The sequence below is a fragment of the Citrobacter sp. wls619 genome (assembly GCF_005281345.1).
Taxonomy (GTDB): Bacteria; Pseudomonadota; Gammaproteobacteria; order Enterobacterales; family Enterobacteriaceae; genus Citrobacter.
Window position 1 is genome coordinate 1 of the sequence record NZ_SZXJ01000045.1, and the last position, 57,671, is coordinate 57,671.

Sequence of the window (57,671 nt, forward strand, 5' to 3'; positions counted from 1 at the left end):
CCGACCGGGGATACCACGGGTTATCTGGCGAATCCGAAGGAGGTGTAAGATGGGAAGTGGATGGCATGAATGGCCGCTGATGATCTTCACTGTTTTCGGGCAGTGTGTGGTTGGTGGCTTTATCGTTCTGGCGCTGGCGCTGATGAAAGGGGACTTACGCCCTGATTCACAACAGCGTGTGATTGCCTGCATGTTTGGCCTGTGGGTATTGATGGGCATCGGTTTTATTGCTTCCATGCTTCATCTGGGCTCACCGATGCGGGCGTTTAACTCCCTCAACCGTGTCGGCTCTTCCGCGCTGAGTAACGAAATCGCCAGCGGCTCGCTCTTCTTTGCCGTTGGTGGTCTTGGCTGGCTACTGGCGGTGTTGAAAAAAATGTCGCCAGCATTACGCAATCTGTGGTTAGTTCTCACCATGGTGCTGGGCGTCGTTTTTGTCTGGATGATGGTGCGCGTATATAACACTATTGATACGGTGCCTACCTGGTATAGTGTCTGGACGCCGATTGGATTCTTCCTGACGTTGTTCATGGGAGGGCCGCTGCTGGGATATCTGCTACTACGCATTGCCGGAATTGACGGCTGGGCGATGCGACTGCTGCCTGCTATTTCAGTGCTTGCGCTGGTCGTGAGCGGCATCATGTCCGTGATGCAGGGGGCCGAGCTGGCGACAATCCACAGCTCAATTCAGCAGGCATCTGCGCTGGTGCCCGATTACGGTTCGCTGATGGCATGGCGGATTGTGGCACTGGCTTTAGCGTTGTGCTGCTGGATTGTTCCGCAGGTGAAAGGCTACCAGCCGGCAATACCGATGCTGTCCGTCGCGTTTATTCTGCTGTTAGTCGGTGAGCTGATTGGCCGCGGCGTGTTCTATGGTCTGCATATGACCGTCGGCATGGCGGTCGCCAGCTAACCTGAAAATGCCGAATGGCATCGCGCTTGCCCGGCCTGCACATTACAGTGCTGAATGTGTAGGTCGGATAAGGCGTTAATACGGTCATCCCACAAATAAAAGATGCCGATTATCCATGAATTTTTTCGACTGAACGTAGCGGGGCAATTTTGTTTTAGATCAATTAAAACAAATAGATGTATTTTCCCATTTTTTATCAATCCGCGTTAAGAATCAGTAATACGAATCGATCCTCCTGAAAGCGCCTCAGGCCCCTGATTGCGCCGATTGACAATGTTTTTTGCAGTGGCATGATGCGCATGAAATTTGAACTTCCTCACGGTTTTTATTCATGTCCACCTATACCCGTCCCGTCATGCTATTGCTGTGCGGGCTGCTTCTGTTGACCCTGGCGATCGCCGTGTTAAACACGCTCGTCCCGCTTTGGCTCGCCCATGAAAATCTGCCAACCTGGCAGGTAGGAGTGGTCAGTTCGTCTTATTTCACCGGAAATCTGGTTGGGACGTTACTGACCGGGTACTTAATTAAACACCTCGGTTTTAACCGCAGCTATTACATCGCTTCGCTTATTTTTGCCGCGGGCTGTGTCGGGCTGGGCGTCATGGTAGGTTTTTGGAGCTGGATGACCTGGCGTTTTATTGCGGGTATCGGTTGTGCCATGATCTGGGTGGTGGTGGAAAGCGCGTTGATGTGCAGCGGGACGTCGCGTAACCGCGGACGCTTACTTGCCGCCTATATGATGGTCTATTACGTGGGGACATTTTTAGGTCAATTATTGGTCAGTAAAGTCTCGACAGAATTAATGAATGTTCTGCCGTGGGTGACCGGCACTATTCTTGCAGGGGTATTACCGCTGCTCTTTACCCGCATTGTGAATCAGCAGGGTGATGAACAACAGTCAACCCCCATTGTCTCTATGCTGAAGCTTCGCCAGGCTCGTCTGGGGGTTAATGGCTGCATTATCTCCGGGATTGTGCTGGGGTCGCTGTATGGCCTGATGCCGCTGTACCTCAACCATCAGGGCGCCAGCAATGCCAGCATTGGTTTCTGGATGGCGGTACTGGTCAGTGCAGGTATTCTGGGACAATGGCCAATTGGTCGTCTGGCCGATAAGTTAGGTCGTCTGCTGGTTTTGCGCGTCCAGGTCTTTGTAGTGATCGTCGGGAGTATCGCTATGCTGAATCAGGCGGCGATGGCACCTGCATTGTTTATGCTGGGCGCGGCAGGTTTCACTCTTTATCCGGTTGCGATGGCCTGGGCCTGCGAGAAAGTAGAACATCATCAGTTGGTCGCTATGAACCAGGCATTGTTATTAAGCTATACCGTGGGTAGCCTGCTTGGGCCGTCATTTACCGCAATGCTGATGCAAAATTATTCTGACAGTTTACTGTTTATCATGATTGCCAGCGTATCGTTTATTTATTTACTGATGCTGCTGCGTAAGACAGGGCATACCCCGAATTCTGTGGCACATATCTGATCTGATTTAACAGGATAAAAACAGGTTCCCATACATGCTGTTTATGTATACTTTATGGGAGCCTGTTTTATTTGATCATCGCTATTCTTTCCTGAAAATAAAATGTGCAGAAGATTATAGTTTTACATCCTGCCGTTTCCGCTTGTCCATTTTACCGCGCATAATCCCTCGCTTCATTTATTGATTATCAAAAATAGCGTCTACGAAGGATCGCCAATGGCAAGTGTGCAGGAAAAACAATTGCGGTGGTACAACATCGCATTGATGTCTTTTATTACCGTATGGGGATTCGGTAATGTTGTAAACAACTATGCTAATCAGGGATTAGTGGTTGTCTCTTCATGGATATTTATTTTCGCCCTCTATTTTATCCCTTATGCACTGATTGTCGGACAACTTGGCTCCACGTTTAAAGATGGTAAAGGTGGGGTTAGTACCTGGATTAAACACACAATGGGACCGGGACTGGCTTATCTCGCCGCGTGGACCTATTGGGTGGTGCATATCCCTTATCTGGCGCAAAAGCCACAGGCTATTCTGATTGCTCTGGGATGGGCGCTGAAAGGCGATGGTTCGCTGATTAAAGAGTACACCGTGGTGGCGTTGCAGGGGCTGACGTTAGCGCTGTTTGTCTTTTTCATGTGGGTTGCATCCCGTGGCATGAAATCGCTTAAAATCGTTGGATCGGTTGCGGGGATCGCGATGTTTGTGATGTCCATTCTGTATGTCGTAATGGCCGTCACCGCTCCGGCGATTACTGATGTGCAGATCGCCACAACCAATATCACCTGGGAATCTTTTATCCCGCATATCGATTTTACCTATATCACAACGATCTCGATGCTGGTCTTTGCGGTCGGTGGCGCAGAGAAAATCTCTCCATACGTTAACCAGACGCGTAACCCTGGCAAAGAGTTCCCGAAAGGGATGTTAGTTCTGGCGGTTATGGTGGCGGTGTGTGCAATCCTGGGTTCTCTGGCAATGGGGATGATGTTTGACTCTCAGCATATTCCTGATGACTTAATGACTAATGGCCAGTATTACGCTTTCCAGAAGCTCGGGGAGTATTACGGCATGGGTAACACATTGATGGTTATTTATGCCGTTGCCAACACGTTAGGTCAAATTGCGGCGTTGGTGTTTTCTATTGATGCGCCGCTTAAAGTTTTACTGGGCGATGCCGATCGCAAATATATTCCTGAAAGCCTGTGTAAAACCAATGCCTCTGGTACACCGGTGAATGGCTATATTCTGACACTGGTGCTGGTGGCCATTTTGATTATGTTGCCAACGCTGGGTATCGGTGACATGAACAATTTGTATAAATGGCTACTGAATCTGAATTCAGTGGTGATGCCTCTGCGCTATCTGTGGGTGTTTGTGGCATTTATTGCCGTTATTCGTCTGGCGCAGAAATATAAACCGGAATATGTCTTCATTCGTAACCGAACGCTTGCGATGACCGTGGGAATTTGGTGTTTTGCGTTTACTGCGTTTGCCTGCCTCACGGGGATCTTTCCGAAAATGGAAGCCTTTACTCCAGAGTGGACATTCCAGCTCACGCTGAACATCGTGACGCCGTTTGTGCTGGTTGGACTGGGATTGATTTTCCCGCTGCTGGCAAGAAGAGGGCGTTAAGGGGAATAGGGTGGGTAACAGGTCCGTTACCCACCACAAGACTTAGTACATCACTTTGTGACCATACTGCTCAAGGATGCCTTTGACGCGTTCCATGGTCTCTTTTTTCGGCGGCTTCACGCCATCCAGTTTGTATTCTTCACCCATCGCCACCCATTTGTGTTTACCCAACTCGTGATATGGCAGCAGTTCAATTTTTTCGACATTGCCCATATCACGGGTAAATTCGCCCAAACGGTGCGCTGAATCATCATCATCGGACCAGCCAGGTACGACAACATAGCGGATCCACACCTTGATATCTTTGTTGGACAGGTAACGGGCAAACTCCAGTGTGCGATGGTTAGACACGCCGACCAGGTTCTGGTGGATCTCGTCGTTCATCTGTTTCAGATCGAGCATCACCAGATCGGTCACTTCCAGCAACTCATCAATCACCGGGTCGTAGCGGCGGACAAAACCGTTAGTATCAAGACAGGTATGAATACCTTCTTTCTTACAGGCACGGAACCAGTCACGGACGAATTCAGCTTGCAGAATAGCCTCTCCGCCGGATGCTGTTACGCCACCACCGGATGCGTTCATAAAGTGACGATAGGTCACGACTTCTTTCATTAATTCATCGACGGTGACTTCTTTACCGCCGTGCGTATCCCATGTGTCACGGTTGTGGCAATACAGGCAGCGCATCAGGCAGCCCTGAAAGAAGGTAATAAAGCGGATGCCCGGGCCATCAACAGTGCCACAGGATTCAAAGGAGTGAATGCGACCAATAACTGACATTGCGGTGTTTCTCCAGGTGTGGCCCATCCGGGGCCAGTGTTAGTGCACAGTTATTAACTGTGTCGAGTCTGTTTTGGCTGCTATCCATACTTTTCGTCTTTCAAGCTGCATCTTTGTTAGCTTCCTTCGCTCACCCCAGTCACGTACTCCTGTACGCTCCAGGGGATTCACTCCGTTGCTGCCTCAATGCAACTCGAAATCCATCGAGTATATAAGTATAGATAGCTGACAAAGCAGGCTATTAAAAAGGCCCCACTTACGTGGAGCCTTTATTGTACGCTTTTTAAAGTACGATTTCAGTCAAAACCAATTACATGGTCTGAGTGAAGGTACGAGTAATAACGTCCTGCTGCTGTTCTTTAGTCAGGGAGTTAAAACGTACTGCGTAGCCAGAAACACGGATGGTCAGCTGCGGATATTTTTCCGGATGTTCCATCGCATCCAGCAGCATTTCACGGTTCATGACGTTCACGTTCAGGTGCTGACCACCTTCAATGGACGCTTCATGGTGGAAGTAACCATCCATCAGACCAGCCAGGTTGGTCTTACGAACTTCGTCGTCTTTACCCAGAGCGTTCGGAACGATAGAGAAGGTGTAAGAGATACCATCTTTCGCGTAAGCAAACGGCAGTTTAGCTACGGAGGTCAGAGAGGCAACAGCACCTTTCTGGTCACGGCCGTGCATTGGGTTAGCACCCGGTCCGAACGGCGCGCCAGCACGACGACCATCTGGGGTGTTACCAGTTTTCTTACCATACACAACGTTAGAAGTGATGGTCAGAACAGACTGAGTCGGGATAGCGTTACGGTAAGTAGTCAGTTTCTGAATTTTCTTCATGAAACGTTCTACCAGGTCAACCGCCATGTCATCTACGCGAGAGTCGTTGTTACCGAACTGCGGGTATTCGCCTTCGATTTCGAAGTCAACAGCCAGGCCGTCTTCGTCACGAATCGGTTTAACTTTCGCATATTTGATTGCAGACAGGGAGTCAGCAGCAACGGACAGACCAGCGATACCACACGCCATGGTGCGGATAACGTCACGGTCGTGCAGCGCCATCAGAGAGGCTTCGTAGCTGTACTTGTCGTGCATGTAGTGGATAACGTTCAGTGCAGTGACGTACTGTTTAGCCAGCCAGTCCATGAAGTGATCCATGCGGTCCATAACTTCGTCGAAGTTCAGAACGTCGCCTTTGATCGGTTCAGATTTAGGACCAACCTGCATTTTCAGTTTTTCATCAACGCCGCCGTTGATTGCGTACAGCATGGTTTTCGCCAGGTTTGCACGCGCACCGAAGAACTGCATTTGTTTACCAACAACCATTGGGCTTACGCAGCAAGCGATAGCGTAGTCGTCGTTGTTGAAGTCCGGACGCATCAGGTCATCGTTCTCGTACTGCAGAGAAGAGGTGTCGATGGACACTTTAGCGGCGAATTTCTTGAAGTTCAGAGGCAGTTTTTCAGACCACAGAACAGTGATGTTCGGCTCCGGAGAAGGACCCATGGTGTACAGGGTGTTCAGGAAGCGGAAGCTGTTTTTGGTAACCAGAGTACGGCCGTCAACGCCCATACCACCGATAGATTCAGTTGCCCAAATCGGGTCACCGGAGAACAGTTCATCATATTCAGGAGTACGCAGGAAACGAACCATACGCAGTTTCATGACCAGGTGGTCAATCATTTCCTGAGCGTCTTGCTCGGTGATTTTGCCCGCTTTGATATCACGTTCGATGTAAGCATCCAGGAAGGTGGATACGCGACCGAAGGACATTGCTGCACCGTTCTGAGATTTAACCGCGGCCAGGTAGCCGAAGTAAGTCCACTGGATAGCTTCCTGAGCGTTGGTAGCCGGACCAGAGATATCGCAGCCATATTTAGCCGCCATTTCTTTGATCTGACCCAGAGCGCGGTGCTGTTCAGCGATTTCTTCACGCAGACGGATAGTCGCTTCCAGGTTTACGCCATTTTCCAGGTCTGATTGCAGAGAGACGAACTGAGCGTATTTGTCTTTCATCAGGTAGTCGATACCGTACAGCGCAACGCGACGGTAGTCACCGATGATACGGCCACGGCCATACGCATCTGGCAGACCAGTCAGAACACCGGATTTACGGCAGTTCAGAATGTCTTTGGTATAAACATCGAATACACCCTGGTTGTGGGTTTTACGGTATTCGGTGAAGATTTTTTTCAGCATCGGGTCCAGTTCGCGATTGTACGCTTTGCAGGAACCTTCAACCATTTTGATACCGCCAAACGGGATAATCGCACGTTTCAGCGGAGCTTCAGTCTGCAGACCAACAATTTTCTCGAGCGCTTTGTTGATGTAGCCAGCGTCGTGAGAAGTGATGGTAGAAGCAACGGAGGTGTCAAAGTCAACAGGCGCGTGAGTGCGGTTTTCCTGTTTAACGCCTTCCATTACGCTGTCCCACAGTGCAGTGGTCGCTTCAGTTGCGCCAGCCAGGAAGGACTCGTCACCCTCATACGGAGTGTAGTTTTTCTGAATGAAGTCACGGACGTTTACTTCATTCTGCCAATCACCTTTGGTAAAACCTTCCCAGGCTGTGGCTAACTTTTCATTAAGCTCGGACATGTAACACCTACCTTCTTAAGTGGATTTTTTATTTACTGCGTGTAATGAGCATCAACAGATTAATGATGATCGTTACCACGCAGATAAATGACCCAGTATGTCAACCCGACCAACAAACCGCCGCCGATAATGTTACCGATCGTAACCGGAATCAGGTTATCGGTGATGAAATTCATCACGGTCAGGTGAGAAAAATTCTCCGGAGAAGAACCGACAGCGGTCCAGAATTCCGGGGTGGCGAAATCGCGTATTACGATACCCATAGGGATCATAAACATGTTTGCGATACTGTGCTCAAAACCGCTGGCAACAAACATTGCGACCGGTAATACCATGATAAACGCTTTGTCCATCAGGCTGCGACCAGAGTAGCTCATCCAGACGGCCAGACACACCATTAGGTTAGCCAGAATACCCAGGCTTACAGCTTCAACAAAAGTATGGTGCACTTTGTGGTCGGCAGTTTGCAGGACGTTGAGTCCCCACGCGCCGTTGGCGGTCATATACTCGCCAGAAAGCCACATGAGTAACACAAAGATCAGCGCACCAATCAGGTTACCGACATAAACGTTAAGCCAGTTCTTCGCTAACTGACCCCAGGTAATACGACCACTGGCTTTAGCGACGACAATCAGTACGGTTGAAGTGAAGAGGTCAGCGCCGCAGACAACGCAAAGGATCAGCCCCAGGGAAAAGCAGATACCACCCACCAACTTTGCCATGCCGAAAGGCATTGTGCCGGTACCGGTTGTGGCAGTGATATAGAAAACAAAGGCAATTGAAATGAACACACCGGCAGTAATTGCCAGATAGAACGTCTTAAGCGGATGTTTCGTTGCTTTATAGACGCCTGCTTCTTCGGCAACTTTGGCCATAGCAGCAGGAAGTATAAGATCAAAAGGGTTGTCAGCTTTCACACTAACTCTCTCTTTATTAAGTCGGCGACGAGATACTAACAAAGCATTATAGATGAGAATTTGATATAGATCATATCTCGCCTGGCTTATAGGCCCGTAAGACGCATGGTTTTTATGCAATTACGGTGTAACTTGTTGATTATCCATATAAAAATAAATTTTAAAAATTATAAAGTGAGTTGAATTTTTTCTTTATGCCTCCAGGTGGACGGTTAATTAAAATGGAGTAATTGAGATAAATAGCGATATTAATAAACCAAAATTTTTAATATCAACTACTAATATTTAACCTTGCCTTTACATTTATTTTTGAGTAGACAAAAATAAAAAACAGGGCGCTTAAAGCGCCCCGTAATATAGCCCAGACAATACGTTTAGCCTACTCAACGCGGGCTGTTTGCCACTATTTTGACCAGTGTGCCGCTTTCGCGCGTTGCAGCTTCTCATAGGCTTTCAACAGAGACTGATGTGCCGGGAAAGCCTGCAGATCGCTATCAACCGTTTGTAATCCGTAGAATGGCGCTTCTCCGCTCATTGCAGCACTTGCTGCTTCAACTGCCTCTGCACCGTACATACGAACAAATGCGTTAAGATACTGCAGCGGCTGGCGGTCCTCTTCCTGTGACAACAGCAGCAGAGTTTGCAGGCAACGATAATAGTTTGCGCGTTCAGCACTAAAGACGGATGCGTTAAATTCCATCGTCCACTCCGTCCAGATCAGTGCCTGCTCAAGGTCACCTCCCGCCAGAGCCAGCATTACTTTGAGCTCGCCAATGCGCAGGGTATACCAGCCATTATCCGCACCGGTCGCCAAACCCAGCAGCTCACGTACGCGAGTGAAGTCGTCAAATCCTTCTTCATCCAGCTGTTCGAGCAGGTTGAGGTAGTCTTCTTTTTCCCATTCGCTGCCTGGCAGAGAGAGAATGGTCTCACGCAGGTGCGCTCCCATGCTGTTGTTGGCTAACCACAAATCTTCTGCTGGGTAGATGTCAGACATGCCCGGGACGATAATGCGGCAAGCGTAAACGCTCAGATGCTCGTAGTCGGCTATGTAGACTTCTTTATCTTCCGCTTTGAAGATCGCCATCAGGGTGGCGAACTCTTCTTCCGTTGTACCGGAGAAATTCCAGTCAACGAACGGGTAATCGGCATCCTGCTTGAACAGATCCCAGGAAATCAGACCGCTGGAATCGATGAAGTGCGTTTCGAGGTTAGTGTGCTCAGCCACTTCTTCATCGTCGAATGTTGGGGGAGTGAAGACGTCAAGATCTTTCAGACCTCGGCCCTGCAACAGTTCCGTGACGGTACGCTCCAGTGCAACACCGAAATCCGGGTGCGCGCCGAAAGAGGCAAAACAGGTGCCGTTAGCCGGGTTGAACAGGACAACGCAGATAACCGGGTATTTGCCGCCCAGCGAGCCGTCGTACGCGAAGATTGGGAATCCTTCGGCTTCCAGCTTTGCAATGGATTCAACGACTGCCGGGTAACGCGCCATCACTTCAGCCGGAATTTCCGGCAGGCTGATGCTTTCCGCGATAATGCGGTTCTTCACATAGCGCTCAAAAACTTCAGACAGCCCCTGAACGCGGGCTTCATTCGGTGTGTTACCCGCAGACATACCGTTAGATACGTACAGGTTACCGATAATGTTCATCGGAATGTAAACGGTCTGATTATCTGACTGACGGGTAAACGGCAGGCCGCAAACGCCGCGTTCTTCATTGCCGGATTGCAGATCGATAAGCATGCTACCGGTCAGTTCATTGTCTGGATCGTAGAATGCACGCAGACGCGCATCCAGCAAACCTTCAGGTACGTCATCATCTTCAGTCAGTGGGAACCATTTTTCGTTCGGGTAATGTACGAACGGGCCGTTAGCGATGGTTTCGCCCAGCCAGAAATCCGCAAAGAAGTAATTCGTGGACAGACGCTCAAAATATTCGCCCAGTGCGGAGGCCAGCGCCGCTTTTTTCGTCGCACCTTTACCGTTGGTAAAGCACAGCGCGCATTCTTTGTCGCGAATATGTACAGACCAGACGTTAGGAACGGGGTTCAACCATGAGGCTTCTTCAATTTGAAAACCGAGGTCGAGTAATTTTTGCTGGAAGCGAGCGATGGAATCTTCCAGTGCGGCATCTTTGCCGGGGATAAATGTTTGCGTCATGAAAATCACTTTTGTCGTACGGAAAGCGCGCAATGATACGGGTTTTCAATGAATGGCGCTATCGCCGCCGGAGCCTCGGCGTAAATAAAGCCTTTGATTCACACCGTAGCGTGTCCAGTCGAATGTCTGCGGACTATCTGCTGAAGGGAAGGGGAGCTTCTTTCTTTATATATCTCTGCGCTATGCAAAACCAGAATGGTCGCAGGTCGGCTGGGCAAAACGCACCTCCTGATAGCGAAAATCTCGGTTTTTATCCGTCAATCCGATAGATTCTGTTGTGTGACGCATCGCTCATTTTTGCCCTGGCCAGTTTTACCCATTGCGGCGCGTGTCACTGAATGATAAAACCGATATCCACAGGAATAACTTATACCAATGTCTGTCACAGGAATTATCGTAAACGACAGGATGTTGATTGGATAACAACACAACGTGGTGAGGGGAAATGGCTCAGGTCTTCAATTTTAGTTCAGGTCCGGCAATGCTTCCGGCGGAAGTACTTAAACTGGCTCAACAGGATCTTTGTGACTGGAACGGTCTTGGCACGTCGGTGATGGAAATTAGCCACCGAGGCAAAGAGTTTATCCAGGTTGCAGAGGAAGCGGAGCAGGATTTTCGCGATCTTCTCAGTATCCCCTCCAACTATAAAGTGTTGTTCTGCCATGGCGGTGGTCGCGGGCAGTTCGCGGGTATCCCGTTAAATATTCTGGGTGATAAAACCACCGCGGATTACGTCGATGCCGGTTATTGGGCCGCCAGTGCAATTAAAGAAGCGAAAAAATACTGCACGCCAAACGTTATTGATGCCAAAGTCACCGTTGACGGCCTGCGCGCTGTGAAGCCGATGAGCGAATGGCAGCTTTCTGACAACGCGGCGTATCTGCACTATTGCCCGAACGAAACCATCGACGGTATCGCGATTGATGAAACGCCGAATTTTGCCAGCAATGTGGTGGTGACGGCGGATCTGTCTTCTACCATTCTTTCCGCGCCGCTTGATGTTAGCCGCTATGGCGTTATCTATGCCGGGGCGCAGAAAAATATTGGTCCTGCGGGGCTGACCATTGTCATCGTACGCGAAGATTTACTGGGCAAAGCCCACGTGTCTTGCCCGTCGATCCTTGACTATACCGTACTGAATGACAACGACTCCATGTTTAACACGCCACCGACCTTTGCCTGGTATCTGTCAGGCCTGGTCTTTAAATGGCTGAAAAAACAGGGCGGTGTCAGCGCAATGGATAAAATTAACCAGCAAAAAGCAGAACTGCTGTACGGCGTGATTGATAACAGCGATTTCTACCGCAACGATGTGGCGAAGTCGAACCGTTCACGTATGAACGTCCCGTTCCAGTTGGCTGACAGCGCGCTCGATAAACTCTTCCTGGAAGAGTCTTTTGCTGCGGGCCTGCACGCGCTGAAAGGGCATCGTGTGGTCGGCGGTATGCGTGCGTCCATCTACAATGCTATGCCGCTGGAAGGCGTAAAAGCACTGACCGATTTCATGGTCGATTTCGAGCGTCGCCGCGGCTAATCTGCTGTACTTTTCATCCCCACAGCCAGCCTGTGGGGTTTTTATGTCTGTTTTTGAGAGTTGAGTTTCATGGAATCCCTGACGTTACAACCCATTGCGCGGGTGGATGGCACCATCAATCTACCTGGTTCCAAAAGTGTTTCTAACCGCGCTTTGCTGCTGGCTGCATTAGCAAATGGCACCACTGTCCTGACAAACCTGCTGGACAGTGATGATGTCCGCCATATGCTGAATGCGCTTAATGCGTTGGGGATTAGCTATACCCTTTCGGCCGATCGTACCCGCTGTGAAATTACGGGGAATGGTGGTCCGCTGCATGCCGAAGGCGCTGTAGAGCTGTTCCTTGGCAACGCCGGAACCGCAATGCGCCCGCTGGCCGCCGCTCTGTGCCTGGGCAGCAATGATATCGTGTTGACGGGTGAACCGCGCATGAAGGAGCGCCCGATTGGCCACCTGGTTGACGCACTGCGCCAGGGCGGAGCGAATATTGAATACCTGGAGCAGGAAAACTATCCACCTTTACGTCTGCGCGGTGGCTTTACCGGAGGCCAGGTTGAGGTAGACGGTAGCGTTTCCAGCCAGTTCCTCACTGCGCTGCTGATGACTGCGCCGCTGGCGCCGCAGGATACGACGATCGCAATTAAAGGTGACCTGGTATCCAAACCTTACATTGATATCACACTGAACCTGATGAAAACGTTTGGTGTTGAAATTGAAAATCAAAACTACCAGCGCTTTGTCGTGAAGGGGCAGCAGCAGTATCAGTCACCGGGTGCATACCTGGTTGAAGGCGATGCTTCTTCCGCTTCCTATTTCCTCGCGGCGGGCGCCATTAAAGGTGGTACGGTAAAAGTTACCGGGATTGGCCGCAACAGCATGCAGGGTGATATTCGTTTTGCCGATGTACTGGAGAAAATGGGTGCGACCATTACATGGGGCGACGATTTTATTGCCTGTACTCACGGCGAGTTGAACGCAGTGGGTATGGATATGAACCATATTCCTGATGCGGCGATGACCATTGCAACGGCGGCGCTGTTTGCGAAAGGCACCACGACATTACGTAATATCTACAACTGGCGCGTCAAAGAGACCGATCGTCTGTTCGCGATGGCGACGGAGTTACGCAAAGTGGGCGCGGAAGTGGAAGAGGGGCATGATTTTATACGCATCACCCCGCCTGCAACATTGCAATTTGCGGACATCGCGACCTACAACGATCACCGTATGGCGATGTGTTTCTCGCTGGTGGCGCTGTCTGACACGCCGGTGACTATTCTTGACCCAAAATGTACCGCGAAAACCTTCCCGGATTACTTCGAACAGCTGGCTCGTATTAGTACACCTGCCTGATTTTATTGCCGCACTTTCGGGTGCGGCACATTCTGACATCTCCGATTGCCCATTTATTCTACACTCAGCTTCAATGAGTCTGTATTTTTCACACAAAGATAACGTTCGTAGACGTTGGCGCGTATAATGCGCGGCGTTCACGTTAACGTATGCCCGTTTAAGGAGAAAAAGATGACGGCAATTGCCCCGGTTATTACCATTGATGGCCCAAGTGGTGCAGGTAAAGGCACCTTGTGCAAGGCAATGGCGGAAGCATTGCAGTGGCATCTGTTAGATTCAGGCGCGATCTACCGTGTACTGGCTCTTGCGGCGTTGCATCATCATGTTGATGTGACTTCTGAAGATGCTCTGGTACCGCTTGCGTCGCATCTGGATGTGCGTTTTATCTCAACAGACGGCAATCTGGAAGTTATCCTGGAAGGCGAAGATGTCAGTGGTGAAATCCGCACTCAGGAAGTGGCAAATGCCGCATCCCAGGTGGCTGCATTTCCCCGTGTGCGCGAAGCGCTTTTACGCCGCCAGCGAGCCTTCCGCGAAGCGCCAGGCCTGATCGCCGACGGACGCGATATGGGAACCGTGGTGTTCCCGGATGCGCCGGTGAAAATTTTTCTGGACGCCTCCTCGCAAGAACGTGCGCATCGACGTATGCTACAGTTGCAGGAGAAGGGCTTTAGTGTTAACTTTGAACGCCTTTTGGCCGAGATCGAAGAACGCGATGATCGTGATCGCAACCGTGCTGTAGCGCCGCTGGTTCCCGCTGCTGATGCTTTAGTTTTGGATTCAACCCGATTAAGCATTGAGCAAGTGATTGAAAAAGCGTTACAATACGCGCGCCAAAAACTGGCTCTCGCATAAGTGCGACCGAATTTGCAGTACCCCCGTTGCAATGGATTGACAGCGGGTATGTTAAACAACCCCATCCGGCATGGAGCCAGGTGGACGTTAAATATGAAACCTGAAGATTAAACATGACTGAATCTTTTGCTCAACTGTTTGAAGAATCCTTAAAAGAAATCGAAACCCGCCCGGGTTCCATCGTTCGTGGTGTTGTTGTTGCTATCGACAAAGACGTAGTACTGGTTGACGCCGGTCTGAAATCTGAGTCCGCCATCCCGGCAGAGCAGTTCAAAAACGCCCAGGGCGAGCTGGAAATCCAGGTTGGTGACGAAGTTGACGTTGCTCTGGATGCAGTAGAAGACGGCTTCGGCGAAACCCTGCTGTCCCGTGAAAAAGCTAAACGTCACGAAGCTTGGATCACGCTGGAAAAAGCTTACGAAGAAGCTGCAACCGTTACTGGTGTTATCAATGGCAAAGTCAAGGGTGGCTTCACTGTTGAGCTGAATGGTATTCGCGCGTTCCTGCCGGGTTCCCTGGTAGACGTTCGTCCGGTCCGCGACACGCTGCACCTGGAAGGCAAAGAGCTTGAATTCAAAGTAATCAAGCTGGATCAGAAGCGTAACAACGTTGTTGTTTCCCGTCGTGCCGTTATCGAATCCGAAAACAGCGCAGAACGCGATCAGCTGCTGGAAAACCTGCAGGAAGGCATGGAAGTTAAAGGTATCGTTAAGAACCTCACTGACTACGGTGCATTCGTTGATCTGGGTGGCGTTGACGGCCTGCTGCACATCACCGACATGGCATGGAAACGCGTTAAGCATCCGAGCGAAATCGTAAACGTTGGCGACGAAATCACTGTTAAAGTGCTGAAGTTCGACCGCGAGCGTACTCGTGTATCTCTGGGCCTGAAACAGCTGGGCGAAGATCCATGGGTAGCTATCGCTAAGCGTTATCCGGAAGGTACCAAACTGACTGGTCGCGTGACCAACCTGACCGACTACGGCTGCTTCGTTGAAATCGAAGAAGGCGTTGAAGGCCTGGTTCACGTTTCCGAAATGGATTGGACCAACAAAAACATCCACCCGTCCAAAGTTGTTAACGTTGGCGATGTAGTGGAAGTTATGGTTCTGGATATCGACGAAGAACGTCGTCGTATCTCCCTGGGTCTGAAGCAGTGCAAAAACAACCCATGGCAGCAGTTCGCGGAAACCCACAACAAGGGCGACCGTGTTGAAGGTAAAATCAAGTCTATCACTGACTTCGGTATCTTCATCGGCCTGGACGGCGGCATCGACGGCCTGGTTCACCTGTCTGACATCTCCTGGAACGTTGCAGGCGAAGAAGCAGTACGTGAATACAAAAAAGGCGACGAAATCGCAGCAGTTGTTCTGCAGGTTGATGCAGAACGTGAGCGTATCTCTCTGGGCGTTAAACAGCTCGCAGAAGATCCGTTCAACAACTGGGTTGCACTGAACAAGAAAGGCGCAATCGTAAACGGTAAAGTCACTGCAGTTGACGCTAAAGGCGCAACCGTAGAACTGGCTGACGGCGTTGAAGGTTACCTGCGCGCTTCTGAAGCTTCACGTGACCGCGTTGAAGATGCAACTCTGGTTCTGAGCGTAGGCGACGACGTTGAAGCTAAATTCACTGGCGTTGATCGTAAGAACCGTGCAATCAGCCTGTCTGTTCGTGCTAAAGACGAAGCTGATGAGAAAGATGCAATCGCAACTGTTAACAAACAGGAAGATGCAAACTTCTCTAACAACGCAATGGCTGAAGCTTTCAAAGCAGCTAAAGGCGAGTAATATCGAGTACTCTATACCCTAAATAATTCGAGTTGCAGGAAGGCGGCAAGGGAGCGAATCCCCTGGAGTTTACTTCAGTAAGTGATTGGGGTGAACGAGCGTAGCCAACGCACATGCAACTTGAAGTATGACGGGTATAATCCTTTGTGCTATTAACAGCACAAAGGGTGACGAGTAGCTTGACAGATTACAGGATTCGTCCTGTAATCAATGACAAAGGGCGGCTACGGCCGCCCTTAATCAATGCAGCAGCTAATTTTGCCTTTAAGGAACCGGAGGAATCATGACCAAGTCAGAATTGATTGAAAGACTTGCAACCCAGCAACCTCATATTCCCGCGAAAGCGGTTGAAGATGCAGTAAAAGAGATGCTGGAACATATGGCCTCGACTCTTGCGCAGGGCGAGCGTATTGAAATCCGCGGTTTCGGTAGTTTTTCTTTGCATTACCGCGCACCACGCACCGGACGTAATCCGAAGACTGGCGATAAAGTGGATCTGGAAGGAAAATATGTTCCGCACTTTAAACCGGGTAAAGAATTGCGCGATCGCGCCAATATTTACGGTTAAGTCCTCAGCAAGACTTAGCTCCGAGAAAAGCACCTGTATGGGTGCTTTTTTCATTTTTACCTCTCTGTACTGGAATCTCTCTCCCAACCTGGTTGTATGTTACATCCGCAGTTAAATAACAGCGGAATGCACCTCGTTTATCGGTAAACAGTTGCCAGACATTCGCTGAGTTGTCCTGCACACTCCCTGCCACAGGGAGGTGTTATATGAAAATAACAACAATCAGTATGTGTGCGTTATGCGGCATTCTCCCGCTGACGATATTACCCGTATTACCCGACATGCTGTGTGTCAGCTTTGTATTTGGTCTGGCGTGTCTGCTCTGTCTCATTCCTCATCGATATATGCATTACGCCGGATTAGTCCTGGTGTTTTTCCTGTGGGGAATACTGGCAGCGAAAGAGGTTATCTGGGCTGGTGATACGCTCCCGGCCAAAACGCAGCAGGCTATCGTTCAAATAACCGGGACTGACAATATGACCACGCACTACGGTCAGATTACACACCTTCAGGGGAGACGGATATTTCCTGCCGTTGGCGTCGTCCTGTATGGGCAGTACTTACCCGGCGATGTTTGCGCAGGTCAGACATGGGCGATGACGCTGAAAGTTCGCGCTGTGCATGGACAACTGAATGAAGGTGGATTTGATAGCCAGCGCTATGCATTGGCACAGCATCAGCCGCTGACGGGGCGTTTTCTGCAGGCCTCAGTGATTACGCCGCAATGCAGTCTGCGTGCACGTTATCTCTCCTCGCTAAAAACCACGCTTGCCGCCTATCCCTGGCAGCAAGTCATACTGGGACTGGGGATGGGGGAACGTTTGTCCGTATCGCAGGCGGTAAAAAATATAATGCGTGATACCGGAACCGCACATTTGATGGCCATTTCCGGGCTGCATATTGCTTTTGCCGCACTCCTCGCTGGCGGACTGATACGCGGTGGACAATTTTTTATGCCGGCACGCTGGATCTGCTGGCAGGCTCCGCTAGTCGGGGGCGTGCTCTGCGCTGTATTTTATGCCTGGCTGACGGGGCTGCAGCCACCGGCATTACGCACGGTCACCGCGCTAATGGTATGGGGGGGACTAAAACTAAGCGGCAGGCAGTGGAGTGGCTGGGCAGTCTGGATTACCTGCCTGGCAGCAATTGTGGTAGTCGATCCGGTCGCGGTGCTTTCACAAAGCCTGTGGTTGTCTGCTTTCGCCGTAGCGGTGCTGATATTCTGGTATCAGTGGATGCCGATGCCGTACTGGCCGCTCTCGCGTATCGGACGTGCAGTGCTGACGCTTGCTCATCTTCAACTGGGAATTACGGTACTGCTTCTGCCTGTCCAAATCGCATTATTTCACGGTGTTAGCCTGAGCGCATTCCTGGCCAATTTATTTGCGGTACCGCTGGTCACATTTGTTTCAGTTCCTCTGATATTAGCGGGTATGGTCGTGCATTTAACCGGTCAGGTGATGATTGAGGCAGGGCTGTGGTATCTTGCCGACCGTTCTCTGGCGCTGTTATTTTGGGGACTCAATAGCTTACCGGAAGGATGGCTCAACATTGATGCGCGTTGGCAATGGCTTGCACTGTCCCCATGGCTGATGCTTATTGCATGGCGATTAAATGCCTGGAAAACGCTGCCGGTTGCCTGTTTTACCGGGCTTTTGTTATTGAGTGGACCGTTCTGGAGAACACCCCGCGCTGATTTGTGGCAGGTACATATGCTGGATGTAGGGCAGGGGCTGGCAATAGTGATTGCCCGTAATGGCAAAGCGATTCTCTATGATACCGGGTTGGCCTGGCCCGAGGGCGATAGTGCGCAGCAGTTGATCATTCCCTGGCTACGTTGGCACAATCTGGAACCGCAAGGGGTAATTCTAAGCCATGAACATTTGGATCACCGGGGAGGGTTGCAATCGCTACAGCAAGCCTGGCCGTCGCTGTGGATCAGAAGTCCGTTGGGTTGGAAAGGGCATCTCCCTTGTTTTCGCGGGGAACGCTGGCAATGGCAGGGATTAACATTTAGCGCACATTGGCCAGTCAGTGGAAATAAAGAGCAGGGGAATAACCATTCCTGTGTGGTAAAGGTGGATGACGGACATCAGAGTATTCTTCTGACCGGAGATATTGAATCCCCCGCTGAACAAAAAATGCTAAGTCACTACTGGCAGCATCTGCAGGCTACGTTTGTGCAGGTTCCACACCATGGGAGTAACACGTCATCCTCACTGGCGCTGATGCAACGCGTTGGCGGACAGGCCGCAATAGCCTCAGCATCCCGCTACAATGCCTGGCGTCTACCGTCATGGAAAGTCCGACAGCGTTACCGGCAACAAAATTATCAGTGGCTGGACACACCCCACCAGGGGCAAATCACGCTGGATATTTATCAAAAAAGTTGGCGAATACGCAGCTTACGGGATCAGATTTTACCCCGTTGGTATCATCAGTGGTTTGGCGTGGTGGAGGATAACGGGTAGAATATGCGGCTATTCTAACAAATGCTGGTTTTTTGAATGCATAACGATAAAGATCTCTCTACGTGGCAGACGTTTCGCCGACTATGGCCAACCATAGCGCCTTTTAAATCGGGTCTGATCGTGGCGGGTATAGCGTTAGTCCTTAACGCGGCCAGCGATACCTTCATGTTATCGCTCCTCAAGCCATTACTGGATGATGGTTTTGGTAAAACCGATCGCTCTGTGCTGCTGTGGATGCCGCTGGTGGTCATTGGGCTGATGATAGTTCGTGGTATTACGAGCTATGTCTCCAGCTACTGTATTTCATGGGTGTCAGGCAAAGTGGTCATGACCATGCGCCGCCGCCTGTTTGGTCATATGATGGGCATGCCTGTCGCCTTTTTTGATAAACAGTCTACTGGTACGCTGCTGTCTCGTATTACCTATGATTCAGAGCAGGTCGCGTCTTCGTCTTCCGGCGCATTGATCACTGTGGTACGTGAAGGGGCCTCAATTATTGGCCTGTTTATCATGATGTTCTACTACAGTTGGCAGCTGTCATTGATCCTGATTGTGCTGGCGCCTATCGTGTCGGTGGCCATTCGTGTGGTCTCCAAGCGTTTTCGTAGCATCAGTAAAAACATGCAAAACACCATGGGGCAGGTTACCACCAGCGCAGAGCAGATGCTGAAAGGCCACAAAGAGGTATTGATTTTTGGTGGTCAGGACGTTGAAACCAAGCGTTTTGACAAAGTCAGCAACAAGATGCGTTTGCAGGGTATGAAGATGGTTTCTGCCTCTTCTATCTCCGATCCTATCATCCAGTTGATCGCTTCTCTGGCTCTGGCCTTCGTGTTATATGCGGCCAGTTTCCCAAGCGTGATGGAAAACCTGACGGCAGGGACAATCACCGTTGTCTTCTCTTCAATGATCGCCCTGATGCGCCCGCTGAAGTCACTGACTAACGTCAATGCCCAGTTCCAGCGCGGTATGGCGGCATGCCAGACCTTATTTACGATTCTGGATAGCGAACAAGAGAAAGATGAAGGTAAACGCGTCATTGAGCGCGCTTCCGGCGATCTGGAGTTCCGTAATGTCACCTTTACCTACCCGGGCCGTGACATTCCTGCGTTACGTAACATCAACCTGAATATTCCGGCGGGCAAAACCGTTGCCCTGGTTGGACGTTCCGGTTCTGGTAAATCTACTATTGCCAGCCTGATCACGCGCTTCTACGATATCGATGAAGGGCAGATTCTGATGGATGGGCACGACCTGCGTGAATACACCCTGTCATCTCTGCGCGATCAGGTGGCGCTGGTATCGCAGAACGTTCACCTGTTCAATGATACGGTTGCCAACAATATCGCCTACGCACGTACCGATATGTATAGCCGTGAGCAGATCGAAAAAGCCGCACAGATGGCCTACGCCATGGATTTCATCAACAAGATGGATGATGGTCTGGATACGGTGATTGGCGAAAACGGCGTGCTGCTTTCAGGTGGTCAGCGCCAGCGTATCGCCATTGCTCGCGCTTTGCTGCGCGACAGTCCGATCCTTATCCTCGATGAAGCTACGTCGGCGCTGGATACCGAATCTGAACGCGCGATTCAGTCTGCACTTGATGAGCTACAGAAAAACCGTACTTCTCTGGTTATTGCCCACCGCCTTTCTACCATTGAACAGGCAGACGAGATCATCGTGGTGGAAGACGGGCTGATTGTTGAGCGCGGAACCCACAGCGAACTGCTTGAGCAGCGTGGGGTTTATGCACAATTACATAAAATGCAATTTGGTCAATGATCGCACGTATCTGGTCCGGTGAATCGCCGTTATGGCGATTATTACTGCCACTTTCCTGGCTGTATGGTCTGGTGAGTGGCGGGATTCGTCTATGCTACAAGCTTGGGCTTAAACGTGCATGGCGTGCGCCAGTACCGGTGGTGGTAGTCGGTAATCTGACAGCAGGCGGCAATGGTAAAACACCAGTAGTCATCTGGCTGGTTGAACAGCTGCAGCAACGCGGTATTCGTGTGGGCGTAGTGTCTCGCGGCTATGGCGGGAAAGCAGCGACTTATCCGCTATTGCTAACGGCAGACACCACTACTGCAGAAGCGGGTGATGAGCCTGTGCTTATCTTTCAACGTACCGGCGTACCCGTAGCGGTATCTCCGGTCAGATCGGATGCGGTAAAAGCAATCCTTGCTCACCATGACGTGCAGATTATTGTGACAGACGATGGGTTACAGCACTATCGTCTGGCACGTGATGTGGAAATCGTGGTGATTGACGGTGTGCGTCGGTTTGGTAACGGCTGGTGGCTCCCTGCGGGTCCAATGCGTGAGCGTGCTGGTCGGCTGAAATCGGTGGATGCCACGATCGTTAATGGCGGCGTTGCGCGACCGGGTGAAATTCCCATGCATCTTGAGCCGGGGCTGGCCGTTAATTTACGTACCGGTGAACGCCGCGATGTCGCGCAACTGTCTGATATTGTTGCCATGGCGGGTATCGGCCATCCACCCCGTTTTTTTGCCACGCTTGAGGCATGTGGTGCCAGGCCACAAAAATGTGTCGCGCTGGCGGACCATCAGTCTCTGACCTACAGTGACGTCAGTGCGTTGTTAGCCGAAGGACAATCGCTGGTGATGACGGAAAAAGATGCCGTCAAATGCCGCGCATTTGCTGATGATAACTGGTGGTATTTACCCGTTGACGCACATCTGTCAGGCGAACTGCCTGATGCGTTGCTGAATAGCTTAATCTCGCTGACTCGCTAACCGATTCAAGCTGCGGCAGCGGATCATTTATGAGGCCATAAATGTCGTTGCCGCACCTTTCTTTGACGGATGCCCGTCATCTTCACCTTGCTGCACAAGGTCTGCTGAAAAAAACACGTCGTCGGGCAACGCCGGCGGATATTCTGGCGACCATTTCTCGCATGTCCCTATTGCAAATCGATACCATCAACATTGTCGCGCGCAGTCCCTATCTGGTGTTGTTTAGTCGTTTGGGCGACTATTCCCCCCAATGGCTCGATGACGCCTTACTGCGGGGCGAACTGATGGAGTATTGGGCGCATGAAGCCTGTTTTTTACCGCGCAGCGACTTTACGCTGATACGCCACCGCATGCTGGCCCCGGAGAAAATGGGCTGGAAATATAAAGCGGCGTGGATGAAAGAACATGCACATGAAATTGAGCAACTGCTCCAGCACATCCAACATAACGGGCCGGTTCGTTCAGCCGATTTTGAGCATCCTCGTAAGGGCTCCAGCGGCTGGTGGGAATGGAAGCCGCATAAGCGTCATCTGGAAGGGCTTTTTACATCCGGGAAAGTGATGGTGGTGGAGCGGCGTAATTTTCAGCGAGTGTATGATTTAACGCAGCGCGTCATGCCTCATTGGGATGACGAGCGTGACCGGCTATCGCAGGATGAAGCCGAAATTGTGATGCTGGATAATAGCGCTCGTAGTTTGGGTATTTTCCGTGAGCAGTGGTTGGCAGACTACTACCGACTGAAACGTCCGGCGTTAAAAAACTGGTGTGATATGCGAAGGGAACAGCGACATATAATTCCTGTTGATGTAGAAGGGCTGGGTACCCTGTGGCTGCATAGCAACCTTCAGCCGCAACTGGAACTTGCTCTGGCAGGAAAGTTGACTGCCACTCACAGCGCTGTTTTATCCCCGTTTGATCCGGTGGTCTGGGATCGTAAACGAGCTGAACAGCTGTTTGATTTTAGCTACCGACTGGAATGCTATACGCCAGCGACCAAACGTCAGTACGGCTATTTTGTCTTACCTCTGCTGCATCGTGGCCAGTTGGTTGGACGTATAGATGCCAAAATGCACCGTAAAACCGGTGTACTGGAAGTCATTTCACTGTGGTTACAAGATGGCGTTAGGTCCGGGGTGACGCTGCAAAAAGGCTTGCTCCAGGCCATCAGTGATTTTGCTCGCTGGCAGCAGGCGACGCGAGTGACATTGGGGAATTGCCCGGACGGTTTATTTGCTGACTCTCGGCACGGTTGGGAAATAGACCCAGCCTCTTAATTGATTATGTTAATATTTACGGATTCACAATCCGGTCCATCTGGAGGAACTATGGATCATCGTCTGCTTGAAATCATTGCCTGCCCGGTATGCAATGGAAAACTCTGGTTTAACCAGGAAAAACAGGAACTGATTTGTAAACTGGATAACCTTGCTTTCCCACTGCGCGATGGCATTCCCGTTTTGCTGGAAACCGAAGCTCGTGTTCTGACTGCTGATGAGAGTAAATCATGAGTTTTGTGGTCATTATTCCTGCGCGTTATGCGTCCACGCGTTTGCCGGGTAAGCCGCTGCTGGATATCAACGGCAAGCCCATGATTGTGCATGTGCTGGAGCGAGCGCGTGAATCTGGCGCTGAGCGTATTATTGTTGCCACCGATCATGAAGATGTCGCTCGTGCGGTAGAAGCGGTGGGGGGCGAAGTGTGCATGACCCGCGCCGATCACCAGTCCGGTACGGAGCGCCTGGCGGAAGTTGTCGAAAAATGTAGTTTTAGCGATGATACCGTTATCGTGAACGTACAGGGTGATGAGCCGATGATCCCGGCGGTCATTATTCGTCAGGTGGCAGAAAATCTGGCGCAACGTCAGGTTGGAATGGCGACGCTGGCAGCTCCCATTCATAGTGCGGAAGAAGCGTTTAATCCGAATGCGGTAAAAGTTGTGCTGGATGCCGAAGGCTATGCACTCTATTTTTCCCGTGCGACGATCCCATGGGATCGCGACCGTTTTGCCAAAAGCCTCGAAACGGTGGGCGATACCTTCCTGCGTCACCTGGGCATTTACGGTTATCGCGCCGGATTCATTCGCCGTTATGTAAACTGGCAGCCGAGTCCGCTTGAGCATATTGAAATGCTGGAGCAACTGCGTGTGCTGTGGTATGGCGAAAAAATTCACGTCGCCGTGGCTAAGGAAGTTCCTGGCACAGGGGTTGATACCGCTGAAGATCTTGAGCGTGTTCGCGCTGAGATGCGTTAGTTTTTCTCACGATTCTCCATCAAGGTTCGCTGAATAATTTAAGTTGCAGGAGGCTTTACTCACCTGCAGCTTGAAGTATGACGCGTATTTTTGGGAGGCGTATCGTATCGTTACGCTTTTCCTCCACTTTTCTTTTCATCAATTGATCTCATCCGGGTGACATCTGTCTGCACGACGCTCATTATGAAAGCAGTAGCATTTATGAGGGCAATCTGAAATGGAACAGTTGCGTGCCGAACTCAGCCATCTGTTGGGTGAAAAACTCAGTCGTATTGAATGCGTAAATGAAAAAGTGGATACGGCCCTGTGGTCACTGTATGACAGCCAGGGAAATCCGATGCCACTGATGGCGAGAAGTTTCACCACACCGGGGATGGCGCAGCAGTTAGCATGGAAAACCACCATGCTGGCACGCAGCGGGACGGTGCGTATGCCAGTCATTTATGGGGTCTTAACGCACGAAGAGCACCCCGGCCCTGATGTCCTGTTGCTTGAACGTTTACGCGGTGTGCCGGTAGAAGCGCCTGCCCGAACCCCGGAACGCTGGGAGCATTTAAAAGATCAGATCGTGGAAGGCTTATTGTCGTGGCACCGTCAGGACAGTCGTGGCTGTGTGGGGGCGGTGGACAATACGCAAGAGAATCTCTGGCCATCCTGGTATCGGCAGCGTGTTGAAGTGCTATGGAGCACGTTAAACCAGTTCAACAACACCGGACTGACGATGCAGGACAAGCGGATTTTGTTTCGTACCCGAGAATGCTTACCCGCCTTGTTTGAAGGCTTTAATGATAATTGCGTACTGATCCACGGTAATTTCAGTTTACGCAGTATGCTCAAAGATGCCCGTAGCGATCAGCTTCTGGCGATGGTGGGGCCAGGCTTAATGCTGTGGGCGCCGAGAGAGTATGAATTGTTCCGCTTAATGGACAATGCGCTGGCGGAAAGCCTGTTGTGGCAATATTTACAACGCGCGCCGGTGGCGGAATCATTTATCTGGCGGCGCTGGCTATATGTGTTGTGGGATGAGGTTGCGCAACTGGTCAATACCGGGCGTTTTAGCCGCTCTAACTTTGATCTGGCGACTAAATCTCTGCTGCCCTGGCTTGCCTGAATATCCGGTTGCGGCCTTGCCGGATGGCGGCGTGAGCGTCTTATCCGGCCTACAATTGAGCGCTGAACACGCCGGCCTGATAAGACGCGTGAGTGTCGCCATCAGGCAGCATTTCTGTCAATGTTCCGATCCCTTCAGCCACTGCCAGATGCGTCCCAACGTTTCGTAACCAACCCGATCGCTATGCATCAGCCAGACAGGCGAAGGAATTGCTCGCTCCCACGGATTGAGCGGTGAATCGATAGCCAGTTGATTAGCGGGTGCAGGCAAAGGATGCAGTCCGGCCTGCTGGAAGAAAATCATCGCACGCGGTAAGTGTGATGCGGATGTCACCAGCAGGAACGGCGCATCGCCAATGGCCTGTTTTACTGCGGTCGCTTCTTCTTCGGTGTCTTTAGGTTTATCCAGCGTAATGATCTCGCTGCGGGGGATGCCCAGCGACTGCGCCACGCGAGCGCCAGCTTCAGCCGTGCTGACGTTATTGGTTTTCGCGGCAGCGCCGGTAAAAATCAGTTTCGATCCGGGGTTCGCTCGCCACAAACGAATACCTTCATTCAGACGCGGAAGACTATTATTGATGAGGTTAGAACTTGGCGCCCACTGCGGATTCCAGGTATACCCGCCGCCCAGCACCACAATGTATTCCACTTTTTGCGTATCCTGCCAGGTAGGATAACTGTCTTCAAGCGGTTTCAGCAGACGATCGGCGACAGGTTGCAGGCTAAGCAGTAAAAGTGCGAGCCAACTCAGGCTGATACACACTTTCCCCGTTTTCTGAAAGCGGCTAAACCAGATCAACCCCAGGCCGATGCCCATCACAAGCAGCATCAACGGAAGCGGCAGCATCATACCGCCAATCACTTTCTTCAGCGTAAAAAGCATCCTTTTTGGTTCCTTTTTTAACCATATAGCAGGGGATCTGCACCGATATTACACCAGGAAGGTTCATTCTCGGCGTGGGTGTGACAAAATAGCGGTTTTACTTAGTCGCCCTAAAGCCAGCCTGTGGAGAGCCCGATGCGGGATCGCAATTTTGATGACATTGCAGAGAAGTTTTCCCGTAACATTTACGGCACCACCAAAGGTCAATTAAGACAGGCTATTCTTTGGCAGGATTTGGATCGCTTACTGCCCACGCTCGGTGAACAGAAATTACGTATTCTGGATGCGGGGGGGGGCGAAGGGCAAACGGCCATCAAAATGGCGGGGCGCGGTCACTTCGTGACATTATGCGACCTGTCCGGTGAGATGATCGCCCGTGCGCAACAGGCAGCAGAGGCAAAAGGTGTGAGCGGAAACATGCATTTCATACAATGCGCCGCTCAGGATGTTGCTGCGCATTTGGAAAGCCCGGTTGATCTGATATTGTTTCATGCTGTGCTGGAATGGGTGGCTGAACCAGTTTGCGTGCTGCAAACCCTGTGGTCGGTATTACGTCCCGGCGGCGCGTTATCGTTAATGTTCTACAATGCTAACGGTCTGCTGATGCACAACATGGTCGCAGGGAATTTTGACTATGTGCAGGTTGGGATGCCAAAACGTAAAAAACGTACGCTTTCACCAGACTATCCGCGTGAACCAGGACAGGTTTATCAGTGGCTGGAAGAGATCGGTTGGCAGATAACCGGTAAGACAGGCGTACGCGTGTTTCATGATTATCTGCGAGATAAGCATCAACAGCGTGACGGTTATGAAATGTTACTTGAGTTAGAAACGCGCTATTGCCGCCAGGAGCCGTATATCAGCCTTGGCCGCTATATTCATGTCACCGCGCGCAAACCGCAGATGCAAGGATAACCTATGAGTGAATTTTCCCAGACAGTCCCCGAACTGGTTGCCTGGGCCAGAAAAAATGACTTCTCCATCTCTCTGCCGGTAGACAGACTTTCGTTCCTGCTGGCGGTAGCCACGCTGAACGGTGAGCGACTTGACGGTGAGATGAGCGAAGGCGAGCTGGTGGATGCGTTCCGCCATGTGAGTGATGCGTTTGAGCAAACCAGCGAAACCATCGGTGTTCGCGCCAATAACGCGATTAACGATATGGTACGTCAACGTCTGCTGAACCGCTTTACCAGCGAGCTAGCGGAAGGTAACGCTATTTATCGTTTAACGCCGCTGGGGATTGGCATTACGGATTACTATATTCGCCAGCGTGAATTCTCTACATTGCGTTTGTCGATGCAGTTGTCGATTGTTGCTGGTGAGCTGAAGCGCGCGGCAGATGCCGCTGCGGAAGGTGGAGATGAATTCCACTGGCACCGCAACGTCTATGCGCCATTGAAGTATTCGGTAGCGGAAATTTTCGACAGTATCGATTTGACTCAGCGCATTATGGATGAGCAGCAGCAGCAGGTAAAAGACGATATCGCACAGTTGCTGAACAAAGACTGGCGGGCGGCAATTTCCAGCTGTGAAATGCTACTGTCTGAAACGTCTGGTACGCTGCGTGAGCTGCAGGATACGCTGGAAGCCGCAGGCGATAAGCTGCAGGCGAACCTGTTACGCATTCAGGACGCAACGATGGCGCATGACGATTTGCATTTCGTCGACAGGCTGGTGTTCGACCTGCAAAGCAAGCTCGACCGTATTATCAGTTGGGGTCAGCAATCGATCGATTTGTGGATCGGCTATGATCGTCACGTGCACAAGTTTATTCGTACCGCTATTGATATGGACAAAAATCGCGTCTTTGCCCAGCGTTTACGTCAGTCTGTCCAGAGCTATTTTGACGATCCGTGGGCGTTGACCTACGCCAATGCCGATCGTCTCCTGGATATGCGTGATGAAGAGATGGTGCTGCGTGATGAAGAGGTCACTGGCGAGTTGCCCGCTGACCTGGAATATGAAGAATTTAACGAGATCCGCGAACAGCTGGCGGCAATTATCGAAGAACAGTTGGCTATCTATAAATCCAGACAAACGCCACTGGATCTCGGATTGGTCGTGCGCGAGTATCTGGCGCAATACCCACGTGCGCGTCACTTCGACGTTGCGCGTATTGTTATCGATCAGGCGGTACGTCTTGGCGTAGCGCAAGCAGACTTCACCGGACTGCCAGCCAAATGGCAGCCGATTAATGATTACGGAGCCAAGGTACAGGCGCATGTCATTGACAAATATTGAACAAGTGATGCCGGTCAAGCTGGCGCAGGCGCTGGCGAATCCGTTATTTCCGGCGCTGGATAGCGCCTTACGTTCGGGTCGCCATATCGGCCTGGATGAACTGGATAATCATGCCTTCCTGATGGATTTTCAGGAGTATTTTGAAGAGTTTTACAGCCGCTATAACGTGGAATTGATTCGTGCGCCGGAGGGGTTCTTCTATCTACGCCCGCGTTCAACCACGCTTATTCCGCGCTCGGTCTTGTCTGAACTGGACATGATGGTCGGTAAAATTCTTTGCTATCTCTATCTCAGCCCGGAACGTCTGGCGAATGAAGGGATCTTTACCCAGCAAGAACTGTATGACGAGCTGCTAACGCTGGCTGATGAAGCCAAATTGCTGAAGCTAGTGAACAACCGTTCAACCGGTTCAGACGTTGACCGCCAGAAGCTACAGGAAAAGGTACGCTCTTCACTTAACCGCCTGCGCCGTTTAGGCATGGTGTGGTTTATGGGCCACGACAGCAGCAAATTCCGTATTACGGAGTCTGTGTTCCGCTTTGGCGCGGATGTGCGCAGCGGCGACGATCCACGCGAAGCGCAGCGTCGCTTAATTCGTGATGGTGAGGCGATGTCGGTCGAGAACCACCTGCAGCTCAATGATGAGCCAGAAGATAATCAGCCGGACAGTGGAGAGGAAGAATAATGATTGAACGCGGTAAATTTCGCTCACTTACGCTGATTAACTGGAATGGTTTTTTTGCTCGTACGTTTGACCTTGATGAGCTGGTTACCACGCTGTCGGGTGGGAACGGGGCGGGTAAATCCACCACCATGGCGGCATTCGTTACAGCGCTTATCCCGGATTTAACCCTGCTGCATTTTCGTAATACCACCGAAGCCGGTGCAACCAGCGGCTCACGCGATAAAGGTCTGCACGGAAAGCTGAAAGCAGGTGTCTGTTACTCGATGCTTGACGTGCTCAACTCGCGCCATCAGCGTGTGGTCGTCGGCGTGCGTCTGCAGCAGGTTGCCGGGCGCGATCGTAAAGTGGACATCAAACCGTTTGCGATTCAGGGGTTGCCGATGTCGGTGCAACCAACCCAACTGGTTACGGAAACCCTGAACGAACGCCAGGCTCGCGTTCTGTCTCTCGCCGAGCTGAAAGAGAAGCTTGATGAGATGGAAGGTGTGCAGTTTAAGCAGTTTAACTCGATCACCGATTATCACTCGTTGATGTTCGATTTGGGCATCATTGCCCGTCGTCTGCGCTCTGCGTCCGACCGTAGTAAATTCTATCGCCTGATTGAAGCCTCGCTGTACGGCGGTATCTCCAGCGCCATTACCCGCTCGCTGCGCGATTACCTGCTGCCAGAAAACAGCGGCGTGCGTAAAGCGTTCCAGGATATGGAAGCGGCGCTGCGTGAAAACCGTATGACGCTGGAAGCCATTCGCGTCACCCAGTCAGATCGTGACCTGTTTAAGCATTTGATCAGCGAAGCGACCAACTATGTGGCAGCAGACTATATGCGCCACGCTAATGAACGTCGTATTCACCTCGACAAAGCGCTGGAATATCGTCGTGAACTGTACACCTCGCGCCAGCAGCTGGCGGCTGAGCAGTATAAGCACGTAGATATGGCGCGCGAGCTGGGTGAGCATAACGGCGCAGAAGGCGATCTTGAAGCCGATTATCAGGCGGCAAGCGATCACCTGAATCTGGTGCAAACTGCGCTGCGTCAGCAGGAAAAGATTGAACGCTATGAAGCGGATCTCGAAGAACTGCAGGTCCGTCTCGAAGAACAAAACGAGGTGGTTGCGGAAGCCGTTGACCGCCAGGATGAAAACGAAGCCCGTGCGGAAGCCGCCGAGCTGGAAGTGGATGAGCTGAAAAGCCAGTTGGCCGATTACCAGCAGGCGCTGGACGTTCAGCAAACGCGAGCCATCCAGTATACTCAGGCGATTCAGGCGCTGAGCCGAGCCAAAGAGCTTTGCCATTTACCGGATCTCACCGCAGACAGTGCCGCGGAATGGCTGGAAACCTTCCAGGTCAAAGAGCAGGAAGCGACCGAGAAGTTGCTGACGCTGGAACAAAAAATGAGCGTGGCGCAAACTGCGCACAGCCAGTTCGAGCAGGCTTATCAGCTGGTGGCGGCTATCAATGGCCCACTGGCGCGTGGTGAGGCCTGGAGCGTCGCACGTGAGCTGCTGCGTGAAGGTGTTGAACAACGTCATCTGGCGGAACAAGTTCAGCCATTGCGCATGCGTCTGAGCGAGCTGGAACAGCGTCTGCGCGAACAGCAGGAAGCCGAGCGTCTGCTGGCTGAATTCTGCAAACGTCAGGGTAAGCATTTCGATATCGATGAGCTTGAGGCTCTGCATCAGGAGCTGGAAGCGCGCATTGCCGCCTTGTCTGACAGCGTATCGTCTGCCAGCGAACAGCGGATGGCGCTGCGTCAGGAACAGGAACAGCTGCAATCCCGTATTCAGCATTTAATGCAACGCGCGCCGGTCTGGCTGGCTGCGCAAAATAGCCTGAATCAACTGAGCGAACAGTGCGGTGAAGAGTTTACCTCCAGCCAGGACGTGACCGAGTATTTGCAGCAATTGCTGGAGCGCGAGCGTGAAGCCATTGTTGAACGCGATGAAGTCGGTGCGCGTAAAAATGCAGTTGATGAAGAAATTGAACGTTTAAGTCAGCCGGGCGGGGCGGAAGATCAGCGTCTGAACGCACTGGCGGAACGTTTTGGCGGCGTGCTGCTGTCTGAAATCTATGACGATGTTAGCCTCGAAGATGCGCCGTACTTCTCTGCACTGTATGGCCCTTCGCGGCATGCCATCGTGGTGCCGGATTTGTCGCTGATTACTGAGCAACTTGATGGGCTGACGGATTGCCCGGAAGACCTCTACTTCATCGAAGGGGACCCGCAGTCGTTTGATGACAGCGTCTTCAGCGTCGATGAACTTGAAAAAGCGGTGGTGGTGAAAACCGCCGAGCGCCAGTGGCGTTACTCCCGCTTCCCAACGGTGCCGATTTTTGGTCGTGCCGCGCGTGAAAGCCGTATCGAAACGCTGCACGCTGAGCGTGAGGGGCTGTCTGAACGTTTTGCGACGCTTTCATTCGACGTACAGAAAACCCAGCGTCTGCATCAGGCATTTAGTCGCTTTATCGGCAGCCATCTGTCGGTAGCGTTTGAGGCCGATCCAGAAGCCGAAATTCGTCAGTTGAACAGCCGTCGCGTTGAGCTCGAACGTGCGCTCACCAACCATGAAAATGATAACCAGCAAAGTCGTACGCAGTTTGAACAAGCGAAAGAAGGTGTTTCTGCCCTGAACCGCCTGCTGCCGCGTTTAAATTTGCTGGCGGATGACACATTAGCCGATCGCGCGGACGAAATTCGCGAACGCCTGGATGAAGCGCAGGAAGCGGCGCGTTTTATTCAACAACATGGTAATCAGTTGGCCAAACTGGAACCGATGGTTTCCGTTCTGCAAAATGACCCAGAGCAGTTTGAACAGCTGAAAGAAGACTACGCGTATTCTCAGCAGATGCAGCGTGATGCACGTCAGCAGGCCTTTGCGCTGACCGAAGTCGTACAGCGTCGGGCGCATTTTAGTTATTCCGACTCCGCCGAAATGCTCAGCGGTAACAGCGATCTGAATGAGAAACTGCGTGAGCGTCTGGAACACGCGGAGGCTGAACGTACCCGTGCTCGTGAAGCTTTGCGCAGCCATGCCGCGCAGTTGAGCCAGTACAATCAGGTTATGGCCTCGCTGAAAAGCTCTTATGACACCAAGAAAGAGCTGCTGAACGATTTACAACGCGAACTGCAGGATATCGGCGTTCGTGCTGATAGCGGTGCGGAAGAACGTGCGCGTATTCGTCGTGATGAACTGCATGCGCAGCTCAGTAATAACCGTGCTCGCCGTAATCAACTGGAAAAAGCACTAACCTTCTGCGAAGCAGAGATGGAAAACCTGACCCGCAGATTGCGCAAGCTTGAGCGCGATTACCATGAAATGCGTGAGCAGGTGGTGACCGCGAAAGCCGGCTGGTGTGCCGTGATGCGGATGGTAAAAGACAACGGCGTTGAACGTCGCCTGCACCGTCGCGAGCTGGCTTATCTTTCCGGTGATGAGCTGCGTTCGATGTCGGATAAGGCGCTTGGTGCGCTGCGTCTGGCGGTGGCGGATAACGAGCATCTGCGCGATGTGCTGCGCATGTCTGAAGATCCCAAACGACCAGAACGTAAAATCCAGTTCTTTGTGGCGGTCTACCAGCATCTGCGTGAACGTATTCGTCAGGATATCATCCGTACAGACGATCCGGTCGAAGCCATCGAGCAGATGGAGATTGAGCTGAGCCGTCTGACGGAAGAGTTAACTTCCCGCGAACAGAAGCTGGCGATCAGCTCTCGCAGCGTGGCGAACATCATCCGTAAGACTATTCAGCGTGAGCAGAACCGTATTCGTATGTTGAACCAGGGTCTGCAAAGCGTGTCGTTCGGTCAGGTAAACAGCGTTCGTCTGAACGTAAATGTGCGTGAAACGCACGCGACTTTGTTGGATGTCCTGTCCGAGCAGCATGAACAGCACCAGGATCTGTTTAACAGCAACCGTCTGACCTTCTCTGAAGCGCTGGCGAAGTTGTATCAGCGTCTTAATCCGCAGATCGACATGGGACAGCGTACGCCACAAACCATTGGCGAAGAACTGCTCGACTACCGCAACTACCTGGAAATGGAAGTTGAGGTTAACCGTGGTTCTGACGGTTGGCTGCGTGCCGAATCGGGCGCGCTGTCTACAGGGGAAGCGATCGGGACCGGGATGTCGATCCTCGTGATGGTTGTTCAAAGCTGGGAAGATGAAGGACGCAGACTGCGTGGGAAAGATATCTCGCCATGCCGCCTGTTGTTCCTTGATGAAGCCGCACGACTCGATGCCCGCTCCATCGCAACCCTGTTTGAACTGTGCGAGCGTTTGCAGATGCAGCTGATTATTGCAGCGCCGGAAAACATCAGCCCGGAGAAAGGCACAACCTACAAACTGGTGCGTAAAGTCTTCCAGAACACCGAACACGTTCACGTGGTGGGTCTGCGTGGTTTTGCCCCTCAGTTACCTGAGCCGTTACCTGGGATAGAAGATGCCTCTTCGCAGGCAAGCTAAGTAAAAAGGCGGCGCTAAAGCCGCCTTTTTCTTTTCCGACATACACATGATACCTGGTGTAATTTCTTTAGACTTCTTTACATTAGGTTAGGCAAAAATGATTTGATGTTTATATACTGAAGGTAAGCCTAACGCGTCACCGGGCTTGCTCGTCATACTTCAGAATGTATTGGCGTTTTACAGGCCCGCTCCCGTGAGAATAACGGGGAATACAGGCGGTCTGGCTACTCAAAGTATGATAAAGAAAACAGGGGGCAAGGGATGTTGCTTAATAAAATGTGTGGTCGTCGGCTGTCGGCAATCAGTTTGTGCCTGGCCGTAACATTCGCTCCACTGTTCAATGCGCAGGCTGATGAGCCTGAAATGATTCCTGGCGACAGCTCTGCGGCCGTCAGCGAACAGCCTACAGCGTTATCGCAACCGCAGGTACAATCTTACGCGACAGGTGTGATGGCAGGAATTCAGTCTCTGCCCGATGGCACATCTGTGGACAAAGCCCGCGCTGAGTTGCAATCTCAGCTACCAGCAGGCTATACGCCGGTTTATATGAGCCAACTGGAATTGCTGTATGCCGCACGCGAAATGAAACCGATGTGGGAAAATCGTGATGCGGTAAAAGCCTTTCAACAACAGTTAGCCGAGGTGGCGATTGCCGGTTTTCAGCCGCAGTTTAACGCCTGGGTTGCGTTACTGACTGACCCGGCAGTCACAGGTCTGGCACGTGATACTGTGCTTTCTGATGCGATGATGGGCTATCTCCACTTCATTGCAAATATCCCCGTCAAAGGTAGCCGCTGGCTCTATAGCGATAAGCCTTATGCACTGGCAACGCCACCGCTCTCCGTTGTTAACCAATGGCAGGTGGCGCTGGACAACGGTCAGCTAACTTCATTTATCACCAGCCTTACACCTCAGCATCCACAGTATACTGTGATGCATGAGTCGCTGCTGAAGCTGGTGGGGGATTCGCGACCCTGGCCACGGTTAACCAGCACCACGACGTTGCGCCCCGGTGAATGGAGTAATGATATCCCGGCACTGCGCGAAATTCTGCGCCGCACCGGAATGCTGAACGCCGGTGTCAGCACGTCTGCCAAAGAAGGGCGTAGCGCCTACGATCGCGAGCTTGTTGACGCGGTGAAACGTTTTCAGACATGGCAGGGGCTGGGGGCCGATGGCACGATTGGCCCTGCAACCCGCGACTGGCTGAATGTCACGCCTGCTCAGCGCGCAGGCGTGCTGGCGCTTAATATTCAGCGTTTGCGCCTGCTGCCGAGTGAGTTGTCTACCGGCATCATGGTGAATATTCCCGCGTACTCGTTGGTCTATTACCAGAATGGTAATCAGGTACTGGCTTCCCGTGTTATCGTCGGACGTCCCGATCGTAAAACGCCGATGATGAGCAGCGCGTTGAATAACGTGGTTGTAAACCCACCGTGGAACGTGCCGCCGACGCTGGCGCGTAAGGATATACTGCCTAAATTGTGGAACGATCCGGGGTACCTTGAGCGTCACGGGTATACTGTAATGCGCGGCTGGAACAGCAAAGAGACGATAGATCCGTGGCAGGTTGACTGGGCTACCATCACCGCCTCGAATCTGCCGTTCCGCTTCCAGCAGGCACCGGGCGCGCGTAATTCGCTGGGGCGCTATAAATTCAACATGCCGAGTTCTGATGCCATTTATCTGCACGATACGCCAAACCATAATTTGTTCCAGAAGGATACTCGGGCGCTAAGTTCTGGCTGTGTGCGCGTGAATAAGGCCTCGGAACTGGCGAATATGCTGCTGCAGGATGCTGGCTGGAATGATACGCGCATCTCGGATGCCCTGAAGCAAGGGGATACGCGGTATGTCAATATTCGCCAGAATATTCCGGTCAACCTGTATTATCTGACTGCCTTTGTCGGAAGCGATGGACGTACGCAGTATCGAACAGATATTTACAATTACGATCAGACAGCGCGATCCAGCGCACAAATCATGTCGAAAGCTGAGCAATTAATCAGATAAATGAAGCAGTTCGAGGAAAATGATTGTCGTAAGTTATGACGAAAACGGGGCAGGATGGCTGTAAGCCCCGTATTTCCTGGGTTTGGGAGCCTTGACGTGGACTACTTAGCCAGATAAGGTTTCCCGCGTGCGCTAGAGCATACATACGATAACATTGACCTGTAGACCTTAATACCATGGACAAATTTGACGCTAATCGCCGCAAATTGCTGGCGCTTGGTGGCATTGCCCTCGGCGCTGCCATCCTGCCCACGCCTGCGTTTGCAACACTCTCCACCCCACGTCCGCGTATATTGACGCTGAATAACCTGCATACCGGTGAGTCAATTAAAGCAGAGTTTTTTGATGGCAGGGGCTATATTCAGGACGAATTAGCAAAACTTAATCACTTTTTCCGTGACTTTCGGGCGAATAAAGTGAAATCCATCGACCCAGGATTGTTTGATCAACTCTTCCGTCTGCAGGGACTGCTGGGTACGCGTAAACCCGTACAACTAATCTCCGGCTATCGCTCCATCGATACCAATAACGAACTCCGTGCACGTAGTCGTGGTGTGGCAAAGAAAAGCTACCACACGAAAGGCCAGGCCATGGATTTCCATATTGAAGGCATCGCATTAAGTAATATTCGCAAAGCTGCGTTATCTATGCGCGCAGGTGGTGTAGGATACTACCCCAGCAGTAACTTTGTGCATATTGACACCGGGCCCGCACGGCACTGGTGATCCGTAAGCTTAATGAAACAGGAGCTGTATGAACTATCGTATTATTCCGGTCACTGCATTCGCCCAGAACTGCTCGCTAATCTGGTGTGAGCAGACGCGTCTGGCCGCACTGGTCGATCCCGGCGGTGATGCCGAGAAAATCAAACAGGAAGTCGATGCCAGCGGTCTGACGCTCATGCAGATCCTGCTTACTCATGGTCATCTCGACCATGTTGGTGCAGCGGCAGAACTGGCACAGCATTACGGTGTACCGGTTATTGGGCCGGAAAAAGAAGATGAGTTCTGGCTGCAGGGGCTACCTGCGCAAAGCCGTATGTTTGGCCTGGGTGATTGTGAGCCGTTGACGCCCGATCGTTGGCTTAACGAAGGCGATCGGATTAGCATCGGCAACGTAACCTTACAGGTGTTGCATTGCCCGGGTCACACGCCAGGGCATGTCGTCTTCTTTGATGACCAATCAAAGTTACTGATTTCCGGTGATGTGATTTTTAAAGGCGGCGTAGGGCGCAGCGATTTCCCACGCGGAGATCACAGCCAATTGATTGACGCTATCAAACGTAAACTCTTACCGTTGGGTGATGACGTGACGTTTATTCCGGGTCACGGACCACTCTCGACGCTGGGTTACGAGCGGCAGCATAACCCGTTCCTGCAGGATGAAATGCCGGTCTGGTAACACTACAGATAAATAAAAAGGCCGCGACTGCGGCCTTTTTTGTGTGCGATAGATTACAGAACAGCGACAATCGCTTCGCATAACGGCGCCATGTTGTCTGGCGTCATTCCTGCTACGTTCACGCGTCCTGAGGCCACAGCATAAACACCAAACTCTTCACGCAGGCGGAGAACTTGTTCTTTCGTCAGGCCGCTGAATGAGAACATACCGTTCTGTTTGATGATAAAGCTGAAATCGCGGTTTGCGCCTTTCTCCTGCAACGTGTTGACGAACAGCAGACGCATGCGCTGAATGCGTTGGCGCATGTCAGTCAGTTCCTGTTCCCAGATAGCACGTAGCGCATCGTTGCTCAGAATTGTCGCGACAACTGAGGCACCGTGTGCCGGTGGGTTGGAGTAGTTCGCACGAATGACCGATTTCATCTGGCTAAAGGCACGGTCAACGGTTTCTGCATCGGCAGCGACCAGCGTACAGGCGCCTACACGCTCATTGTACAGACCAAAGTTTTTGGAATAGGAACTGGCGACAATCAGCTCTTTATGCAGCGCGGCGAATGCGCGCAGACCTTCTGCATCTTCTTCCAGACCACGAGCAAAGCCCTGGTAGGCGAAGTCGAACAGTGGCAACCAACCTTTGTCGACAGACAGCTGAGCCAACGTTTGCCATTGCTCCAGCGTCGGATCAATACCGGTCGGATTATGGCAGCAGCCGTGGAATAATACGACGTCGCCAGCTTGTGCTTCAGCCAGGCTTGCCAGCAGCGCATCAAAGTCCAGTGAATGGTTTGCCGCATCGTAATAGTTATATTCACGCACTTCCAGACCAGCTGAATTAAATACGCTCTTATGGTTCGGCCAGCTTGGGTTGCTGACCCACACGCGTTTTGCGCTGGTGTTTTTTGCCAGGAAATCAGCGGCCACACGCAGGGCACCCGTACCACCAGGGGTCTGCGCTGTACGTGCGCGTTTGTCATTAATCAGTGCACTCTCTTTACCAAACAGTAATTCCTGAGTGCAGCGACCAAACTCTGGAATACCGTCAATGCCAAGATAGTTTTTGGTAGTTTCATTTTCCAGGATATATTGCTCGGCTTTTTTAACGCTGGTCAGTACCGGCGTTTTGCCTGTCTCATCTTTATATACACCGATTCCGAGGTTTATTTTCCCCGGGCGGTCATCGGCACGAAACAAATCAGCCAGGCCCAAAATGGGGTCGGCAGGAGCGGCGGTAATGTTCTCAAACATGACGAGGTTCCATTGTGGTTACAGAAGGGAAGTCCGCTATCAGGTTAACGGTAGATTTACAAAATGCCAACCGTTAGTGACGAAAAGCAGGGGTGTTTTTTGAAGACGCAAGAATCCGCTGGCGGAGATAAAAAAACAGGACCGAAGTCCTGTTTTTTAGGCATTTAGCAAAGAGGTCTGCTATTAGAACTGGTAAACGATACCCACTGCAACGGTGTCGTCAGAGCCTACGCCCAGTTTGTTGTCAGAATCGATCTGGTTGATGATGTAATCAACATAGGTGGACATGTTTTTGTTGAAGTAGTAAGTCGCGCCCACTTCGAAGTAGTTCACCAGATCTACGTCACCGATACCTTCGATATCCTTACCTTTAGATTTGGTATAGGCGATGGACGGACGCAGACCGAAGTCGAACTGGTACTGAGCAACTAACAGTACGTCTTCAGTTTTGTTCGCATAACCGTTAGAGATACGGGTTGCGTTACGGGTTTCGCTGTAGTTCGCTGCCAGGTAGATGTTGTTAGCATCGTATTTCACGCCGGTAGCCCACTGCTCAGCTTTGTCGCCATGGCCGCGCAGAAGCGGGTTTTGCTGGGCATCGGTACGGTCAGCCGCGCCGTATGCACCGACGATACCGAAGCCTTCGAATTCGTAGCTTACAGAACCGCCAACGCCGTCACCGTTAGAGCGACGAACGTCATCACGCTCGTTTTTACCCAGGTACTGAACAGCGAAGTTCAGGCCTTCAACCAGACCGAAGAAGTTGGAGTTACGGTAAGTCGCGAGGCCACCGTTACGCTGAGAGAAGAACTGGTCGGAAGCCGCAGTATCGCCACCGAATTCTGGCAGCATATCGGTGTAACCCAGTGCATCGTATACGACGCCGTAGTTACGACCGTAATCGAAGGAACCTGCGTCACCGAATTTCAGACCAGCAAACGCCAGACGGGTTTTGTTCCCTTTCTGAGAGTCGTCACCGCCTTCGGAGTTATTGCCGCTGAACTGGTATTCCCACTGGCCGTAACCGGTCAGTTGGTCGTTAATCTGAGTTTCCCCTTTGAAACCAAGACGGGCGTATGTCTGATCGCCATTAGGTGCGTAAGCGTTGTCACCGTTGTTCTTGGAAAAATAGTGCAGACCTACAGCTTTACCGTAGATGTCTACTTTATTGCCATCTTTGTTATAAACTTCTGCAGCGTTAGCTGCCCCGGCTACCAGCAGAGCAGGGATAACCACTGCCAGAATATTGCGCTTCATCATTATTTATTACCCTCATCGGTTTTTATATGACACCTGCCACTGCCGCCAATAAATTCCGTCAATAAAAATTTACGGAACTATTGATGAGAGTTTGGTGTCTTTATGTGTCTGCAGGCATCTTTCCATTCAAACTACCGTTTCGCTACTGTCAAAGTGCTACAAATATAAAGATTTGGTTTCAAAAAGAAAAAATGTGTAACAAAATGTTATTTTTATGCAACTTTGTGAACGACATCAAATTTCAGCTGTCCCTGCGATTGAATTTTGCTCATCCTTATCTATTTATATGATTTTCTTATATTTAATTTTGCTAACGACATTTTTATCTAACCCTGCTTAAAAGAACCATTTTTACAAATGCTTATTTTGGACGTCCGGAATGCCGTGCGGATGGGTAATAAATGCTCTATTTGATCATGAAGTGCTAATCCACAATAAAAATAGTGATTATTTTTTGTTCTTAAATGTTGCAGTGAAACATCACGTAACAGGAAGGGGGAATTTACGGGTTGAGTTTAGTGCGGGATACGAGTCCATCTAAGGCGAAAAATGCAGCAATACCCTGAACGTAAAAAGGCCAGCAGTGCTGGCCTTTGTTTCAAAATACAGATTTAGAACGTAGCGTTACGCGGGGTGCGCGGGAACGGAATAACGTCGCGGACGTTCTGTACGCCGGTAACGTAAGCGATCAAACGCTCAAAGCCCAAACCGAAACCGGAATGCGGAACGGTACCGTAGCGACGCAGATCGCGATACCACCAGTAATCTTCTTTGTTCAGACCCATCTCCAGCATACGGGCATCCAGCACGTCCAGACGCTCTTCACGCTGAGAACCACCGATGATTTCACCGATTCCTGGTGCCAGCACGTCCATTGCCGCAACGGTTTTACCGTCGTCGTTAAGGCGCATATAAAACGCCTTAATATCTTTCGGATAGTTTTTAACCACCACCGGCGCTTTAAAGTGTTCTTCGGCAAGATAGCGTTCATGCTCAGAAGACAGGTCGACACCCCAGTAAACCGGGTTTTCGAACTGTTTGCCGCATTTTTCCAGAATGCTTACCGCATCGGTGTAATCTACCTGCGCGAAGTCAGCATCAATGAAACGTTCCAGGCGTGATACCGCGTCTTTGTCGACACGTTCGGCGAAGAACTTCATATCATCCGCACGTTCTTCCAGTACGGCTTTGAATGCATATTTCAGCATCGCTTCAGCCAGACCTGCAACATCGTTCAGATCGGCAAACGCGACTTCCGGCTCAAGCATCCAAAACTCTGCCAGGTGACGGCTGGTGTTGGAGTTTTCCGCACGGAAAGTCGGTCCAAAGGTATAAATTTTGGATAGTGCGCAGGCATAGGTTTCGCCGTTCAGCTGGCCGGAAACCGTCAGGAAGGCTTCTTTACCAAAGAAGTCTTTATCGAAATCGACTTTACCCTGATCGTTGCGTGGCAGGTTTTCCAGATCCAGCGTTGACACGCGGAACATTTCACCGGCACCTTCGGTATCGGAAGCGGTGATCAGTGGGGTAGAAACCCAAAAGAAACCCTGCTCATGGAAGAAGCGATGCAGCGCTTGCGCCAGCGTATGGCGTACTCGCGCAACCGCGCCAATCATATTGGTACGCGGGCGCATGTGTGCGACTTCACGCAGGTACTCAATACTGTGACGCTTCGCAGCCATGGGATAGGTATCAGGATCTTCAACCCAGCCGGTAACTTCAACTTCCGTTGCCTGAATTTCAAAGCTCTGTCCTTGTCCTGGTGACGCAACGACTTTACCCGTTACGATAACCGAACAACCCGTCGTCAGGCGTAATACGTCCTGATTGTAATTGGGCAGAGAATTATTGATGACGGCCTGTACAGGATCAAAGCAGGAACCGTCATAAACGGCGAGGAAGGAGATGCCAGCTTTTGAATCTCGGCGGGTACGCACCCATCCGCGCACGGTGACTTCGCTGTCAACGGCTACGCGGCCCTGGAGTACGTCGGCTACAGGCACAACGCTCATAATATTCTCTCTGTTAATAGTCGGATATATAAACACATGTCCACCCGTAATGGGGGGATACCTATGTTACCTGGCATCTGCAATCAGACAAGCAGAATTCGTAGCTGGAGTGAAAGATTTCGGAAATAAACGCGAATAAGGGAGCCAAAATGGCTCCCTGGAAGGCTTAACTGGCTTTTTTGATATGCGGGAGATCGAAGGCTTTGCGCAGGGCGCGAACAAACGCTTTATCGTGGCAGATGGTTTTACCTGGGCTATCAGATAACTTCGCCACTGGTTTGCCGTTACATTCCACCAGCTTGATCACAATATTGAGCGGCTTAACCTGGGGAATATTGCAGGTTAGCCGTGTCCCAATACCAAAACTCAACTGTACGCGAGAAGAGAAGTGGCGGTAGAGCTCAATCGCTTTATTCAGATCGAGGTTATCTGAGAACACCAGCGTTTTGCTTTGCGGGTCAATGCCCAGTTTTTCATAATGGGCGATGGCTTTCTCGCCCCATTCAACCGGATCGCCAGAGTCGTGGCGCAAACCCTGGTAGCGGGTTGCAAACTCAACGCCAAAGTCGCGCAAAAACGCGTCCATGGTGATGCAATCGGTCAGAGCGATACCGAGCTGGTCGGGATATTCGTTCAGCCAGGCGGCCAGGGCAACGCGCTGACTGGTCGCAAGCTCAGGGCTGATTTGCTGATGTGCCTGGAACCATTCATGCGCCTGGGTTCCCATCGGCGTTAATGACAGACGACGGGCAAGATCGTAGTTGCTGGTGCCAACAAACCACGGTTCCTGCTGTAGACGCTGAACAATAGCTTGCTGCACTTCGCGTGAAAAACGACGACGCGTGCCGAAATCCATCAGATGGAAGCGGGACATATCGACATCTTTCGTTAATGTAGTGAATTCTGCTAATTTGTTTTCCAGCTCAGCCAGTGCCTGCGGCACGCCAGATTCTGGCGAACGGTAACGGTGCACCAGTTCGCTAATTACCGCCAGCAGCGGGACTTCCCACATGATGACTTCCCGCCATGGACCGGTTAAGCGGATGTTCAGCTTACCGTTGTCATTGGTGACGCGAACCTGTTCCGGGTTGTAGCGGAAATCACGTAACCAGGTGAGGTAATCAGCTTTAAAGAAAGGCAGGCCGGAGAGCCACTGGTACTCGTCCTCCTGAAGTCGCAGGTGCTGCATAGCGTTAACCTGCTCACGAATAGTGTCGGCATAAATACCGAGCAGGTCATCGCCACGGCAACGAAATTCAGCCGCTACTTGCACATCATAGTAGTGGTGAAAAACGGCTTGCTGCATATGCAACTTATAAGCGTCTGTATCCAGCAGCGAGTGCAGAACAGGAGAAGCGAATTGTGTCATAGGTGCGCAGTAGCATCCTCTCGCGGGAGCGTTTAGTACAATAAACAACTAAGAAAACCGCTGGAGTATACCCTGTTTAGCGATTTATTGAACCCCGATCACACCATAAGCTGTCTTTCTGGTCGAGTGCATTTCGTGCCGCGTGTTATTAAAATGTAGCAAAAAGGGTGTTTGTGCCTGAAAAGATGAACATTCTGCGTAGCGCGATTTACGCAACAGGAATAGACTGAAGCCGAGACTCTACAAAAGATGCTAAAGGTTTTTTATGACACAACAGCCACAAGCCAAATACCGTCACGACTATCGTGCACCGGATTACCAGATTACTGATATTGACTTGACCTTTGACCTGGATGCTGAAAAAACCGTGGTCACCGCAGTGAGCCAGGCTGTCCGTCATGGTGCGTCTGATGCTCCCCTTCGTCTGAATGGTGAAGATCTGACCCTGGTGTCAATCCACGTGAACGATGAACCGTGGACAGAGTATAAAGAAGAAGAGGGTGCTCTGGTCATCAGCCACCTGCCGGAACGTTTTACGCTGCGTATCGTTAATGAAATCAGCCCAGCGGCTAACACCGCACTGGAAGGGCTGTATCAGTCCGGCGATGCGCTCTGTACGCAGTGCGAAGCGGAAGGGTTTCGCCATATTACCTGGTATCTCGACAGGCCGGACGTGCTGGCGCGTTTTACCACCAAAATTATTGCCGATAAAACCCGGTATCCGTTCCTGCTTTCCAACGGTAACCGTGTTGCGCAGGGCGAACTGGAAAACGGTCGCCACTGGGTGCAGTGGCAGGATCCATTCCCGAAACCGTGCTATCTGTTCGCGTTGGTCGCCGGTGATTTCGACGTGCTGAGCGATACCTTTACGACCCGCTCCGGGCGTGAAGTTGCGCTGGAATTATATGTAGACCGCGGCAACCTGGACCGTGCGCCATGGGCGATGACGTCGCTGAAAAATTCCATGAAATGGGATGAAGAGCGTTTTGGTCTGGAGTATGACCTCGATATCTACATGATCGTCGCCGTGGACTTCTTTAATATGGGGGCGATGGAGAATAAAGGTCTGAACATCTTTAACTCCAAATACGTGCTGGCGCGTACCGATACAGCCACCGACAAAGACTATCTCGATATTGAGCGCGTTATCGGCCACGAATATTTTCATAACTGGACCGGCAACCGCGTCACCTGCCGTGACTGGTTCCAGTTAAGCCTGAAAGAAGGGTTAACCGTATTCCGCGATCAGGAATTTAGCTCCGATCTTGGCTCTCGCGCGGTAAACCGTATTAGCAACGTGCGTACCATGCGCGGCTTGCAGTTTGCTGAAGACGCCAGCCCGATGGCGCATCCAATTCGCCCGGATATGGTCATTGAAATGAACAACTTCTACACCCTGACCGTGTACGAAAAGGGCGCTGAAGTGATTCGTATGATCCACACCCTGCTGGGGGAGGCGAATTTCCAGAAGGGAATGCAGCTTTACTTTGAACGTCACGATGGTAGCGCCGCGACCTGTGATGATTTCGTGCAGGCGATGGAAGATGCGTCGAACGTTGACCTTTCACATTTCCGCCGCTGGTACAGCCAGTCCGGTACGCCGATTCTGACCGTGCGAGATGACTACAATCCAGCGACGGAACAGTACACGCTGACTATCAGCCAGCGTACGCCAGCCACGCCGGATCAGGCTGAAAAGCAGCCCTTGCATATTCCTTTTGCTCTTGAGTTGTATGACAACGAAGGCAAAGTGATCCCGCTACAAAAAGGCGGTCACCCGGTGAATTCCGTGCTCAACGTGACCCAGGCAGAGCAGACGTTTGTTTTTGATAACGTTTATTTCCAGCCGGTTCCGGCACTGCTGTGTGAGTTCTCTGCGCCGGTGAAACTGGAATATAAATGGAGCGACCAGCAACTGACTTTCCTGATGCGTCATGCCCGCAATGATTTCTCTCGTTGGGATGCGGCTCAGAGCCTGTTGGCGACCTATATTAAGCTGAATGTTGCCCGACATCAGCAGGGGCAGCCGCTGTCACTGCCGGTACACGTTGCTGACGCATTCCGGGCGATTCTGCTCGATGAGAAAATCGATCCGGCACTGGCGGCAGAGATCCTGACGCTGCCTTCCGTCAACGAGATTGCTGAGCTGTTTGAGATTATCGATCCCGTGGCGATCGCCGAGGTTCGTGAAGCGTTAACCCGCACGCTGGCGGCTGAACTGGCAGATGAGTTGCTGGCGATTTATAACGCCAATCATCTCGATGAGTATCGCGTTGAGCATGCTGATATTGGCAAACGTACGCTGCGCAATGCCTGCCTGCGCTTCCTGGCGTTTGGGGAAACCCAACTGGCTGACGCCCTGGTGAGCAAGCAGTACCGTGAAGCGAACAATATGACCGATGCGCTGGCAGCGCTGTCAGCGGCGGTCGCCGCACAGTTGCCGTGTCGTGACGCGCTGATGCAGGAATACGACGACAAATGGCATCACGACGGTCTGGTGATGGATAAATGGTTTATCCTGCAATCTACCAGCCCGGCTGATAACGTGTTGGAAACGGTACGCGGCCTGTTGAAGCATCGCTCCTTCAGTATGAGCAACCCGAACCGCATTCGTTCGCTGATTGGTGCCTTTGCGGGTAGCAACCCGGCGGCATTCCATGCGGAAGATGGTAGTGGCTATCAGTTCCTGGTTGACATGTTGACCGAGCTGAACAGCCGAAATCCTCAGGTGGCATCTCGTTTGATTGAGCCGCTGATTCGCCTGAAACGTTATGATGCAAAACGTCAGGCGAAGATGCGGGCAGCGTTGGAACAGTTGAAAGGTCTGGAAAATCTCTCCGGCGATCTGTTCGAGAAAATTACCAAAGCATTAGCCTGAGACGTTGACCTGTAGTTTTGTAGGCCGGATAAGGCGATAACGCCGTCATCCGGCAAAATGCCCGGTGGCGCTCATGCTTACCGGGCCTACAACGTCCTGAATGTTTATCCATGCAGTCGGATTGACTGTTCTGCCTCGCCACGCTGCATCACCCGATTCAACACTTCTGCTTCCAGTTCTGCCAGACGCGCCGAACCAACCCTACGCGGTCGGGCAATATCCACCGTTAAATCCAGCCCGATTTTTCCGTCCTCAATCAGCAAAACGCGATCGGCCATTGCCACCGCTTCACTCACGTCATGGGTGACCAGCAGTACGGTAAAGCCGTGCTCTTGCCACAAAGAGACAATCAGCTCCTGCATTTCAAGGCGGGTTAATGCATCCAGCGCGCCGAGGGGTTCATCCAGCAGAAGCAGACCGGGGCGATGAATTAATGCCCGCGCCAGGGCCACGCGCTGTTTTTGTCCGCCAGAAAGCGCTGCGGGCCACTCCTGAGCACGATTCTCCAGCCCAACTGCGGCCAGCGCATCTCGGGCCGCATTGCGCCAGTGGCCTTTCAGACCCAGGCCCACATTATCGATAACCGTCTTCCATGGCAGTAAACGCGCATCCTGAAACATCATTCGCGTATCATCCTGAATATCTGCCAACGGGGTGGTTCCGGCAAGTAATGCGCCTGAGGTGGGAGACTCCAGCCCTGCCAGCAGACGCAGTAACGTGCTTTTACCTCCGCCACTGCGGCCAACCACAGCAACAAACTGTCCGGCTGGAATATGCAAATCTAACTGAGTGAGCACCGTATTGGCGGCGTATTGTTTCGTCACGGCGCTCAGCAACAGCGGCGTGCCCTGGTTCAAGCGGGCGGTATTCATACGGTAGCCTCCTTCACATGGTAAGCCGGGTTCCAGCGCAGCCAGACCTGCTCCAGCAATTGGGCGCTGACGTCGGCAAGTTTGCCGAGCAGGGCGTAGAGAATAATGGCCACCACAACCACATCGGTTTGCAGAAATTCGCGGGCGTTCATCGCCAGATAGCCAATACCGGCATTGGCTGAAATGGTTTCCGCCACAATCAGCGTCAGCCACATCAGTCCGAGAGCAAAACGCACCCCAACCATAATCGAGGGCAGGGCACCGGGGAGGATCACATGTATAAACAGTGAAAAACCAGATAACCCATAGCTGCGCGCCATCTCAACCAACCCGCGGTCGATATTACGTATCCCGTGGCAGGTGTTGATGTAAATCGGGAACAGCGTGCCCAACGCAACGAGAAAGATCTTGGCGGATTCATCAATGCCGAACCACAGAATCACCAGCGGGATCAGCGCCAGATGCGGTACGTTACGCAGCATCTGCACCGACGTATCCAGCAGGCGTTCTCCCCAACGTGAAAGGCCGCTAATCAGTCCCAGCGTCAGGCCAATCGATCCACCAATAGAGAATCCGATCAACGCGCGCCAGGAACTGATGGCCAGATGCTGCCAAAGCTCGCCGCTGGCGGAAAGCGTCCAGAAGGCTTCAATAACACCCTCCGGGGAGGGCAGGATACGGGTGGAGAGCCAGCCCATTGTGGATGCGAACTGCCAGACCACCACCAGACCCAGCGGTAAAAACCAGGGCGCGAGGCGCAATAACCACCTGTTTTTCGGTGTTGCCATTAGCCAGCTCCTTAGCTTTGTGCAGCTTTACGCGGGATAAATTCGTTCGCCACCGCTTCGCCTTGCTGATGCAGGTGCTGCGGCTGTGGAATTTCGGGTATCGCGACATCCAGATGTGGGAACAGCAGCTCGCCGACCTTGTATGCCTCTTCCAGATGTGGGTATCCGGACAACACAAAGCTGTCGATTCCCAGCGCGGCATACTCGTTAATACGCGCCGCGACCGTAGGCCCATCTCCGACCAGTGCGGTACCTGCGCCACCGCGCACCAGTCCGACGCCTGCCCACAGGTTCGGGCTGATTTCCAGTTTGTCACGTTTACCGTTGTGCAGTGCCGCCATTCGCTGCTGACCAATCGAGTCCGTTCTTGAGAAAGCGGCCTGGGCTTTGGCAATGGTGTCGTCATCCAGATGGGCTATCAGGCGATCCGCTGCCTGCCACGCCTCTTGTGTTGTTTCCCGCACGATCACATGTAGACGAATACCAAAGCGGATCTTGCGACCGAGCGCCGCCGCTTTGGCCCGCACCTGTTCAATTTTCTCTTTCACTTGTTCAGGCGGCTCGCCCCAGGTCAGATAGAGATCAACCTGCTCGGCAGCTAGATCTTGTGCGACATCAGACGATCCGCCGAAATAAAGCGGTGGTCGGGGTTGTTGTACGGGAGGGAAAAACAGTTTCGCGCCGCGGACGTGAATATGTTTGCCGTTGAAATCCACGGTTTCACCTTGCAGTAGGCGCCGCCAGACCTGAGTAAATTCCGCAGAGGCTTCATAGCGCTCGGTGTGATCGAGAAATACGCCGTCACCCGCCAGTTCCTGTGGATCGCTACCGGTCACCAGGTTAAATAACGCCCGACCGTTAGAGAGTCTGTCGAGCGTGGCGGCCTGGCGTGCGGCAACCGTCGGCGAGGTGACGCTTGGACGTAGCGCGACCAGAAACTTTAATCGCTGGGTGACCGGGATCATCGAGGCAGCAACCAGCCAGGCATCTTCGCAGGAGCGACCGGTTGGGATGAGAACGCCGGTAAATCCCAGACGATCGGCCGTTTGCGCGATTTGTTGCAGATAGCCGTGATCGACCGGGCGTGAACCTTCCTCCGTCCCCAGATAATGACCGTCGCCGTGGGTGGGTAAAAACCAGAACATGTTCAGACTCATAATTTTTCTCCAGCCTGCTGAGTGGGTTGCCAGATACGCTGGCGAATATCGATTTTTTTCGGCAGCAACCGGTTGTCATAAAACAGATCGGCGGTTTGTTGCTGTAGCGCAGCAACAGAGGCGCTGACGGGGGTAATGGTGGTTGGCGGGCGGTGATCCAGATAAGAGGCAATTACCGGCTCGGGCAGGCCCATGGTTTTAGCCAGCAGGGTGATGCTTGGTTGGCGCTGGCTGAGGGTTAACGCATCGGCTTGGCTAAAGGTATCCAGCACGCCAAGAACAAATGCGCCATTTTTCTCGGCATAAGGACGTGCGGCGAGATAAAACGAACCGGTCTGTTTGAGGTCTGAACCGTCTTTCAGCACGCGCACATCACCTTGCAGTAATGCGGCGGAGTAGTAGGGATCCCAGATAGCCCACGCATCAACGTTTCCTTGCTGAAAGGCCGCTCGCGCATCGGCGGGGGTCAGATACGTCGGTTGAATATCGGTAAATTTCAGCCCAGCCTGTTGCAGCGCACGGAGCAGTAAATTGTGGGCGCTGGAACCTTTCTGGAAGGCGACTTTATGTCCTTTAAGCTGCGCGACACTCTGGATCGGGCTATTTTTCGGCACCAGAATCACTTCGGCTTGCGGTTTAGGCGGCTCGACGCCCACATAAACGAGATCCGCCCCCGCGGCCTGGGCGAAAATTGGCGGGATATCACCCGTACTGCCGAGATCAATACTGCCGATATTGAGCGCTTCCAGCATTTGTGGCCCGGCCGGGAACTCAACCCACGAGATTTTAGTTTGCGGGTAGCGTTTCTCCAGCAACTGATGGCTTTTTGCCAACACCATGCTGACGCTCCCTTTCTGATAACCAATGCGCAGAGCATCGGGCGCAGGTTCTGCGGCATACGCCAGCGTTGACAGTGACAGCAGCCCGGTCAGTGCCAGCCACGACGTGTGACGCTTGAGCAGATTAAGCATGGGCGGCACCTCGCAGGGCATTCAATTGAGGGCGTTGAATATCGCGACGATGCAATGCCTGCCAGAACGTCTCGAGCGCGCCATCCAGGCGCAATTGCAGGTTGGGTGTGAACTGAGGTTTATGCTGATAATCAATGACCTGCGAATCATCGGCAAACACACCGTGCAGGATCTCCTGGGCCTTTAACGCACTCAGTACCGGTTTCAGTGCATAATCGACCGCCAGTAAGTGTGCAACGGTCCCCCCGGTTGCCAGCGGCAACACCACCTTTCCTTCCAGTGCCCGTTCGGGGAGTAGGTCGAGCAGTGTTTTCAATGCGCCCGAGTATGCGGCTTTGTAGACCGGTGTGGCGACAATCAGCCCGTCTGCATCCTGCAGTTGTTCAATAAATGTCTTCAGCGCCGGACTATCAAAACGGGCATAGATCAGATCTTCCGGGGCAAAATTGTGCAGGTTCCAGTGAAAGACTTCGACATCCTGACCGTTCAGTTTTTCTCGGGCATATTCCAGTAACGCGCTGGAGCGAGAGGGAAAGCGTGGGCTTCCCGCCAGAGTGATGACGCGCATAATTTCAATCTCCCCTTATAACCAATTGTTTGCTTTTAATTAACATTGATAACAATTTGTGCAGTCTGGCAGAGGGGCTTTGTTTATCGAAATGATTTATACGGGATAGAAAAGTTGGAAATTGAATAAAAAGGCAGGGGCGAGGAAAACGATTGCTATTTATTGCCGCAGGTCAATTCCCTTTTTGCTCGCGATCGCACATAATACGCCCCCGGTTTGCACACCGGGAATCCAGGAGAGTTCATGTACTACCCCTTCGTTCGTAAAGCCCTTTTTCAGCTCGATCCAGAGCGCGCCCATGAATTGACATTCCAGCAATTACGTCGCATTACCGGCACGCCGCTCGAAGCGCTTGTCCGCCAGAAAGTACCCGCAAAACCGGTTACCTGTATGGGGCTGACGTTTAAAAATCCGCTCGGTCTTGCTGCCGGACTGGATAAAGACGGGGAGTGCATTGATGCACTTGGGGCGATGGGATTCGGCTCAATTGAAATCGGTACCGTGACGCCGCGTCCGCAGCCGGGTAACGATAAACCGCGTCTGTTCCGTCTGGTTGATGCAGAAGGTTTGATCAACCGTATGGGGTTTAATAACCTGGGCGTTGATAACCTGGTGGAGAACGTCAAAAAATCGCATTTTGACGGTATTCTGGGGATTAATATTGGTAAGAATAAAGATACTCCGGTAGAGAATGGCAAAGATGACTATCTGATTTGTATGGAAAAAGTCTATGCGTATGCCGGTTATATTGCGATTAATATCTCTTCACCGAATACTCCAGGGCTGCGTACGCTACAATACGGCGAGGCGCTGGATGATCTGCTGACGGCTATTAAAAATAAGCAAAACGATCTCCAGGCGATCCACCATAAATATGTGCCAGTGGCGGTAAAGATCGCGCCGGATCTTTCTGTGGAAGAACTGATCCAGGTTGCTGACAGTTTGGTTCGTCATAATATTGATGGCGTTATTGCCACAAATACCACCCTTGATCGTTCTCTTGTTCAGGGAATGAAGAATTGTGACCAAATGGGTGGTTTAAGCGGCCGACCATTGCAATTAAAAAGTACAGAAATTATTCGTCAGTTGTCTCAGGAATTAAAAGGGCAGTTGCCCATTATTGGTGTTGGCGGGATCGACTCGGTGATTGCCGCACGGGAAAAAATGGCTGCCGGTGCAACCCTCGTGCAGATTTATTCGGGATTTATTTTTAAAGGTCCGCCGTTGATTAAAGAAATCGTCAGCAATATCTGATCTATGCCTTAATCCGACAACCAGGGCTTTATTTCTAGCCCTGGTTGTTTTATATTCCTTTACTGTTGCTTATTTAAACATTCTGAGCTTTTATTATTAGGGCAATAAACGAAGCGGCAAATGGATCGTGTCGTAATGGCGATGATTAAGGAAAGGAGAGAAACTGATGCGAATTAAACCCGACGATAACTGGCGCTGGTATTATGATGAAGAGCACGATCGAATGATGCTCGATTTAGCCAATGGCATGTTATTCCGCTCGCGTTTTGCGCGTAAAATGCTCACGCCTGATGCATTTTCTCCGTCTGGTTTTTGTGTCGATGACGCTGCGCTTTATTTCTCCTTCGAAGAAAAATGCCGTTACCTGGATTTAGCTAAAGAACAAAAAGCGGAACTGGTGCTAAATGCGCTGGTGGCGATTCGGTATCTTAAACCGCAAATGCCAAAAAGCTGGCACTTTGTTGCGCACGGCGTGAACTGGTCGCCAGTGGTCGGTGATGCTGCCTGTGTTTATTTAAGCGATACTGAAGAACAGGTAAATCTGTTAGTGGTAGAGCCGGGTGAAAATGCCGCACTGTGTTTGCTTGCACAGCCGGGCGTGGTCATTGCCGGTCGCACCATGCAACTTGGCGATGCGATTAAAATCATGAATGACAGACTGAAACCGCAGGCAATTGTCGACAGTTTCAGCCTTGAGCAGGCGGTCTAACTTTCCAGCCTGATTGCCGTTTTGGGTACACAACTGCAGCAAAGAATCGTTCCGTCATCGCCAATCGCTGATTTTTTCAGTGGGCTGACTTCGCCTTCTACCAGCCGAATCCGGCAGCAGCCGCAAATTCCCGCACGACACGAATAGGGAACACGGATCCCCTGGTTTTCCAGCTGTTCCAACAATACCTGCTGATTATTTCCGCGAAATGTTTGACCCTGCCAGTCAATCATCACGGTTGCATCGGGTTGTTGTTGCAAAGCGGTATCATCAGATTCCGCCGCGCCGTACAGTCGGGCGGGTCCGGTTGCCAGTATTTCTACTTCATCACCCACACGAATTACGCCGCTATTACGGGCGATGAGATTCTGGCCGAAATCGACATCACCGTTGTCTGGCGCTGTACGGAGGGTTTGCAGCGTCGCCAGTGGCTCGCCGGATGGATGTTTCTGGCCTTTCTCTGGGCTGACGGTAGTGAAAATACAGCGACTACAGGGTTTAGCCACGTCAAAGATAACGTCGCCGATGCGTATCACTTTCCAGGTATCTTCTTCCCAGGCGCTAGCACCTGTAACTACCAGGTTGGGGCGAAACTGTTCCATTCTGATGCTGGCCGGGCAGCGTTGCTGCAGATCGCGCAGAGAGGCCTCGTTCGTCAGGAGATAGGGAAAACCATCGGCAAAAGATAACGGCACGCCATCGTGGCGCTTTACCCGGCGCGTCAGCTGCGGGCCAACCCAACGCAACTGCACATCACGGGAAAAAAAACTGCTGATCCAGCGATTGATATCCGCTGGCGCGACCCGTGCGGTAAAATGGTTTCCCCACACTTCTGTAGGTGCATCCTGCGTGGAGAAGTCGGCAAAGCGCACTAACGCACTGCTGCCGTCTGGCGCGGTAAGGTGTAGGCCGTCATGGAATGGCGACGGGGTAAAACGGACCATTTGCGGGAACTGTCGGGCGGTGATGAACGTTCCGTCGGGTTCAGTGATCATAAAGATGCGATCAAAGGCAAGGCCGCTGATATCTGCCAGGGCGTGCGTTAGCCCAATGCCGCGCATTGATTTAACCGGATGGATAAAAAGTCGGGTTAACGTGACCACTGTACAGCCCCTCGAATGAAAATAAGCCTTCAACTTTATGACATACAGCCCATATTAGCTATAATGCGCAGCAATTTTCTCGGAGTAAAAGTGACATTATGAATTCTCTGTTTGCCAGTACGGCCCGCGGGCTGGAAGAGCTGTTAAAAACTGAACTGGAAAACCTCGGCGCATTGGAGTGCCAGGTCGTTCAGGGTGGGGTCCATTTTAAGGGCGACACGCGGCTTGTTTACCAGAGCCTGATGTGGAGCCGCCTGGCCTCGCGCATTATCCTGCCGATGGGAGAGTGCAAGGTCTATAGCGATCTTGATCTGTACCTCGGTGTTCAGGCAATCGACTGGACAGAGATATTTAATCCTGGTGCCACCTTCGCCGTGCACTTTAGCGGGCTGAACGAGACGATTCGTAATAGCCAGTATGGTGCACTGAAAGTAAAGGATGCGATTGTCGATGCCTTTACCCGTAAAAATCTGCCGCGCCCGAACGTAGATCGAGAATCACCCGATCTGCGCATTAACGTTTGGCTGAACAAAGATACGGCCAGCATCGCGCTCGATCTGAGCGGCGACGGCCTGCATCAGCGTGGTTATCGTGATCGTGCGGGTCAGGCGCCGATTAAAGAGACGCTGGCGGCCGCCATTGTGATGCGTTCAGGCTGGCAGGCGGGTACGCCGCTGCTCGATCCGATGTGTGGTTCCGGTACGTTGCTGATTGAAGCCGCAATGTGGGCAACCGATCGCGCGCCGGGTCTGCACCGCGGATACTGGGGATTCAGCGGTTGGGCGCAGCATGATGAAGCCGTGTGGCAAGAAGTGAAAGCTGAAGCACAGGTGCGCGCGCGCAAAGGACTGGCGGACTATACCTCGCACTTCTATGGGTCTGATAGCGATGCCCGCGTGATTGAAAAAGCGCGCAGTAACGCCCGCCGCGCCGGTATTGCCGATCTGATGACGTTTGAAGTCAAAGATGTCGCCAAACTGAGCAATCCGTTGCCGAAAGGACCTTACGGTACTGTCATCAGCAACCCACCCTACGGCGAGCGTCTGGACAGTGAACCCGCATTGATCGCTTTGCACAGCCTGCTGGGACGCACGATGAAAAACCAGTTTGGCGGCTGGAATCTGTCGCTGTTCAGCGCATCACCCGATTTGCTCAGCAGCCTGCAATTGCGTGCGGATAAACAGTTTAAAGCGAAAAATGGCCCGCTGGATTGTGTCCAGAAGAACTATCACGTTGCAGAGACCACCGCGGACAGCAAGCCTGCCACGGTAGCGGAAGATTATGCCAACCGCCTGCGCAAGAATATTAAGAAGCTGGAAAAATGGGCGCGTCAGGAAGGGATCGAATGCTATCGCCTGTATGACGCCGACCTGCCGGAATACAACGTTGCAGTGGACCGTTATGGTGAGTGGGTCGTGGTTCAGGAATATGCCCCGCCGAAGACGGTCGATGCGCAAAAAGCACGTCAACGCCTGTTCGACATCATTGCCGCTACGCTGTCGGTACTGGAAATCGCGCCAAATAAACTGGTGCTGAAAACCCGTGAGCGGCAGAAAGGGAAGAACCAATACCAGAAGATGAACGAGAAGGGTGAATTCATTGAGGTGAGCGAGTACAACGCGCGCCTGTGGGTCAACCTGACCGATTATCTTGATACCGGTTTATTCCTCGATCACCGTATTGCACGCCGCATGTTGGGGCAGATGAGCAAAGGGAAAGACTTCCTTAACCTGTTCTCCTACACCGGTAGCGCGAGCGTGCATGCCGGATTGGGTGGCGCACGTAGCACCACAACGGTAGATATGTCGCGTACCTATCTGGAATGGGCAGAGCGTAACCTGCGACTGAACGGGTTAAGCGGACGTGCGCACCGCTTGATTCAGGCCGACTGCCTGGGCTGGCTGCGTGATGCCAATGAACAGTTTGATCTGATTTTCATCGACCCGCCGACGTTCTCTAACTCAAAACGTATGGAAGACTCGTTTGATGTGCAGCGCGATCATCTGGCGCTAATGAAAGATCTGAAACGTCTGCTACGCAAAGACGGCACGATCATGTTCTCCAACAACAAACGTGGATTCCGTATGGATCTCGACGGTCTGGCTGAGCTGGGATTGAAAGCACAAGAAATTACCCAAAAAACGCTTTCCCAGGACTTCGCCCGTAACCGTCAGATCCACAATTGCTGGCTGATTACCGCAGCCTGAAAGGAAAAATAAATGTCATTGATCAGTATGCATGGCGCATGGCTGTCGTTCAGCGATGCGCCGCTTCTTGATAATGCAGAACTGCATATCGAAGATAACGAACGCGTCTGTCTGGTAGGCCGTAACGGCGCGGGCAAATCGACGCTGATGAAGATCCTGAACCGTGAGCAGGGTCTTGACGACGGACGTATTATTTATGAACAGGATCTGGTTGTGGCACGTCTGCAACAGGATCCGCCGCGCAATGTCGAAGGCAGCGTCTATGACTTCGTTGCCGAAGGCATTGCAGAGCAGGCGGTGTATCTCAAGCGTTACCACGATATCTCGCATCTGGTGATCACCGATCCGAGTGATAAAAACCTGCAGGAACTGGCGAAGGTTCAGGAACAGCTGGATCACCACAATCTGTGGCAGCTGGAAAGCCGTATCAACGAGGTACTGGAACAGCTTGGGCTGGAGCCAGACATGGAGCTGGCATCGCTTTCCGGTGGCTGGCTGCGTAAAGCCGCGCTGGGCCGGGCGTTAGTCAGCAATCCGCGCATATTGCTGCTGGATGAACCGACCAACCACCTGGATATTGAAACCATCGACTGGCTGGAAGGGTTCCTGAAAACCTTTAACGGCACGATCATTTTTATCTCCCACGACCGTTCGTTTATTCGCAATATGGCAACGCGCATTGTCGATCTCGATCGCGGCAAGCTGGTGACCTATCCGGGTAATTACGATCAGTACCTGCTGGAAAAAGAAGAAGCGCTGCGGGTAGAAGAGCTACAGAATGCGGAGTTTGATCGCAAACTGGCGCAGGAAGAAGTCTGGATCCGTCAGGGTATTAAGGCACGCCGTACCCGTAATGAAGGTCGTGTGCGAGCGCTGAAGGCCATGCGTCGCGAGCGCGGTGAGCGCCGTGAAGTGATGGGTACGGCGAAGATGCAGGTTGAAGAGGCGAGCCGCTCAGGCAAGATTGTCTTCGAAATGGAGAATGTTGATTACCAGGTTGACGGGAAGCAACTGGTAAAAGATTTCTCCGCGCAGGTGCAGCGCAGCGACAAAATTGCCTTAATTGGACCTAACGGCTGCGGCAAAACGACGCTGCTTAAGCTGATGCTGGGACAATTGCAGGCTGACAGTGGTCGCATCCACGTCGGGACGAAGCTGGAAGTTGCCTATTTCGACCAGCACCGTGCTGAACTGGATCCGGATAAAACCGTGATGGATAACCTTGCTGAAGGTAAGCAAGAGGTGATGGTGAACGGTAAGCCGCGCCATGTGCTGGGCTATCTTCAGGACTTCCTGTTCCATCCGAAACGTGCGATGACACCGGTACGTGCATTGTCTGGCGGGGAACGCAATCGTCTGCTGCTGGCGCGTCTGTTCCTGAAACCCAGTAACCTCTTGATTCTCGATGAACCCACCAACGATCTCGACGTCGAAACGCTGGAACTGCTCGAAGAGTTGATTGACGGTTATCAGGGGACCGTATTGCTGGTCAGCCACGACCGTCAGTTTGTTGACAATACGGTTACCGAGTGCTGGATTTTTGAAGGCGGCGGCAAAATTGGTCGTTATGTAGGCGGTTACCACGACGCACGTGAGCAGCAGTCACAGTATGTGGCGTTTAAACAGCCTGTTGCCAAAAAAACAGAGGAAACTGTTGCGCCTAAAGCAGAAATTGTAAAACGCGGCACAAGCAAACTAAGCTATAAACTACAGCGCGAACTGGAGCAGCTTCCAGCATTGCTGGAAGCGTTGGAAGCTAAGCTGGAAACATTACAAGCTCAGGTGGCTGACGCCTCATTTTTCAGTCAACCGCATGAGCAAACGCAGCAGGTATTAGCTAATCTGAACGAAGCGGAACAAGAACTTGAGCAAGCCTTTGAGCGCTGGGAGTATCTTGAGTCTTTAAAGAATGGCGCATAATTAAAGGAGCACATATGTGCGAACATCACCATGCCGCGAAGCATATTTTATGCTCGCAGTGTGACATGCTGGTGGCGCTTCCTCGCCTTGAGCATGGTCAGAAAGCGGCATGTCCACGATGTGGCACTACGTTAACGGTTGAGTGGGACGCGCCAAGGCAGCGTCCTACCGCCTATGTGTTAGCAGCATTGTTCATGCTGCTTTTGTCCAACCTGTTTCCCTTTGTGAATATGAACGTCGCAGGGGTGAGCAGCGAAGTGACGTTGCTGGAAATCCCCAGCGTTCTCTTTTCCGAAGATTATGCCAGTCTTGGCACCTTCTTTTTATTATTCGTGCAACTGGTTCCCGCGTTTTGCCTGCTAACTATTCTGCTGCTGGTGAATCGGGTGCAGATGCCAGGCAGACTTAAGGCGAGGCTTGCACGTGTTCTGTTCCAGTTAAAAAGCTGGGGAATGGCGGAAATCTTCCTCGCCGGCGTGCTGGTCAGCTTCGTTAAGCTC

43 protein-coding genes (1 of these 43 running past the window's edge) are annotated in these 57,671 nt (G+C 51.9%); 28 read left to right on the plus strand and 15 right to left on the minus strand.

Going from position 1 to position 57,671, the window contains the following annotated elements:
* Positions 1-49 precede the first annotated feature (49 nt).
* The 3 genes from FDX19_RS11565 to FDX19_RS11575 all read left to right on the plus strand — a co-directional run bounded on the left by FDX19_RS11565 (position 50) and on the right by FDX19_RS11575 (position 4,031).
* A complete protein-coding gene (locus FDX19_RS11565; RefSeq protein ID WP_137382811.1) occupies positions 50-913 on the plus strand; it encodes a dimethyl sulfoxide reductase anchor subunit family protein in 864 nt (287 codons plus the stop codon).
* A 331-nt stretch (positions 914-1,244) separates the two neighbouring features.
* Positions 1,245-2,393, plus strand: a complete 1,149-nt coding sequence (locus FDX19_RS11570; protein WP_137382812.1) for an MFS transporter — start codon at positions 1,245-1,247, stop codon at positions 2,391-2,393.
* Between the two features lie 216 nt (positions 2,394-2,609).
* Complete coding sequence (locus FDX19_RS11575) at positions 2,610-4,031, plus strand: amino acid permease (protein ID WP_137382813.1); 1,422 nt, start codon at positions 2,610-2,612, stop codon at positions 4,029-4,031.
* 42 nt (positions 4,032-4,073) lie between these two features.
* Here the strand turns inward: FDX19_RS11575 and pflA are convergent, their stop codons facing one another.
* From pflA to ycaO, 4 genes are all read right to left on the minus strand, one after another.
* Positions 4,074-4,814: a pyruvate formate lyase 1-activating protein gene (gene pflA, locus FDX19_RS11580; RefSeq protein WP_003035751.1), complete on the minus strand. Its 741-nt coding sequence runs from the start codon at positions 4,812-4,814 to the stop codon at positions 4,074-4,076.
* Between the two features lie 310 nt (positions 4,815-5,124).
* A complete protein-coding gene (gene pflB, locus FDX19_RS11585) occupies positions 5,125-7,407 on the minus strand; it encodes a formate C-acetyltransferase (RefSeq protein ID WP_137382814.1) in 2,283 nt (760 codons plus the stop codon).
* 59 nt (positions 7,408-7,466) lie between these two features.
* Entirely contained in the window at positions 7,467-8,324 is an 858-nt protein-coding gene (gene focA / locus FDX19_RS11590; RefSeq protein WP_003831909.1) for a formate transporter FocA, read from the minus strand.
* A 403-nt stretch (positions 8,325-8,727) separates the two neighbouring features.
* Positions 8,728-10,488, minus strand: coding sequence for a 30S ribosomal protein S12 methylthiotransferase accessory factor YcaO (gene ycaO, locus FDX19_RS11595; RefSeq protein ID WP_137382815.1), 1,761 nt, complete (start codon positions 10,486-10,488; stop codon positions 8,728-8,730).
* A 445-nt stretch (positions 10,489-10,933) separates the two neighbouring features.
* Here ycaO and serC point away from each other — a divergent pair, with 445 nt between their 5' ends.
* The 12 genes from serC to FDX19_RS11655 all read left to right on the plus strand — a co-directional run bounded on the left by serC (position 10,934) and on the right by FDX19_RS11655 (position 25,177).
* A complete protein-coding gene (gene serC / locus FDX19_RS11600; protein ID WP_137382816.1) occupies positions 10,934-12,022 on the plus strand; it encodes a 3-phosphoserine/phosphohydroxythreonine transaminase in 1,089 nt (362 codons plus the stop codon).
* A gap of 69 nt (positions 12,023-12,091) precedes the next feature.
* Entirely contained in the window at positions 12,092-13,375 is a 1,284-nt protein-coding gene (aroA, locus tag FDX19_RS11605) for a 3-phosphoshikimate 1-carboxyvinyltransferase (RefSeq protein WP_137382817.1), read from the plus strand.
* A gap of 171 nt (positions 13,376-13,546) precedes the next feature.
* Entirely contained in the window at positions 13,547-14,230 is a 684-nt protein-coding gene (gene cmk, locus FDX19_RS11610; RefSeq protein ID WP_137382818.1) for a (d)CMP kinase, read from the plus strand.
* Positions 14,231-14,343: 113 nt separating this feature from the next.
* Positions 14,344-16,017, plus strand: coding sequence for a 30S ribosomal protein S1 (gene rpsA / locus FDX19_RS11615; protein WP_003035776.1), 1,674 nt, complete (start codon positions 14,344-14,346; stop codon positions 16,015-16,017).
* Positions 16,018-16,300: 283 nt separating this feature from the next.
* Positions 16,301-16,585, plus strand: coding sequence for an integration host factor subunit beta (gene ihfB / locus FDX19_RS11620; RefSeq protein WP_003035780.1), 285 nt, complete (start codon positions 16,301-16,303; stop codon positions 16,583-16,585).
* Between the two features lie 206 nt (positions 16,586-16,791).
* Positions 16,792-19,056 (plus strand): ComEC family protein, encoded by a 2,265-nt coding sequence (locus FDX19_RS11625; RefSeq protein WP_137382819.1) that lies wholly within the window; start codon positions 16,792-16,794, stop codon positions 19,054-19,056.
* A 36-nt stretch (positions 19,057-19,092) separates the two neighbouring features.
* Entirely contained in the window at positions 19,093-20,841 is a 1,749-nt protein-coding gene (gene msbA, locus FDX19_RS11630; RefSeq protein WP_137382820.1) for a lipid A ABC transporter ATP-binding protein/permease MsbA, read from the plus strand.
* The gene (gene lpxK / locus FDX19_RS11635; protein WP_137382821.1) at positions 20,838-21,815 is read left to right on the plus strand and encodes a tetraacyldisaccharide 4'-kinase; all 978 of its coding nucleotides are present in this window, start codon (positions 20,838-20,840) and stop codon (positions 21,813-21,815) included. Before msbA ends, lpxK begins: the two co-directional genes overlap by 4 nt.
* 41 nt (positions 21,816-21,856) lie before the next feature.
* Positions 21,857-23,089 carry a winged helix-turn-helix domain-containing protein gene (locus FDX19_RS11640; RefSeq protein WP_137382822.1) on the plus strand — a complete coding sequence of 411 codons (1,233 nt, stop codon included), beginning with the start codon at positions 21,857-21,859 and terminating at the stop codon, positions 23,087-23,089.
* 51 nt (positions 23,090-23,140) lie between these two features.
* Positions 23,141-23,323, plus strand: a complete 183-nt coding sequence (ycaR, locus tag FDX19_RS11645) for a protein YcaR (RefSeq protein WP_003035793.1) — start codon at positions 23,141-23,143, stop codon at positions 23,321-23,323.
* Complete coding sequence (kdsB, locus tag FDX19_RS11650; protein ID WP_137382823.1) at positions 23,320-24,066, plus strand: 3-deoxy-manno-octulosonate cytidylyltransferase; 747 nt, start codon at positions 23,320-23,322, stop codon at positions 24,064-24,066. The genes ycaR and kdsB overlap by 4 nt, the downstream gene beginning before the upstream one ends.
* 217 nt (positions 24,067-24,283) lie before the next feature.
* On the plus strand, positions 24,284-25,177 hold the full coding sequence (locus FDX19_RS11655; protein WP_137382824.1) for a YcbJ family phosphotransferase: 894 nt from the start codon (positions 24,284-24,286) through the stop codon (positions 25,175-25,177).
* Positions 25,178-25,294: 117 nt separating this feature from the next.
* Here FDX19_RS11655 and elyC read toward each other — a convergent pair whose 3' ends face one another.
* Entirely contained in the window at positions 25,295-26,059 is a 765-nt protein-coding gene (gene elyC, locus FDX19_RS11660; RefSeq protein WP_137382825.1) for an envelope biogenesis factor ElyC, read from the minus strand.
* Between the two features lie 135 nt (positions 26,060-26,194).
* On the opposite strand from elyC, the gene cmoM reads away from it, so the two are divergent.
* The 7 genes from cmoM (at position 26,195) to FDX19_RS11695 (ending at position 36,859) form a co-directional block, all read left to right on the plus strand.
* The gene (gene cmoM / locus FDX19_RS11665) at positions 26,195-26,974 is read left to right on the plus strand and encodes a tRNA uridine 5-oxyacetic acid(34) methyltransferase CmoM (RefSeq protein WP_137382826.1); all 780 of its coding nucleotides are present in this window, start codon (positions 26,195-26,197) and stop codon (positions 26,972-26,974) included.
* 3 nt (positions 26,975-26,977) lie between these two features.
* Positions 26,978-28,300, plus strand: coding sequence for a chromosome partition protein MukF (mukF, locus tag FDX19_RS11670; RefSeq protein ID WP_137382827.1), 1,323 nt, complete (start codon positions 26,978-26,980; stop codon positions 28,298-28,300).
* Complete coding sequence (gene mukE / locus FDX19_RS11675; RefSeq protein ID WP_137382828.1) at positions 28,281-28,985, plus strand: chromosome partition protein MukE; 705 nt, start codon at positions 28,281-28,283, stop codon at positions 28,983-28,985. Before mukF ends, mukE begins: the two co-directional genes overlap by 20 nt.
* Positions 28,985-33,445 carry a chromosome partition protein MukB gene (gene mukB / locus FDX19_RS11680; protein ID WP_137382829.1) on the plus strand — a complete coding sequence of 1,487 codons (4,461 nt, stop codon included), beginning with the start codon at positions 28,985-28,987 and terminating at the stop codon, positions 33,443-33,445. Before mukE ends, mukB begins: the two co-directional genes overlap by 1 nt.
* Positions 33,446-33,706: 261 nt before the next feature.
* A complete protein-coding gene (gene ldtD / locus FDX19_RS11685) occupies positions 33,707-35,458 on the plus strand; it encodes a L,D-transpeptidase (RefSeq protein ID WP_137382830.1) in 1,752 nt (583 codons plus the stop codon).
* A 176-nt stretch (positions 35,459-35,634) separates the two neighbouring features.
* Positions 35,635-36,183 (plus strand): YcbK family protein, encoded by a 549-nt coding sequence (locus FDX19_RS11690; protein WP_003831948.1) that lies wholly within the window; start codon positions 35,635-35,637, stop codon positions 36,181-36,183.
* A gap of 28 nt (positions 36,184-36,211) precedes the next feature.
* The gene (locus FDX19_RS11695; RefSeq protein ID WP_137382831.1) at positions 36,212-36,859 is read left to right on the plus strand and encodes an MBL fold metallo-hydrolase; all 648 of its coding nucleotides are present in this window, start codon (positions 36,212-36,214) and stop codon (positions 36,857-36,859) included.
* Positions 36,860-36,912: 53 nt separating this feature from the next.
* Here FDX19_RS11695 and aspC read toward each other — a convergent pair whose 3' ends face one another.
* From aspC to pncB, 4 genes are all read right to left on the minus strand, one after another.
* Entirely contained in the window at positions 36,913-38,103 is a 1,191-nt protein-coding gene (aspC, locus tag FDX19_RS11700) for an aspartate transaminase (RefSeq protein WP_137382832.1), read from the minus strand.
* 183 nt (positions 38,104-38,286) lie between these two features.
* A complete protein-coding gene (gene ompF / locus FDX19_RS11705) occupies positions 38,287-39,363 on the minus strand; it encodes a porin OmpF (RefSeq protein ID WP_137382833.1) in 1,077 nt (358 codons plus the stop codon).
* Between the two features lie 611 nt (positions 39,364-39,974).
* Entirely contained in the window at positions 39,975-41,375 is a 1,401-nt protein-coding gene (asnS, locus tag FDX19_RS11710) for an asparagine--tRNA ligase (RefSeq protein ID WP_137382834.1), read from the minus strand.
* Positions 41,376-41,541: 166 nt separating this feature from the next.
* Positions 41,542-42,744, minus strand: coding sequence for a nicotinate phosphoribosyltransferase (gene pncB / locus FDX19_RS11715; protein ID WP_137382835.1), 1,203 nt, complete (start codon positions 42,742-42,744; stop codon positions 41,542-41,544).
* A gap of 265 nt (positions 42,745-43,009) precedes the next feature.
* Here pncB and pepN point away from each other — a divergent pair, with 265 nt between their 5' ends.
* On the plus strand, positions 43,010-45,622 hold the full coding sequence (pepN, locus tag FDX19_RS11720; RefSeq protein WP_137382836.1) for an aminopeptidase N: 2,613 nt from the start codon (positions 43,010-43,012) through the stop codon (positions 45,620-45,622).
* A gap of 104 nt (positions 45,623-45,726) precedes the next feature.
* On the opposite strand, the gene ssuB is transcribed toward pepN, so the two are convergent.
* From ssuB to ssuE, 5 genes are read right to left on the minus strand one after another with little or no spacing between them, the layout of a single operon-like run.
* Positions 45,727-46,494 carry an aliphatic sulfonates ABC transporter ATP-binding protein gene (gene ssuB, locus FDX19_RS11725; protein ID WP_137382837.1) on the minus strand — a complete coding sequence of 256 codons (768 nt, stop codon included), beginning with the start codon at positions 46,492-46,494 and terminating at the stop codon, positions 45,727-45,729.
* On the minus strand, positions 46,491-47,282 hold the full coding sequence (ssuC, locus tag FDX19_RS11730) for an aliphatic sulfonate ABC transporter permease SsuC (RefSeq protein ID WP_137382838.1): 792 nt from the start codon (positions 47,280-47,282) through the stop codon (positions 46,491-46,493). The genes ssuB and ssuC overlap by 4 nt, the downstream gene beginning before the upstream one ends.
* 11 nt (positions 47,283-47,293) lie before the next feature.
* Positions 47,294-48,439 (minus strand): FMNH2-dependent alkanesulfonate monooxygenase, encoded by a 1,146-nt coding sequence (ssuD, locus tag FDX19_RS11735; RefSeq protein ID WP_137382839.1) that lies wholly within the window; start codon positions 48,437-48,439, stop codon positions 47,294-47,296.
* The gene (locus FDX19_RS11740) at positions 48,436-49,410 is read right to left on the minus strand and encodes a sulfonate ABC transporter substrate-binding protein (protein WP_137382840.1); all 975 of its coding nucleotides are present in this window, start codon (positions 49,408-49,410) and stop codon (positions 48,436-48,438) included. The genes ssuD and FDX19_RS11740 overlap by 4 nt, the downstream gene beginning before the upstream one ends.
* Entirely contained in the window at positions 49,403-49,978 is a 576-nt protein-coding gene (ssuE, locus tag FDX19_RS11745; protein WP_137382841.1) for an NADPH-dependent FMN reductase, read from the minus strand. The genes FDX19_RS11740 and ssuE overlap by 8 nt, the downstream gene beginning before the upstream one ends.
* A 243-nt stretch (positions 49,979-50,221) precedes the next feature.
* Here ssuE and pyrD point away from each other — a divergent pair, with 243 nt between their 5' ends.
* Together pyrD and zapC are read left to right on the plus strand one after the other, a co-directional pair.
* Positions 50,222-51,232 carry a quinone-dependent dihydroorotate dehydrogenase gene (gene pyrD, locus FDX19_RS11755; protein WP_137382842.1) on the plus strand — a complete coding sequence of 337 codons (1,011 nt, stop codon included), beginning with the start codon at positions 50,222-50,224 and terminating at the stop codon, positions 51,230-51,232.
* A gap of 166 nt (positions 51,233-51,398) precedes the next feature.
* The gene (gene zapC, locus FDX19_RS11760; RefSeq protein ID WP_137382843.1) at positions 51,399-51,941 is read left to right on the plus strand and encodes a cell division protein ZapC; all 543 of its coding nucleotides are present in this window, start codon (positions 51,399-51,401) and stop codon (positions 51,939-51,941) included.
* Here zapC and FDX19_RS11765 read toward each other — a convergent pair.
* Positions 51,938-53,044: a YcbX family protein gene (locus FDX19_RS11765; RefSeq protein WP_137382844.1), complete on the minus strand. Its 1,107-nt coding sequence runs from the start codon at positions 53,042-53,044 to the stop codon at positions 51,938-51,940. The genes zapC and FDX19_RS11765 overlap by 4 nt on opposite strands.
* Before the next feature lie 98 nt (positions 53,045-53,142).
* Here FDX19_RS11765 and rlmKL point away from each other — a divergent pair, with 98 nt between their 5' ends.
* The 3 genes in view from rlmKL to pqiA are tightly spaced (at most 14 nt apart) and all read left to right on the plus strand, a layout consistent with a single transcriptional unit that may run on beyond the window.
* Entirely contained in the window at positions 53,143-55,251 is a 2,109-nt protein-coding gene (gene rlmKL, locus FDX19_RS11770; RefSeq protein WP_137382845.1) for a bifunctional 23S rRNA (guanine(2069)-N(7))-methyltransferase RlmK/23S rRNA (guanine(2445)-N(2))-methyltransferase RlmL, read from the plus strand.
* Between the two features lie 12 nt (positions 55,252-55,263).
* Positions 55,264-57,171 carry an ABC transporter ATP-binding protein gene (locus FDX19_RS11775; RefSeq protein ID WP_137382846.1) on the plus strand — a complete coding sequence of 636 codons (1,908 nt, stop codon included), beginning with the start codon at positions 55,264-55,266 and terminating at the stop codon, positions 57,169-57,171.
* Positions 57,172-57,185: 14 nt separating this feature from the next.
* Positions 57,186-57,671, plus strand: the 5' end (the start) of a protein-coding gene (gene pqiA, locus FDX19_RS11780; protein ID WP_137382847.1) for a membrane integrity-associated transporter subunit PqiA. It continues 768 nt past the right edge of the window; the window shows 486 of its 1,254 coding nt (coding positions 1-486); its start codon is at positions 57,186-57,188; its stop codon lies beyond the right edge, outside the window.

What these genes read in the sequence shown, in the direction of transcription:
- FDX19_RS11565 (WP_137382811.1), top strand. Translation starts at nt 50, where the DNA reads ATGGGAAGTGGATGGCATGAATGGCCGCTGATGATCTTCACTGTTTTC.
- FDX19_RS11570 (WP_137382812.1), top strand. Translation starts at nt 1,245, where the DNA reads ATGTCCACCTATACCCGTCCCGTCATGCTATTGCTGTGCGGGCTGCTT.
- FDX19_RS11575 (WP_137382813.1), top strand. Translation starts at nt 2,610, where the DNA reads ATGGCAAGTGTGCAGGAAAAACAATTGCGGTGGTACAACATCGCATTG.
- pflA (WP_003035751.1), bottom strand. Translation starts at nt 4,814, where the DNA reads ATGTCAGTTATTGGTCGCATTCACTCCTTTGAATCCTGTGGCACTGTT.
- pflB (WP_137382814.1), bottom strand. Translation starts at nt 7,407, where the DNA reads ATGTCCGAGCTTAATGAAAAGTTAGCCACAGCCTGGGAAGGTTTTACC.
- ycaO (WP_137382815.1), bottom strand. Translation starts at nt 10,488, where the DNA reads ATGACGCAAACATTTATCCCCGGCAAAGATGCCGCACTGGAAGATTCC.
- serC (WP_137382816.1), top strand. Translation starts at nt 10,934, where the DNA reads ATGGCTCAGGTCTTCAATTTTAGTTCAGGTCCGGCAATGCTTCCGGCG.
- aroA (WP_137382817.1), top strand. Translation starts at nt 12,092, where the DNA reads ATGGAATCCCTGACGTTACAACCCATTGCGCGGGTGGATGGCACCATC.
- cmk (WP_137382818.1), top strand. Translation starts at nt 13,547, where the DNA reads ATGACGGCAATTGCCCCGGTTATTACCATTGATGGCCCAAGTGGTGCA.
- rpsA (WP_003035776.1), top strand. Translation starts at nt 14,344, where the DNA reads ATGACTGAATCTTTTGCTCAACTGTTTGAAGAATCCTTAAAAGAAATC.
- ihfB (WP_003035780.1), top strand. Translation starts at nt 16,301, where the DNA reads ATGACCAAGTCAGAATTGATTGAAAGACTTGCAACCCAGCAACCTCAT.
- FDX19_RS11625 (WP_137382819.1), top strand. Translation starts at nt 16,792, where the DNA reads ATGAAAATAACAACAATCAGTATGTGTGCGTTATGCGGCATTCTCCCG.
- msbA (WP_137382820.1), top strand. Translation starts at nt 19,093, where the DNA reads ATGCATAACGATAAAGATCTCTCTACGTGGCAGACGTTTCGCCGACTA.
- lpxK (WP_137382821.1), top strand. Translation starts at nt 20,838, where the DNA reads ATGATCGCACGTATCTGGTCCGGTGAATCGCCGTTATGGCGATTATTA.
- FDX19_RS11640 (WP_137382822.1), top strand. Translation starts at nt 21,857, where the DNA reads ATGTCGTTGCCGCACCTTTCTTTGACGGATGCCCGTCATCTTCACCTT.
- ycaR (WP_003035793.1), top strand. Translation starts at nt 23,141, where the DNA reads ATGGATCATCGTCTGCTTGAAATCATTGCCTGCCCGGTATGCAATGGA.
- kdsB (WP_137382823.1), top strand. Translation starts at nt 23,320, where the DNA reads ATGAGTTTTGTGGTCATTATTCCTGCGCGTTATGCGTCCACGCGTTTG.
- FDX19_RS11655 (WP_137382824.1), top strand. Translation starts at nt 24,284, where the DNA reads ATGGAACAGTTGCGTGCCGAACTCAGCCATCTGTTGGGTGAAAAACTC.
- elyC (WP_137382825.1), bottom strand. Translation starts at nt 26,059, where the DNA reads ATGCTTTTTACGCTGAAGAAAGTGATTGGCGGTATGATGCTGCCGCTT.
- cmoM (WP_137382826.1), top strand. Translation starts at nt 26,195, where the DNA reads ATGCGGGATCGCAATTTTGATGACATTGCAGAGAAGTTTTCCCGTAAC.
- mukF (WP_137382827.1), top strand. Translation starts at nt 26,978, where the DNA reads ATGAGTGAATTTTCCCAGACAGTCCCCGAACTGGTTGCCTGGGCCAGA.
- mukE (WP_137382828.1), top strand. Translation starts at nt 28,281, where the DNA reads ATGTCATTGACAAATATTGAACAAGTGATGCCGGTCAAGCTGGCGCAG.
- mukB (WP_137382829.1), top strand. Translation starts at nt 28,985, where the DNA reads ATGATTGAACGCGGTAAATTTCGCTCACTTACGCTGATTAACTGGAAT.
- ldtD (WP_137382830.1), top strand. Translation starts at nt 33,707, where the DNA reads ATGTTGCTTAATAAAATGTGTGGTCGTCGGCTGTCGGCAATCAGTTTG.
- FDX19_RS11690 (WP_003831948.1), top strand. Translation starts at nt 35,635, where the DNA reads ATGGACAAATTTGACGCTAATCGCCGCAAATTGCTGGCGCTTGGTGGC.
- FDX19_RS11695 (WP_137382831.1), top strand. Translation starts at nt 36,212, where the DNA reads ATGAACTATCGTATTATTCCGGTCACTGCATTCGCCCAGAACTGCTCG.
- aspC (WP_137382832.1), bottom strand. Translation starts at nt 38,103, where the DNA reads ATGTTTGAGAACATTACCGCCGCTCCTGCCGACCCCATTTTGGGCCTG.
- ompF (WP_137382833.1), bottom strand. Translation starts at nt 39,363, where the DNA reads ATGATGAAGCGCAATATTCTGGCAGTGGTTATCCCTGCTCTGCTGGTA.
- asnS (WP_137382834.1), bottom strand. Translation starts at nt 41,375, where the DNA reads ATGAGCGTTGTGCCTGTAGCCGACGTACTCCAGGGCCGCGTAGCCGTT.
- pncB (WP_137382835.1), bottom strand. Translation starts at nt 42,744, where the DNA reads ATGACACAATTCGCTTCTCCTGTTCTGCACTCGCTGCTGGATACAGAC.
- pepN (WP_137382836.1), top strand. Translation starts at nt 43,010, where the DNA reads ATGACACAACAGCCACAAGCCAAATACCGTCACGACTATCGTGCACCG.
- ssuB (WP_137382837.1), bottom strand. Translation starts at nt 46,494, where the DNA reads ATGAATACCGCCCGCTTGAACCAGGGCACGCCGCTGTTGCTGAGCGCC.
- ssuC (WP_137382838.1), bottom strand. Translation starts at nt 47,282, where the DNA reads ATGGCAACACCGAAAAACAGGTGGTTATTGCGCCTCGCGCCCTGGTTT.
- ssuD (WP_137382839.1), bottom strand. Translation starts at nt 48,439, where the DNA reads ATGAGTCTGAACATGTTCTGGTTTTTACCCACCCACGGCGACGGTCAT.
- FDX19_RS11740 (WP_137382840.1), bottom strand. Translation starts at nt 49,410, where the DNA reads ATGCTTAATCTGCTCAAGCGTCACACGTCGTGGCTGGCACTGACCGGG.
- ssuE (WP_137382841.1), bottom strand. Translation starts at nt 49,978, where the DNA reads ATGCGCGTCATCACTCTGGCGGGAAGCCCACGCTTTCCCTCTCGCTCC.
- pyrD (WP_137382842.1), top strand. Translation starts at nt 50,222, where the DNA reads ATGTACTACCCCTTCGTTCGTAAAGCCCTTTTTCAGCTCGATCCAGAG.
- zapC (WP_137382843.1), top strand. Translation starts at nt 51,399, where the DNA reads ATGCGAATTAAACCCGACGATAACTGGCGCTGGTATTATGATGAAGAG.
- rlmKL (WP_137382845.1), top strand. Translation starts at nt 53,143, where the DNA reads ATGAATTCTCTGTTTGCCAGTACGGCCCGCGGGCTGGAAGAGCTGTTA.
- FDX19_RS11775 (WP_137382846.1), top strand. Translation starts at nt 55,264, where the DNA reads ATGTCATTGATCAGTATGCATGGCGCATGGCTGTCGTTCAGCGATGCG.